The organism is Cedecea sp. Ae19-4, from assembly GCF_059801165.1.
In genome coordinates, this window is the sequence record NZ_JBCHWG010000002.1 from 343,604 (window position 1) to 399,398 (window position 55,795).

Annotated in this window: 58 protein-coding genes (2 of these 58 cut by a window edge); 30 read left to right on the forward strand and 28 right to left on the reverse strand. The window is 52.0% G+C overall.

What is annotated here, in order from left to right:
• Positions 1-391: the 3' portion of an orotate phosphoribosyltransferase gene (pyrE, locus tag AAIE02_RS14375; RefSeq protein ID WP_008457428.1), read on the forward strand. 251 nt of this gene lie to the left of the window's left edge; only the last 391 of its 642 coding nucleotides appear in the window; the start codon falls outside the window, past its left edge; its stop codon occupies positions 389-391.
• Between the two features lie 37 nt (positions 392-428).
• Here the strand turns inward: pyrE and slmA are convergent, their stop codons facing one another.
• The 3 genes from slmA to coaBC form a co-directional block, all read right to left on the reverse strand.
• Complete coding sequence (slmA, locus tag AAIE02_RS14380; protein ID WP_008457430.1) at positions 429-1,025, reverse strand: nucleoid occlusion factor SlmA; 597 nt, start codon at positions 1,023-1,025, stop codon at positions 429-431.
• A gap of 120 nt (positions 1,026-1,145) precedes the next feature.
• Positions 1,146-1,604, reverse strand: a complete 459-nt coding sequence (gene dut, locus AAIE02_RS14385) for a dUTP diphosphatase (RefSeq protein ID WP_034808728.1) — start codon at positions 1,602-1,604, stop codon at positions 1,146-1,148.
• On the reverse strand, positions 1,582-2,793 hold the full coding sequence (gene coaBC / locus AAIE02_RS14390) for a bifunctional phosphopantothenoylcysteine decarboxylase/phosphopantothenate--cysteine ligase CoaBC (RefSeq protein ID WP_205246591.1): 1,212 nt from the start codon (positions 2,791-2,793) through the stop codon (positions 1,582-1,584). The genes dut and coaBC overlap by 23 nt, the downstream gene beginning before the upstream one ends.
• Positions 2,794-2,958: 165 nt before the next feature.
• On the opposite strand from coaBC, the gene radC reads away from it, so the two are divergent.
• The 4 genes from radC to mutM all read left to right on the forward strand — a co-directional run bounded on the left by radC (position 2,959) and on the right by mutM (position 5,153).
• Positions 2,959-3,636 (forward strand): RadC family protein, encoded by a 678-nt coding sequence (radC, locus tag AAIE02_RS14395; RefSeq protein ID WP_498532810.1) that lies wholly within the window; start codon positions 2,959-2,961, stop codon positions 3,634-3,636.
• A gap of 214 nt (positions 3,637-3,850) precedes the next feature.
• Positions 3,851-4,087: a 50S ribosomal protein L28 gene (gene rpmB / locus AAIE02_RS14400; RefSeq protein ID WP_008457442.1), complete on the forward strand. Its 237-nt coding sequence runs from the start codon at positions 3,851-3,853 to the stop codon at positions 4,085-4,087.
• 20 nt (positions 4,088-4,107) lie between these two features.
• On the forward strand, positions 4,108-4,275 hold the full coding sequence (gene rpmG / locus AAIE02_RS14405) for a 50S ribosomal protein L33 (protein ID WP_002436700.1): 168 nt from the start codon (positions 4,108-4,110) through the stop codon (positions 4,273-4,275).
• Positions 4,276-4,343: 68 nt separating this feature from the next.
• The gene (gene mutM, locus AAIE02_RS14410) at positions 4,344-5,153 is read left to right on the forward strand and encodes a bifunctional DNA-formamidopyrimidine glycosylase/DNA-(apurinic or apyrimidinic site) lyase (protein WP_498532811.1); all 810 of its coding nucleotides are present in this window, start codon (positions 4,344-4,346) and stop codon (positions 5,151-5,153) included.
• Here the strand turns inward: mutM and coaD are convergent, their stop codons facing one another.
• Positions 5,154-5,633: a pantetheine-phosphate adenylyltransferase gene (coaD, locus tag AAIE02_RS14415; protein ID WP_008457448.1), complete on the reverse strand. Its 480-nt coding sequence runs from the start codon at positions 5,631-5,633 to the stop codon at positions 5,154-5,156.
• Positions 5,634-5,641: 8 nt separating this feature from the next.
• Positions 5,642-6,919, reverse strand: coding sequence for a lipid IV(A) 3-deoxy-D-manno-octulosonic acid transferase (waaA, locus tag AAIE02_RS14420; protein WP_498532812.1), 1,278 nt, complete (start codon positions 6,917-6,919; stop codon positions 5,642-5,644).
• 372 nt (positions 6,920-7,291) lie between these two features.
• On the opposite strand from waaA, the gene rfaQ reads away from it, so the two are divergent.
• The 7 genes from rfaQ to AAIE02_RS14455 all read left to right on the forward strand — a co-directional run bounded on the left by rfaQ (position 7,292) and on the right by AAIE02_RS14455 (position 14,548).
• Positions 7,292-8,359 carry a lipopolysaccharide core heptosyltransferase RfaQ gene (gene rfaQ / locus AAIE02_RS14425; RefSeq protein ID WP_498532813.1) on the forward strand — a complete coding sequence of 356 codons (1,068 nt, stop codon included), beginning with the start codon at positions 7,292-7,294 and terminating at the stop codon, positions 8,357-8,359.
• Positions 8,359-9,483 carry a glycosyltransferase family 4 protein gene (locus AAIE02_RS14430; protein ID WP_498532983.1) on the forward strand — a complete coding sequence of 375 codons (1,125 nt, stop codon included), beginning with the start codon at positions 8,359-8,361 and terminating at the stop codon, positions 9,481-9,483. The genes rfaQ and AAIE02_RS14430 overlap by 1 nt, the downstream gene beginning before the upstream one ends.
• A complete protein-coding gene (rfaP, locus tag AAIE02_RS14435) occupies positions 9,476-10,273 on the forward strand; it encodes a lipopolysaccharide core heptose(I) kinase RfaP (protein WP_498532814.1) in 798 nt (265 codons plus the stop codon). Before AAIE02_RS14430 ends, rfaP begins: the two co-directional genes overlap by 8 nt.
• Positions 10,274-10,293: 20 nt before the next feature.
• Positions 10,294-11,361, forward strand: a complete 1,068-nt coding sequence (gene waaB / locus AAIE02_RS14440) for a lipopolysaccharide 1,6-galactosyltransferase (protein WP_336983468.1) — start codon at positions 10,294-10,296, stop codon at positions 11,359-11,361.
• Between the two features lie 14 nt (positions 11,362-11,375).
• Positions 11,376-12,386, forward strand: coding sequence for a glycosyltransferase (locus AAIE02_RS14445; protein WP_498532815.1), 1,011 nt, complete (start codon positions 11,376-11,378; stop codon positions 12,384-12,386).
• Between the two features lie 98 nt (positions 12,387-12,484).
• Entirely contained in the window at positions 12,485-13,258 is a 774-nt protein-coding gene (locus AAIE02_RS14450) for a glycosyltransferase family 25 protein (protein ID WP_336983470.1), read from the forward strand.
• 39 nt (positions 13,259-13,297) lie between these two features.
• Entirely contained in the window at positions 13,298-14,548 is a 1,251-nt protein-coding gene (locus AAIE02_RS14455) for an O-antigen ligase family protein (protein ID WP_336989465.1), read from the forward strand.
• Between the two features lie 34 nt (positions 14,549-14,582).
• Here AAIE02_RS14455 and rfaC read toward each other — a convergent pair whose 3' ends face one another.
• From rfaC to rfaD, 3 genes are read right to left on the reverse strand one after another with little or no spacing between them, the layout of a single operon-like run.
• On the reverse strand, positions 14,583-15,548 hold the full coding sequence (gene rfaC / locus AAIE02_RS14460; RefSeq protein ID WP_336983472.1) for a lipopolysaccharide heptosyltransferase RfaC: 966 nt from the start codon (positions 15,546-15,548) through the stop codon (positions 14,583-14,585).
• Positions 15,548-16,597 (reverse strand): ADP-heptose--LPS heptosyltransferase RfaF, encoded by a 1,050-nt coding sequence (rfaF, locus tag AAIE02_RS14465; RefSeq protein WP_336983473.1) that lies wholly within the window; start codon positions 16,595-16,597, stop codon positions 15,548-15,550. Before rfaF ends, rfaC begins: the two co-directional genes overlap by 1 nt.
• Positions 16,598-16,613: 16 nt before the next feature.
• Positions 16,614-17,546: an ADP-glyceromanno-heptose 6-epimerase gene (gene rfaD / locus AAIE02_RS14470; RefSeq protein ID WP_336983474.1), complete on the reverse strand. Its 933-nt coding sequence runs from the start codon at positions 17,544-17,546 to the stop codon at positions 16,614-16,616.
• Between the two features lie 215 nt (positions 17,547-17,761).
• On the opposite strand from rfaD, the gene kbl reads away from it, so the two are divergent.
• Together kbl and tdh are read left to right on the forward strand one after the other, a co-directional pair.
• Positions 17,762-18,958: a glycine C-acetyltransferase gene (kbl, locus tag AAIE02_RS14475; protein WP_166995775.1), complete on the forward strand. Its 1,197-nt coding sequence runs from the start codon at positions 17,762-17,764 to the stop codon at positions 18,956-18,958.
• Positions 18,959-18,968: 10 nt separating this feature from the next.
• Positions 18,969-19,994 carry an L-threonine 3-dehydrogenase gene (tdh, locus tag AAIE02_RS14480; protein WP_008457475.1) on the forward strand — a complete coding sequence of 342 codons (1,026 nt, stop codon included), beginning with the start codon at positions 18,969-18,971 and terminating at the stop codon, positions 19,992-19,994.
• Positions 19,995-20,033: 39 nt separating this feature from the next.
• Here the strand turns inward: tdh and AAIE02_RS14485 are convergent, their stop codons facing one another.
• From AAIE02_RS14485 to gpmM, 3 genes are read right to left on the reverse strand one after another with little or no spacing between them, the layout of a single operon-like run.
• A complete protein-coding gene (locus AAIE02_RS14485; protein WP_336983490.1) occupies positions 20,034-20,924 on the reverse strand; it encodes a divergent polysaccharide deacetylase family protein in 891 nt (296 codons plus the stop codon).
• 48 nt (positions 20,925-20,972) lie between these two features.
• Positions 20,973-22,235 carry a murein hydrolase activator EnvC gene (envC, locus tag AAIE02_RS14490; protein ID WP_166995771.1) on the reverse strand — a complete coding sequence of 421 codons (1,263 nt, stop codon included), beginning with the start codon at positions 22,233-22,235 and terminating at the stop codon, positions 20,973-20,975.
• Positions 22,236-22,244: 9 nt separating this feature from the next.
• The gene (gene gpmM / locus AAIE02_RS14495) at positions 22,245-23,792 is read right to left on the reverse strand and encodes a 2,3-bisphosphoglycerate-independent phosphoglycerate mutase (protein ID WP_498532816.1); all 1,548 of its coding nucleotides are present in this window, start codon (positions 23,790-23,792) and stop codon (positions 22,245-22,247) included.
• A 247-nt stretch (positions 23,793-24,039) separates the two neighbouring features.
• Here gpmM and AAIE02_RS14500 point away from each other — a divergent pair, with 247 nt between their 5' ends.
• The 5 genes from AAIE02_RS14500 to cysE all read left to right on the forward strand — a co-directional run bounded on the left by AAIE02_RS14500 (position 24,040) and on the right by cysE (position 27,181).
• Positions 24,040-24,471: a rhodanese-like domain-containing protein gene (locus AAIE02_RS14500; RefSeq protein WP_166995768.1), complete on the forward strand. Its 432-nt coding sequence runs from the start codon at positions 24,040-24,042 to the stop codon at positions 24,469-24,471.
• A 21-nt stretch (positions 24,472-24,492) separates the two neighbouring features.
• The gene (gene grxC, locus AAIE02_RS14505) at positions 24,493-24,744 is read left to right on the forward strand and encodes a glutaredoxin 3 (RefSeq protein ID WP_008457480.1); all 252 of its coding nucleotides are present in this window, start codon (positions 24,493-24,495) and stop codon (positions 24,742-24,744) included.
• A 56-nt stretch (positions 24,745-24,800) separates the two neighbouring features.
• Entirely contained in the window at positions 24,801-25,268 is a 468-nt protein-coding gene (secB, locus tag AAIE02_RS14510) for a protein-export chaperone SecB (protein ID WP_008457481.1), read from the forward strand.
• Positions 25,268-26,287 (forward strand): NAD(P)H-dependent glycerol-3-phosphate dehydrogenase, encoded by a 1,020-nt coding sequence (gene gpsA / locus AAIE02_RS14515; protein WP_336983476.1) that lies wholly within the window; start codon positions 25,268-25,270, stop codon positions 26,285-26,287. Before secB ends, gpsA begins: the two co-directional genes overlap by 1 nt.
• Before the next feature lie 78 nt (positions 26,288-26,365).
• Positions 26,366-27,181 carry a serine O-acetyltransferase gene (gene cysE / locus AAIE02_RS14520; protein ID WP_008457483.1) on the forward strand — a complete coding sequence of 272 codons (816 nt, stop codon included), beginning with the start codon at positions 26,366-26,368 and terminating at the stop codon, positions 27,179-27,181.
• Here the strand turns inward: cysE and trmL are convergent.
• From trmL to cpxR, 3 genes are all read right to left on the reverse strand, one after another.
• Positions 27,178-27,651, reverse strand: a complete 474-nt coding sequence (trmL, locus tag AAIE02_RS14525) for a tRNA (uridine(34)/cytosine(34)/5-carboxymethylaminomethyluridine(34)-2'-O)-methyltransferase TrmL (RefSeq protein ID WP_008457484.1) — start codon at positions 27,649-27,651, stop codon at positions 27,178-27,180. The genes cysE and trmL overlap by 4 nt on opposite strands.
• A gap of 102 nt (positions 27,652-27,753) precedes the next feature.
• Positions 27,754-29,124, reverse strand: coding sequence for an envelope stress sensor histidine kinase CpxA (cpxA, locus tag AAIE02_RS14530; RefSeq protein ID WP_008457485.1), 1,371 nt, complete (start codon positions 29,122-29,124; stop codon positions 27,754-27,756).
• Entirely contained in the window at positions 29,121-29,819 is a 699-nt protein-coding gene (gene cpxR / locus AAIE02_RS14535; protein ID WP_008457487.1) for an envelope stress response regulator transcription factor CpxR, read from the reverse strand. The genes cpxA and cpxR overlap by 4 nt, the downstream gene beginning before the upstream one ends.
• Before the next feature lie 151 nt (positions 29,820-29,970).
• On the opposite strand from cpxR, the gene cpxP reads away from it, so the two are divergent.
• The 5 genes from cpxP to AAIE02_RS14560 all read left to right on the forward strand — a co-directional run bounded on the left by cpxP (position 29,971) and on the right by AAIE02_RS14560 (position 35,197).
• Positions 29,971-30,480 (forward strand): cell-envelope stress modulator CpxP, encoded by a 510-nt coding sequence (gene cpxP / locus AAIE02_RS14540; protein WP_336983477.1) that lies wholly within the window; start codon positions 29,971-29,973, stop codon positions 30,478-30,480.
• Positions 30,481-30,603: 123 nt separating this feature from the next.
• The gene (fieF, locus tag AAIE02_RS14545) at positions 30,604-31,506 is read left to right on the forward strand and encodes a CDF family cation-efflux transporter FieF (RefSeq protein ID WP_008457498.1); all 903 of its coding nucleotides are present in this window, start codon (positions 30,604-30,606) and stop codon (positions 31,504-31,506) included.
• Between the two features lie 182 nt (positions 31,507-31,688).
• Complete coding sequence (gene pfkA / locus AAIE02_RS14550) at positions 31,689-32,651, forward strand: 6-phosphofructokinase (protein WP_008457500.1); 963 nt, start codon at positions 31,689-31,691, stop codon at positions 32,649-32,651.
• Between the two features lie 151 nt (positions 32,652-32,802).
• On the forward strand, positions 32,803-33,792 hold the full coding sequence (locus AAIE02_RS14555) for a sulfate ABC transporter substrate-binding protein (RefSeq protein WP_008457502.1): 990 nt from the start codon (positions 32,803-32,805) through the stop codon (positions 33,790-33,792).
• A 100-nt stretch (positions 33,793-33,892) separates the two neighbouring features.
• Positions 33,893-35,197: an SLC13 family permease gene (locus AAIE02_RS14560; RefSeq protein WP_498532817.1), complete on the forward strand. Its 1,305-nt coding sequence runs from the start codon at positions 33,893-33,895 to the stop codon at positions 35,195-35,197.
• A 48-nt stretch (positions 35,198-35,245) separates the two neighbouring features.
• Here the strand turns inward: AAIE02_RS14560 and tpiA are convergent, their stop codons facing one another.
• Positions 35,246-36,013: a triose-phosphate isomerase gene (tpiA, locus tag AAIE02_RS14565; RefSeq protein ID WP_336983479.1), complete on the reverse strand. Its 768-nt coding sequence runs from the start codon at positions 36,011-36,013 to the stop codon at positions 35,246-35,248.
• A gap of 108 nt (positions 36,014-36,121) precedes the next feature.
• Complete coding sequence (locus tag AAIE02_RS14570; protein ID WP_166995832.1) at positions 36,122-36,721, reverse strand: DUF1454 family protein; 600 nt, start codon at positions 36,719-36,721, stop codon at positions 36,122-36,124.
• Between the two features lie 117 nt (positions 36,722-36,838).
• On the opposite strand from AAIE02_RS14570, the gene AAIE02_RS14575 reads away from it, so the two are divergent.
• Positions 36,839-37,258, forward strand: coding sequence for a DUF805 domain-containing protein (locus tag AAIE02_RS14575; protein ID WP_336983480.1), 420 nt, complete (start codon positions 36,839-36,841; stop codon positions 37,256-37,258).
• Position 37,259: 1 nt separating this feature from the next.
• Here the strand turns inward: AAIE02_RS14575 and fpr are convergent, their stop codons facing one another.
• The 4 genes from fpr to AAIE02_RS14595 form a co-directional block, all read right to left on the reverse strand.
• Positions 37,260-38,006, reverse strand: a complete 747-nt coding sequence (gene fpr, locus AAIE02_RS14580; RefSeq protein ID WP_008457514.1) for a ferredoxin--NADP(+) reductase — start codon at positions 38,004-38,006, stop codon at positions 37,260-37,262.
• A gap of 99 nt (positions 38,007-38,105) precedes the next feature.
• On the reverse strand, positions 38,106-39,116 hold the full coding sequence (glpX, locus tag AAIE02_RS14585) for a class II fructose-bisphosphatase (protein WP_498532818.1): 1,011 nt from the start codon (positions 39,114-39,116) through the stop codon (positions 38,106-38,108).
• 106 nt (positions 39,117-39,222) lie between these two features.
• Positions 39,223-40,737, reverse strand: coding sequence for a glycerol kinase GlpK (gene glpK / locus AAIE02_RS14590; protein ID WP_008457520.1), 1,515 nt, complete (start codon positions 40,735-40,737; stop codon positions 39,223-39,225).
• A gap of 21 nt (positions 40,738-40,758) precedes the next feature.
• Positions 40,759-41,613 (reverse strand): MIP/aquaporin family protein, encoded by an 855-nt coding sequence (locus tag AAIE02_RS14595; RefSeq protein WP_008457530.1) that lies wholly within the window; start codon positions 41,611-41,613, stop codon positions 40,759-40,761.
• A gap of 435 nt (positions 41,614-42,048) precedes the next feature.
• Here AAIE02_RS14595 and zapB point away from each other — a divergent pair, with 435 nt between their 5' ends.
• Positions 42,049-42,288 carry a septal ring assembly protein ZapB gene (gene zapB, locus AAIE02_RS14600; protein ID WP_008457532.1) on the forward strand — a complete coding sequence of 80 codons (240 nt, stop codon included), beginning with the start codon at positions 42,049-42,051 and terminating at the stop codon, positions 42,286-42,288.
• Between the two features lie 63 nt (positions 42,289-42,351).
• On the opposite strand, the gene rraA is transcribed toward zapB, so the two are convergent.
• The 7 genes from rraA to priA form a co-directional block, all read right to left on the reverse strand.
• Positions 42,352-42,837 carry a ribonuclease E activity regulator RraA gene (rraA, locus tag AAIE02_RS14605; RefSeq protein ID WP_008457535.1) on the reverse strand — a complete coding sequence of 162 codons (486 nt, stop codon included), beginning with the start codon at positions 42,835-42,837 and terminating at the stop codon, positions 42,352-42,354.
• Between the two features lie 95 nt (positions 42,838-42,932).
• Entirely contained in the window at positions 42,933-43,859 is a 927-nt protein-coding gene (menA, locus tag AAIE02_RS14610) for a 1,4-dihydroxy-2-naphthoate polyprenyltransferase (RefSeq protein ID WP_008457540.1), read from the reverse strand.
• A gap of 77 nt (positions 43,860-43,936) precedes the next feature.
• On the reverse strand, positions 43,937-45,271 hold the full coding sequence (gene hslU, locus AAIE02_RS14615; RefSeq protein WP_008457542.1) for an ATP-dependent protease ATPase subunit HslU: 1,335 nt from the start codon (positions 45,269-45,271) through the stop codon (positions 43,937-43,939).
• A gap of 9 nt (positions 45,272-45,280) precedes the next feature.
• Positions 45,281-45,811 (reverse strand): ATP-dependent protease subunit HslV, encoded by a 531-nt coding sequence (gene hslV / locus AAIE02_RS14620; protein ID WP_008457544.1) that lies wholly within the window; start codon positions 45,809-45,811, stop codon positions 45,281-45,283.
• 89 nt (positions 45,812-45,900) lie between these two features.
• On the reverse strand, positions 45,901-46,944 hold the full coding sequence (gene ftsN / locus AAIE02_RS14625; protein ID WP_498532819.1) for a cell division protein FtsN: 1,044 nt from the start codon (positions 46,942-46,944) through the stop codon (positions 45,901-45,903).
• Between the two features lie 89 nt (positions 46,945-47,033).
• Entirely contained in the window at positions 47,034-48,068 is a 1,035-nt protein-coding gene (gene cytR, locus AAIE02_RS14630; protein ID WP_008457548.1) for a DNA-binding transcriptional regulator CytR, read from the reverse strand.
• 161 nt (positions 48,069-48,229) lie between these two features.
• The gene (gene priA, locus AAIE02_RS14635) at positions 48,230-50,428 is read right to left on the reverse strand and encodes a primosomal protein N' (RefSeq protein WP_166995758.1); all 2,199 of its coding nucleotides are present in this window, start codon (positions 50,426-50,428) and stop codon (positions 48,230-48,232) included.
• A gap of 206 nt (positions 50,429-50,634) precedes the next feature.
• On the opposite strand from priA, the gene rpmE reads away from it, so the two are divergent.
• A complete protein-coding gene (gene rpmE, locus AAIE02_RS14640; protein ID WP_008457552.1) occupies positions 50,635-50,850 on the forward strand; it encodes a 50S ribosomal protein L31 in 216 nt (71 codons plus the stop codon).
• A gap of 105 nt (positions 50,851-50,955) precedes the next feature.
• Here rpmE and metJ read toward each other — a convergent pair whose 3' ends face one another.
• The gene (metJ, locus tag AAIE02_RS14645) at positions 50,956-51,273 is read right to left on the reverse strand and encodes a met regulon transcriptional regulator MetJ (RefSeq protein WP_008457553.1); all 318 of its coding nucleotides are present in this window, start codon (positions 51,271-51,273) and stop codon (positions 50,956-50,958) included.
• A 276-nt stretch (positions 51,274-51,549) separates the two neighbouring features.
• On the opposite strand from metJ, the gene metB reads away from it, so the two are divergent.
• The 3 genes from metB to metF all read left to right on the forward strand — a co-directional run.
• Positions 51,550-52,710: a cystathionine gamma-synthase gene (gene metB, locus AAIE02_RS14650; RefSeq protein WP_008457554.1), complete on the forward strand. Its 1,161-nt coding sequence runs from the start codon at positions 51,550-51,552 to the stop codon at positions 52,708-52,710.
• A gap of 2 nt (positions 52,711-52,712) precedes the next feature.
• Positions 52,713-55,145 (forward strand): bifunctional aspartate kinase/homoserine dehydrogenase II, encoded by a 2,433-nt coding sequence (locus tag AAIE02_RS14655; protein ID WP_008457555.1) that lies wholly within the window; start codon positions 52,713-52,715, stop codon positions 55,143-55,145.
• A gap of 230 nt (positions 55,146-55,375) precedes the next feature.
• On the forward strand, positions 55,376-55,795 hold the start of the coding sequence (gene metF / locus AAIE02_RS14660) for a methylenetetrahydrofolate reductase (protein WP_008457556.1). It continues 471 nt past the right edge of the window; 420 of the gene's 891 nt are visible here — the first part of the coding sequence; its start codon is at positions 55,376-55,378; its stop codon lies off the right edge, out of view.

Consider the following 55,795-nt stretch of genomic DNA (forward strand, 5'->3'; position numbering starts at 1 on the left):
ACTGGCTGAGCACCACGAGCGCGATGTGCCTTACTGCTTTAATCGCAAAGAAGCGAAAGATCATGGCGAAGGCGGTAATTTGGTGGGTAGTGCGCTTCAGGGCCGCGTTATGCTGGTGGACGACGTGATAACGGCTGGGACCGCTATTCGTGAGTCAATGGAGATCATTGCCGCGAACGGTGCGAGCCTTGCCGGGGTGCTTATTTCTCTTGACCGACAGGAGCGTGGCCGTGCGGATATCTCCGCCATTCAGGAAGTTGAGCGCGACTATCAGTGCAAAGTCATTTCGATCATCACGCTCAAAGACCTGATTTCTTACCTGGAAGAGAAGCCAGAAATGGCGGACAAGCTGGCTGCAGTGCGTAAATATCGCGAAGAGTTCGGCGTCTAAGTCGGAAAATCAATAAGGGCCTTCCGGCCCTTATTGACTAGTAAAGCTGAGCAGCAATGAGCGGCCAGCGGGTATCAAAATCATCCGTAGGCAGATAGCGGAAATCACTTCTCACAAATCGTGACAGCATTCCTTCACAGAAAGCCAGTAGCTGGCTCGCCAGCAAGGATTCATCGGTGCTAAACCCTTCGCCTTCGCGCATTTTTTTTTCACGCATGACCTGGCGCAGCTGAACCTCAATGCGTTCAAAAAGCTGGTTGATGCGATCCTGCAGGCGATCCTGCTCAAACATCAGCGCGTGCCCGGTGAGGATACGCGTCAGACCTGGGTTCCGTTCACCAAAACCCAACACCAAAAGTACGATCAACCGCAGGCGGGCCAGCGTGTCTTTTTCATCTTTTAGAATCAGGTTAATGCGGGTAATCAGGCTATCTTCGATAAACTCAATCAGGCTATCGAACATTTTCATTTTGCTGGGAAAATGCCGATAAAGTGCGGCTTCGGACACGCCAACGGTTGCCGCTAGTTTAGCGGTCGTAATGCGTTGGCTGCCGTCGCTGGATTCGAGCATTTGGGCCAGAGACTGAAGTATTTCCTCGCGACGATTCCTTTTCGCGGTCTGTTTTTCTGCCATGTTCTAAAATACCCCTGAAAAATACCTTGTCAGGTAAGCACCGAACCGCGCCCACAAACGCTTGGTTTGCGGTCTGTTTTAACGTTATCTACGCGGTAGGGTTACGTTGATAAAACGGTATTACTGGCGGCCTGAATGACCAAATCCGCCTTCGCCACGGTCGCTGGCGTCAAAATCTTCAACCAGGTTAAATTCTGCCTGCACAACAGGTACAAAGACCATCTGCGCAATGCGTTCGCCGGGCTGAATGGTGAAGCTGTCCTGGCCGCGGTTCCAGACAGAAACCATCAGCTGGCCTTGATAATCGGAGTCAATCAGCCCCACCAGGTTACCCAGCACAACACCGTGTTTGTGGCCCAGGCCGGAACGAGGCAGGATGACCGCTGCCAGAGAGGCGTCAGCAATGTGAATAGCCAGGCCGGTTGGCAGCAGCGTTGTTGCACCAGGTGCAAGTTCTACGGCGTCATCCAGGCAAGCGCGCAGGTCAAGACCGGCAGAGCCGGAGGTGGCGTAAGTTGGTAACGGGAATTGCTGACCAACTCGCGGGTCCAGAATTTTAACGTCGATTTTTTTCATCATAGCGGGTAACGATCTCGTCCAGTAAAAGGTGGCCAAGGAGTGCTTTACGCTCAAGCGGTAAGACTTTGTCTCCCTCCTGCCAGAAAAGGTGCAATGCGTTATTATCGCTATTAAACCCTTGATTATTCTGAGATACGTCATTAGCGCAGATCAGATCCAGGTTTTTAGCGGCACGCTTTTTCCGGGCGTATTCTTCCACATTATTTGTTTCGGCGGCAAACCCTACTACATAGGGACGTCCTTCAGAAAGCGCCGCAACACCCGCAACAACATCCGGGTTTTTGACCATTTTTAGCGTAATTTCATCGCCTTGCTTTTTAATTTTCTCGTCAGCAACCACGGCTGCTCGATAGTCGGCAACGGCGGCACAGCCAATGAATATATGCTGCCCGGTGACGCGTTTTTGGACCACTTCATTCATTTCCAGCGCCGTAGTGACGTCAATGCGGTTGACCCATGCCGGAGTAGGCAGATTTACCGGGCCTGAAATCAGGGTTACGTTTGCCCCGCGAGCTGCCGCTGCGGCGGCTATAGAAAACCCCATCTTTCCTGAGCTGTCGTTAGTAATGTATCTGACGGGATCCAGGCGTTCGCGCGTTGGGCCGGCGGTAATCATGACGTTCAGATGTTGCAGATCTTTGACTACGGAGAAATGTTCAACGGCCATATCAACCAGCGTTAGCGGATCTAACATTCGGCCTGGTCCAGTATCGCCGCAGGCCTGGCTTCCGCTATCCGGGCCCCAAATCAGGAGACCACGAGCGCTTAGCACGTCCAAATTATGTTGAGTGGCGGCCGCGCGGAACATTTGTTGGTTCATTGCCGGAACAACGGCAACCGGTGCGGCGGTTGCCAGGCAAATAGTGCTGACCAGGTCGTTTGCCATGCCTGCAGTCACGCGCGCAATCAGGTCTGCTGTCGCAGGTGCGAGTATCACTAAATCTGCCCATTTGCCGAGTTCGATGTGGCCCATGGCGGCTTCTGCTGCGGGGTCTAGCAAACTGTCGGACACAGGATAACCGGACACTGCTTGCAAACTTAGTGGCGTGATGAAGGCCTTCGCCGCCTCGGTCATTACCACTCGTACATCCGCTCCGCGATCGCGCAGACGACGAACCAGCTCAGGTGTTTTATAGGCAGCAATACCGCCGCTCACACCAAGAACAATTTTCTTGCCGGAAAGTCCCATCATGATTTTTATCCGTTGGAAGTCACAGTCGAATGGCCATTTTATCACAATCCCTGGCAGGCGACTTTTTGCAGTTTGCGAGGCACTACGCAAGACCAAAACCCGCTCATCGCCTGATAATAAAAAAGGCCGCATCATGAGAGTGTTAAGAGAGGGAGAGGTGCGATGGACAGGGATAATGAGATTGAAAACGCGTATTTACCCAGGGAAAAGCTGCTGCAATTCGGTGTGGGTGCTCTCACCGATACTGAGCTGCTTGCGCTCTTTTTACGTACGGGCCACCAGGGAATGCACGTTTTGGTTTTTGCCAATATGCTGCTGCGTGAGTTTGGTTCCCTGCACCGCTTGTTGTCGGCAGATTTTTCCCATTTCAAGGGCGTGAAGGGGATTGGTGAAGCGAAATACACTCAACTAAACGCGATTGCCGAGCTGGCGAGGCGTTATTACTCGTCTCAGGGTATCAAAGAACTCTCATTGCTTACGCCTGGAAAGGTGCGGGAGTATGTGCAGAGTCAGTTGACGACCGAGCAGCGTGAAATCTTTATGGTGCTGTTTTTGAATAATCAGCATCAGGTTATTAAATGTGAGCGGTTGTTTGCCGGAACGCTAAGTCACGTTGAAGTTCACCCGAGAGAAATTGTCCGTGAAGCGATGAAATGCAACGCCGGTGCCATTATACTGGCGCACAACCACCCGTCAGGTAAGGCCGAACCCAGTAAAGCAGACCGGGCTATTACGGAACGCATCGTGAAAGTTTGCCTGTTTATGGAAATTCGAGTGCTTGATCATCTGGTTATTGGTCACGGAGAATACGTTTCTTTCGCTGAACGAGGGTGGATTTAAGCCATCAGGCGCGATCCATTGGGATCTTTGTCTGTTCGGGACTTGAGCACATGCCTCACACAGCGTATACTACGCCACCTTTGAGAATCTCGGGTTTGGCATTATGCGCCTGGCACTGTGGTTCACATTGAACCGCCAGGGACCAGGCTTGCAGCCTGACGAGGCGCCTAACCCTATACGAAGCTCGAGCTAATTTGATTTTTGGAGAATAGACATGTCCCGAGTCTGCCAAGTTACTGGCAAGCGTCCGGCGACCGGTAATAACCGTTCCCACGCACTGAACGCGACTAAACGCCGTTTCCTGCCGAACCTGCACTCTCACCGTTTCTGGGTTGAGAGCGAGAAGCGTTTTGTCACCCTGCGTGTATCTGCTAAAGGTATGCGTGTAATCGATAAGAAAGGCATCGATACAGTTCTGTCCGAACTGCGTGCCCGTGGCGAAAAGTACTAAGTACTTAGAGGAAATAAATCATGGCTAAAGGTATTCGTGAGAAAATCAAGCTGGTTTCTTCTGCTGGTACTGGTCACTTCTATACCACCACGAAGAACAAACGTACTAAGCCGGAAAAACTGGAACTGAAAAAGTTCGATCCAGTTGTCCGTCAGCACGTTGTATATAAAGAAGCCAAAATTAAATAATTCTGGTAACTTTGTTGAAGAAACCCGGCTCAGGCCGGGTTTTTTTATGCCTGCTTCCCGGAGGAGAGATGCCTGAATTACCAGAGGTAGAAACCAGTCGTCGCGGTATTGAGCCGCACCTGGTGGGTGAAACCATCCTGTATGCCGTTGTGCGCAATGCTCGACTGCGCTGGCCGGTTTCTGATGAAATACATGCTCTGAGCGATAAGCCGGTGTTGAGCGTACAGCGGCGGGCGAAGTATTTGCTGCTGGAGCTACCGGATGGCTGGATCATCATTCATCTGGGAATGTCCGGCAGCCTGAGGATCCTCGCGGAAGAACTTCCTGCGGAAAAGCACGATCATGTCGATCTGATCATGAATAACGGCAAAGTTCTGCGCTATACCGATCCCCGCCGCTTTGGCGCCTGGCTGTGGGTCAAAGAGCTGGAAGGGAACAATGTATTGTCTCACCTTGGTCCGGAGCCTTTGAGCGACACATTCAGTGCAGAATACCTGCGCGAAAAATCGGCCAAAAAGAAAATGGCTATCAAGCCCTGGCTAATGGATAACAAACTGGTTGTTGGGGTGGGGAATATCTATGCCAGCGAATCCTTGTTCGCAGCGGGGATCCATCCCGACCGTAGCGCACAGTCGCTATCAAAAAAAGAGTCTGAAACTCTGGTCGCAGCTATCAAAGCTGTATTGCAACGCTCAATAGAACAAGGTGGAACCACTTTAAAAGACTTCCTTCAGTCCGATGGCAAACCCGGCTATTTTGCTCAGGAGCTGCAGGTATATGGCCGGGAAGGAGAGCCTTGCAGGGTATGCGGTACGCCGATTTCCGCCGCTAAGCACGCCCAGCGTAGCACTTACTATTGTCGCCGCTGTCAGCGATAGCTATTTAAGCCTTTCGATAAGCGCTTTACAGACATGCTCTGGCAGGAAGTGGGCGACATCTCCGTGATGGCGCGCCACTTCTTTGACAAGGGAAGAAGAGACAAACGACCACTCTTTAGATGGCATCAGGAACACGCTTTCCAGTTCAGGCATGAGATGGCGGTTCATGTGGGCCAGCTGCATTTCATATTCAAAATCAGCCGCGGTGCGCAACCCACGCACCAGCACGTTCGCCTGCTGGTTACGTGCAAAGCTTGCCATTAAATCGCTGAAACCGAGAACCTGAACGTTGGGTAAATGCGCAAGTGCCTGTTGCGCCAGCGCAACGCGTTCATCCAGGGTGAACAAGGCATTCTTGCTGGGGCTTGCTGCAATCGCAAGGATCACCTGGTCAAACATACTGGCTGCACGGGTAACGATATCAATATGGCCGTTGGTGATGGGATCGAAAGTCCCCGGATAGATTGCCCGCTTTTGCATATCTGACCTTAGTGTGTTTTAGGGGGGAGATAAGGTTCCAGTAGCTGTAACAGGCGCTGCAATGCACCCTGGTTCTGGTAAAGCACTTCCACAGCATGGCGCCCGTAGAAGTTACGATAATCCTCATCTGTGAGCAAAGACGCAATCTCTTTTACTAATGACTGCTCGTCCGTCACGGTGATTAGGCCATCTGCCTGCGACAGGCGCGAGCAGATATCTTTGAAGTTAAAGGTATGTGGACCCATTAACACTGGAATAGCGTGTGCGGCTGGTTCGAGGGGATTATGGCCACCACGCTCAACTAACGAGCCGCCAACAAAAGCCAGATCGGCAATCCCGTACAGTAACATTAACTCACCCATAGTATCGCCAATGACGACCTGCGTACTGGAAGACGGTACCTCTCCAGAAGAGCGAGTTATGTAGCTTAATCCAGCATTTCTGACCAGATTGATGGCATCCGGGAAGCGTTCCGGGTGGCGTGGTACAAGGATCAGCAGTAAGTTAGGAAACTGCTTTAAAAGCGACTGATGAGCTTGCACGACGATGCTTTCTTCGCCTTCGTGCGTGCTGGTAGCTATCCAGACCGGGCGGTGCGGTGCCCACTGCCGGCGCAGCGTCACGGCTCGAGCGGCCAGCTGCGGTGTCACCGAAATATCAAACTTAAGGCTACCGGTAACCGTCAATTGGCTCCGTTTTGCACCTAGTGAGATGAAGCGTTCACCATCTTCTTCGTTCTGTGCGGCGATAAGCGTAATGCGCTGCAGCAGCGTTCTGACAAAGTCACCAAGTTTTGCGTAGCCCTTTGCCGAGCGTGCGGAAAGCCTGGCATTGGCAATCACTAATGGGATATAGCGTTTGTGCAGCGCGGCTATCAGGTTTGGCCAAAGTTCGGTTTCCATAATCAGCACCAGCTTTGGATCGACTTTATCCAGGAAGCGGTTGAGCGCACACGGCAAATCGTAAGGCAGATAGACGTGCTGGACGTCTTCTCCGAAAGCGGACATGACCCTTTCTGAGCCGGTTGGTGTCATTGTCGTGACGGTAATCGGCAATTCTGGATAGCGGTGGCGAAGCGCGCGAACCAGAGGTATGGCGGCCAGCGTTTCCCCAACGGAAACCGAATGCAACATAATACCACCTGGCTTGAGCGGCTTTTTATAGAAGCCGTAGCGCTCGCCAATGCGTTTGCGGTATGCAGGAGCTTTACGACCGCGCACCCATAATCGCAGCCAGATGAGTGGCTGTATGAGGTAAAGCAGTACGGTGTAAAGCAATTGGAGCATAGGACACGGCTGGCATTATGAATGTGCTGGGGATTCTATGTATTTAACCTGAGCTTTGCCATTACTTTTGCGGAAATTGGGCGAAAACCAGGTTGATGGCGTGCATCAAAGGTATGTATTGCCAGGCAATGGTTGGATTGAGCAGTTGTGCAAAAGTCAAAAGTGAATGGTCTTTGAGTTTAAGGAAAATAAATTATTTTAATTCATAAGGTTACCAATGAATTGTCTTGGCTTGCGTATCCTTCGGAATGGGAGCGATAAGTGGTACACTACACGTAAAAATGAACACGTTGTCAGTGAACAGGTAGCTGTGGAGCCTGGGGCGGTAGCGTGTTTTTTATTTTTCGGTATTGCTGATATTAAGAGCTGACGGTGAATACGACATTTAAAAGAATTTTAGTGATTAAAATGCGCTTTCACGGCGACATGTTGCTGACAACGCCTGTGATCAGTACCCTTAAGCGCAACTATCCTGAAGCAAAAATAGATGTCCTGCAGTATCAGGATACCCTTCCCATTCTTTCTGGAAATCCAGAAATAAATGCGCGCTACGGTATAAGCAACAAAGGCGTTAAAACAGGAAAGAAAATCAGTAATTTTCTTTCCTTGATTCGCCGCTTGCGGAGCAATCATTATGACCTGATTGTTAATCTGACCGATCAGCGGAGCGTGGCATGGATGGTTCGCTGCCTTGGGCCGGCAGTAAAAATTTCCCAGGATTACGCTCACCGGCAGTCTTCATTCTGGAAAAAAAGCTTCACTCACCTTGCCCCTGTCGTTGGTAAGCATGTCGTTGAAGCTAGCCTCTCAGTGCTCTCTCCTTTAGGAATTACGGATTTTTTTACAGAAACAACGCTGTACTACACTGAGGCCGATTGGCAAAAGATCCGTGAAGTGCTTGATGCTGAAAGCGTTGTTGGCAAGTATGTTGTCATTCAGCCCACGGCCCGACAGCTCTTTAAGTGTTGGGACAACGATAAGTTTTCTCAGATCATTGATTACTTGCAGGATGAAGGATTCCCGGTTGTATTGACCTCTGGACCGGGTCGGGACGATCTCGCCTGCGTTAATGAGATAGCTCAAGGGTGCAAAATAATGCCCGTTGTGGCGCTTGCCGGCAAAACAACCTTCCCGGAGTTGGGCGCTTTAATCGATCATGCAGCATTGTTTATTGGGGTGGACTCAGCGCCTGGGCATATTGCTGCGGCGGTAAAAACGCCTGTCATTAGCCTGTTTGGTGCAACGGACCATGTTTACTGGCGTCCATGGACAGAGCAAATTACGCAATTCTGGGCAGGTAACTATCAATCTATGCCGTCCCGTGCTCAACTCGACCGCAATAAAAAATATATGTCGGTGATCCCTGCTGAGGATGTGATTGCCGCCATTTCTAAAATGCTTCCTGCCGCTGCGGCGCTATCACCAAGAGACGAAGCATGATGACAGTTGCTTTTTGTCTGTATAAATATTTTCCCTTTGGCGGCCTGCAGCGCGATTTTATGCGTATCGCCGGGGCTGTTGCATCGCGTGGGCATAACGTCCGGGTTTATGTGCAGTCCTGGCAGGGCGAGAAACCTGATGCCTTTGATATCGTCATCGTTCCTGTGCGGTCAAAAACGAACCACGGTCGTAATGCTGAATATTATCAATGGGTGAAGGCTCATCTGAGTCAGCATCCGGTAGACCGCGTAGTGGGTTTTAATAAAATGCCGGGTCTCGATGTTTATTATGCAGCAGACGTTTGTTACGCCGAAAAAGTAGCACAAGAGAAAGGTTTCTTTTATCGCCTGACCGCCCGATATCGGCATTATTCACAGTTTGAAAAAGCCACATTCGAGCAAGGAAAATCAACCAAGTTGCTGATGCTGACTGATAAGCAAATTGCTGATTTTGAAAAACACTATGGTACGGAATCTTCGCGTTTTCTGATCCTGCCTCCAGGTATTTACCCCGATCGTCGATTCGACAACCATCCGCAGGGTAGCCGGGAGCGTTACAGAGAAAAAAACGGCATTGGTGTGAATGACTACCTCGTTTTGCAGGTAGGCTCCGATTTCTCGCGTAAAGGCGTTGATCGCTCTATTGAAGCGTTGGCTGCTTTGCCTGAGGCCATCCGTAGTCGAACCACTTTGTTTGTTGTCGGGCAGGATAAACCCGGGCGGTTTAAGACATTAGCGCAGAAACGTGGCGTAGAGAGCCGGGTTAGTTTCTTCTCCGGAAGAGATGACGTCTCTGAACTGATGATGGCTGCGGATGTTTTGATTCATCCTGCCTACCAGGAAGCTGCCGGTATTGTCTTGCTTGAGGCGATAGCTGCCGGATTGCCAATCCTTGTGACGGAAGTTTGCGGCTATGCACATTATATTGCAGACGCTGAGTGTGGGGTTGTTATCAAAGAACCGTTTAGCCAGGCATCGCTTAATGCGGCTTTATCTGACGTTCTGGGTAATGCAGAGCAGCGCCTGAGCTGGGCGAGTCACGCTCGTCATTATGCCTCAACCCAGGATATTTATAGCCTGGCCGAAAAGGCAGCAGATATCATAGTGGGAGAGCCGCGTGGTTGAGTTAAAAGAACCTTTTACCTCTCTTTGGGAAGGAAAGGACGTTTTTGCTGAAGTCAGAAAACTTCAGGGGGAAATTTTCCGCGAACTGGAAACACGCCGCACGCTACGTTTCGAGGCCGCAGGAAAAAGCTATTTCTTAAAATGGCACCAGGGAACGTCTATCAACGAAGTGATAAAAAATCTTATTTCGCTGCGAATGCCGGTTTTAGGGGCCGATCGCGAGTGGAAGGCGATTCACCGGCTGAAAACTCTGGATGTCGACACGATGCAGGGCGTTGGTTTTGGTGAAAAGGGGTTAAACCCAATCAACAAAACGTCGTTCATCATTACTGAAGATTTAACGCCTACGATCAGTCTCGAAGATTACTGTGCTGATTGGGCGACGAATCCACCTGACGTAAAAATCAAGCGGATGCTGATTGAGCGTGTAGCCACAATGGTACGTAAAATGCACGGTGGTGGCGTAAATCATCGGGATTGTTATATTTGCCATTTCTTATTGCATCTCCCCTTTTCTGGTCGGGAAAGCGAACTGAAGGTTTCGGTGATTGACCTGCATCGTGCGCAGATTCGAACAAAAGTTCCTCGACGCTGGCGGGATAAAGATCTCATTGGACTCTATTTTTCATCGATGAACATTGGGCTGACACAGCGTGATATTTGGCGCTTTATGGTGACGTATTCTAATCAGCCACTTAGAGGTGTGCTAGAAACGGAACATGCATTGCTGGCTAAAGCAGAAGATAAAGCGGAAAAAATTCGTGAGCGTACAATTCGTAGATCTCTTTAATTTATTGATGTGTGAAAATCATGAAAATAGCTTTTGTCGGTGAGGCCGTTTCTGGATTTGGTGGAATGGAAACGGTAATTAAAGGCGTCATTAATGCTTTTCAGAATAAAGAACAACCTGATGACTGCAGCATGTTTTTCTTTTGCCGTAATGACAAAATGGACAAGCAATGGCTGGAGAATATTGATGTTAATTATTCTTTTAGCAATCAGAGGATATCCTTTTTCCGAAAGTTGAAACATGTTTCTGCTTTTAGCAAATGGATAAAAGGATATCGCCCTGATGTAGTTATATGCATTGATGTGATTTCCTGCTTACTGGTAAATCAAGCCAGGAAAAAAGCGGGTGTAAATTTTAAAATTTTCTCTTGGCCACATTTCTCACTTGACCATAAAAAGCATGCTGAATATATCGTCTACGCTGATCGGCATTTAGCAATAAGTTCAGGTATCAAGAAACAAATGCAGATGCGAGGGGTTTCGGCATCAGACATTACATTAGTGTACAACCCTGTGAGTCGAAAACCAGACATTATACACGCGCCGGAGAACGGTGAGGTAACCACTTTTCTCTATGTAGGAAGGATGAAATTTGAAGGCCAAAAGAGAATCAAAGATTTGCTTGATGGCCTGGCAAGGGCTGATGGTCAGTGGAAGTTGCATGTCATAGGGGATGGTTCTGATTTTTCAAAATGTAAGGAATATGGTAAGCAGCTCAATATTGACGCCAATATTATCTGGCATGGCTGGCAAGCAGATCCTTGGGGCTTGGTGAAAAATAAAATAAAGTCAGTGAATGCGCTATTGTTAACCTCATCATTCGAAGGTTTTCCTATGACTTTGCTTGAAGCGCAATCTTATGGTATTCCGTGCATCAGTTCTAATTGCGTGACCGGCCCTGAAGATATTATTCAGAATGGCATTAATGGATATTTATATGAGCCATCCGATCTCAATGAATTTATCGGTTTGTTAGATAAAACCATTTCTGGAGATATAATTATAAATCGCAAAAATATACCTTCAACAATATCTGATTTTTATGATGAAGCATACTTTGATAGAATTAATTCGGCTATACTTTATTAAATGTTGAGTGCAAAATGAATTTTTCTTATTTTGACGAGTCCAATGTAATTCGCGATAAAATTGAATTTGATTTTCAGGATGATAATAATCTTGATGCGTTGGCTATTTCGTTTGGTACAGATAAAAATTTCCTGCTAGGATGTGGGGTTGCTATTACTTCAATATTGATTAGTAATCCTCAGCATAAATTCTCATTTCATATTTTTACCGATGAGTTCTCTACGCAAGACAGCGATGAATTTTCAATATTAGCTAAGAGATATAAAATAAAGCTAACTATTTATATTATTGATAGCAGCGAATTGAATGGTTTACCAATAACAAAAAATTGGACTAAGGCGATTTACTATCGATTTATAATTTTTGATTATTTCAATAAAAAATGCGACCGGGTGTTGTATCTCGATTCCGATATTGTTTGTCAGCATTCGTTGGATGAGCTTATTCATCTGGATTTGGATGACAACATTGCCGCAGTAGTTGCAGATGAGTCGAAAGAATGGTGGGAGAAACGAGCGAACCAGTTACGTTCCCCTGCTATTAAGAACGGATATTTTAACTCAGGTGTTCTCTTGGTTGACCCTAATAGGTGGGTTAGCCAAGAAATAACTAAAAAGGCACTGGCTCTGCTTAACGATCGCGAGGTTCAGGAATACATATCGTATCCTGATCAAGATATTCTAAATATCTTGCTTGCAGGCCACTTGTATTTTTTAAATATAAAATACAATACACAGTTCAGCCTCAATTATGAATTAAAAGAAAAAGTTGATATCCCAATAAAAACAGAAACTGTTTTTATTCACTATATAGGGCCCACTAAACCTTGGCATGCTTGGGGGAATTACATATCAAGCCAGCCATTTATGCATGCAAAAAAACAGTCGCCATGGAATAATAAAAAACTCCTTGAACCTGTTACCGCAACACAAAGCCGTTACGCTGCGAAGCATTTCTCCAAGCAAAAAAAATACCTTCTTGCTATGGTCTGCTGGGCTAAATATTATTTTTATAAACTCCAGTGACTTTTTAATAAAGAAATGAACCGTTGCGTTAATGAGATTAAACGATTCTGTTTGGTTTGATTTTTATTTTAAATATGACCATGTTAGGGTGATTCATAATGACTGTCCCAGTTTATGTTGTTTCTTTATTAAGAGATGATGAAAGAAGAAACAGAATTAAAAATATATTTTCTGATTTAAATATTGATTTCGTTTTTTTTGATGCTGTTGACGCTAAAGATCCACGTAATAAATCAATAATAGAAAGTATGAGAGTTGCTGGGGAAAGTGCTGATATGACCGATGGTGAAATTGCATGCACACTTAGCCACCAGTTTATATATAAGGATATTGTAGATAAATCATATGAATGGGCAGTCATTCTTGAAGATGATGTGATTGTGGATTCTCGTTTTGCAAAATTCCTATCTTCTTTCAACGAAAATGAATATGATAAATTAAATAATAATAACCTTTACTTACTTGGCGGACAAAAAGGATTGCACGATTATCCAGTGCTTGGGTTGAGCCATTTTAGTAAAATCAATGTAAGTACCTGTACTTTTAAAAGAGTGACCTTCAACAGAGGAAAAATCCGTAGAACATGTAGTTATTTAATGAATAAAGATATGGCACGTAATCTTCTTAAGCTGACGCAATCCTATGGCACTTATCGAGCTGATAGCTGGTTTTTGATGGATGAAAAAAATATAATAAATGATTTCTATCTTGATGAAATCATAGAACATCCAATACTCAATGGGACTAATAGTCATCTTGAAAGCGAACGAGCACTAGTGGCCGAAAAAAAACGTCCGCGTAGTTATATTCAAAAGAAAATGAAAGTAACTCGTTCATGGATAAAAGTTTTCTTTTTCTCATTTTTTAAATAAAAAATTATTCATTTTAATTTAAAAGCTAACATGGGTTTAATGATGAGCTTTATAAAATTCATTGGGTGTGGGTTTATATTCGCCTTGTATTTGATTGGTGTAATATTCATCCCTATTGATCTAAATACAACAACCAAAATAATAAATGCAACAGGCGTTTTATCATTCTTTGTTGTGATATTTAGCCCATGGCATAATTACAGGAAAAGCATTGTTATATTAACATTGGGCCTTTTACTTTTGGGGGCTATAGATCTGATCTGGTATGGAATTTATAAAACCGGTGATGTGATTTACAAAAATGGTTATAGAGGTTATTTAGAAGCAGGAAAGCTTCTGGTTTTTAGTTCATTTACTTTTCTTGCATTAAGCAACATTCGTTTTAGAGTAATATCCAGATTTCATGTGCCGGTTATCTTCCTCACCCAAATAATAATGTTTAGCCGTGCATTTTATCAGTCTTTATATTTGCATTCAGAAAGAATAGCTCTATCAGCGATGGATGGTAACAGTGGCGAAATGGGCGCGGCGACGATTGCAGCTTATGTCGTAACGTTCTTTGGACTATATTCTGCTATTGTTTTTATTAAGTTAGAATCAAAATATAAATGGTTTATCTTTTATGCAAGCTTTGCATTGAGCTTTACAGCAATTATGATGACGGAGACTCGGGCGGCTATTGTTGTCTATCCTGCCATGGTAATAGCTATATTATTCATAGAATATGGCCGACAGAGACAATTTGTAATAAAAAGCTTAAGTGGTTTTCTTGTTTTATTTTTATGCTGCGGATTGTTGTTCAATAAAGAAATTGACAGGCGTTTTAATGAATTGAAAAGTGATGTCTCATTATTTACAAAATCAAACGATAGCATGTCTTCCGTGGGAGCTCGTTTTTCTATGATCCTTGCAGGGTTTAAAAGCGCTCCTCATGGAATAGAATGGCAGTCTCTTGAGCAGCGAGCTGCTAATATTCTTGATTTAAGTAAAAAAGACAGCCGATATGAGGGAGCTGCTCAGTTTCTGAATGTTCATATGCACAATGAAATTGCTGAAGCATTATCTACCAAAGGCATATTTGGTGTCGTATTCTTGGTGATTTTTTATTCTTCGCTAATATATTATTGTATCCGCGAGAAGAAGTATTTATTGTTGGTTTTCCCTGCAACCATTATGCTGTTTGGGATAAGTGATGTTATCACGCACGATAAGCCTATCCCCGCTTCCTGGATAGTATGCCTGCTGCTGTCTGTTTTGTTCTTAAGCAATCAGGACAGAAAAAATATTTAAATGCATTGGGAGTGGATAATATATCCACTCTATTTCATTCTGAAATTGCTTTGAGCTTGCTATTAACATATTCAGGATTAAGTAGTTCTAAATTATTCTTAGGAGAACGGCAAATTTTTTGATTTTTCCCATACCCGCCAATGAGCCCCGGATCTGTCGGTCCGTAAAGCGTTACATTCGGGCGGTCTAATGCTGCGGTAAGATGGCTTAAGCCTGTATCAACGGAAACGACATATTTTGCCCCCGCTAATACTTTAGCCACTTCTTCAAGCGTCATTTTCGGTAAGACGTCTACGAAATCAAACCCTTCAGCCAATCGTTTTGCCCTTGCTTCTTCATGTGGCGCTCCCCATGGAAGCTTAATGCGAATCCCTGAACCCTCCTGCAGGCTAATGAGCTCACGCCAGTGCCTCTCGGGCCAGTGTTTATCATCTCGTGTCGTCGCATGTAAGAATACGGCATATTGGCCATTACCCGCGTTCAGCAAGTTCAGGAAATGCTGCGCAATTGCATAATCGCCCTGCCGATCGGATTGGGTATACCCCAAACTCTTAGCAAAAAGCTCACGTACGCGCTCAACTGCGTGTTGCTGCTTGGCCACGCTGTGTCTTACGTTGTAGAACAGACTGGCTAATGGCTCACGTGCGCTGTTCCAGTCCATGCCGTGCTTGATACCCTGCGCCTTGCGTGTGACCAACGCCGCACTCTTTACGAGCCCCTGGGCGTCGATAATGCAGTCATATTTTCTGGCCTTCAGTGCCTGATAGAATGCTTCACGTTCGGCGCGTGTTTTAGAAGCAAACCAGCTTTTACGCCAGCGACGGATCGCAACCGGAAAGACTTTATCCACGGCGGGGTGCCAGCTCGGAATCTGGGCAAAGCCTTCTTCAACTACCCAGTCGAATTTAATACCTGGAATGGCATGCATCGCATCCGTCAGCGCAGGAAGTGAATGAAGAACATCGCCCATCGAAGACGTTTTAACGAGAAGGACGCGCATTAGTCTTCCTTGCTGCTGGTTAGCAGTTCAGTCAATGTAACCAGCACGCTTTCTGGTGTGATATCGATCAGGCTTTGATGATAGCCCTCAGCGGCATCGCCTTTACGCACTTTATGGTAGCCGCTGATCAAGCGAATAACTCTCGCTTTGTGGGAAAGTGGTGGGGTGAAATCCGGGCTGCTGGGGCCATAAAGTGCGACCAGAGGACGGTTGAGCGCAGCTGCGACATGCATCAGGCCGGAATCATTGGTGACCACACCCTCGCAAGCGGCAAGCAATATCACGGCCTGTTCAAGCTGGGTATCCCCGGCAAGGTTACTGCACCATGCCTGCTGTTCAGTGGTGAGAGCAGCAAGAATCTCTTTACCTGCGTCCTTATCCTTGGCTGAGCCGAAGAGCACAACCTGATAGCCCGCATCGATGAGTTTTGCTGCGAGCGCGGCGTAATGATAGTGCGGCCAACGTTTTGCCGGGCCGAACTCTGCTCCAGGGCAGAAACCAATCATCGGACGCTGTGGATCAAGATTAAAAGCAGCGCAAGTCAGTGTTTTTTCACCTTCACTAACATGTAGTTGAGGCCACAGGAGCGGCTGCGGGAGGTCTTTAGCCGACTGCATTATGCCTTTTTCATAACCCAGGGCGACGTAGCGCTCTACCATCAATGGCCAGGCTTGTTTGTCCAGCTTACGGCTGTCATTCAGCAGGCCGTAACGCATCTCGCCCAACCAACCCGTACGGTGAGGTATGTTGGCAAAAAAAGGCACCAGCGCGGACTTAAACGAGTTTGGCAGAACGTACGCATGGTCATAGCGTTTGTCCCGCAGGCTGCGTCCAAGGCGACGACGCTCTGCGATTTGCAACGCACCGTGACCCAAAGGCATGGCGATGGCTTCGTTCACTTCCTGCATACGCGATAATAGCGGACGGCACCACGCGGGTGCCATCACGTCAATGATCGCCTGGGGATAACGCGCCTTGAGCGTGCGATAAAGACTTTGCGACATCATCATGTCGCCCACCCATGACGGGCCAATCACCAGAATTTTCATGCTTTTCCTGTGCAGCTTATGCGTCGCGATTTAACCATTTCATGTATTCCGCAACCCCTTGGGCAACGGTTTTGAACGGCTTGTCGTAACCCGCAGCGCGCAGATTGGTTAAGTCAGCTTCAGTATAAGCCTGATAGCGACCTTTTAGCTTTTCCGGGAAAGGAATGTACTCGATGCTGCCTTTGTTGTGATACGCCAGCGCTGCGTCTGCCACGGCCTGGAAGGATTCCGCACGACCGGTACCGCAGTTGAAAATACCGGAAACGCCATTTTGCCAGAACCAGAGGTTAACGGCGGCAACATCACCCACATAGATGAAGTCACGCTTGAAGCCGTCGCTGCCTTCAAACAGTTTTGGGTTCTCACCGTTATTCAACTGAGTATTGAGATGGAATGCCACGCTCGCCATGCTGCCTTTGTGGCCTTCGCGCGGCCCGTAGACGTTAAAGTAGCGGAAGCCGGTCACCTGAGAGTTTGCTTCTGGCAGGATCTGGCGAACATATTCATCAAACAGGAATTTTGAGTAACCGTACACGTTTAGCGGCTGTTCATATTCGCGGGATTCGATGAAATCTGCATTGCGCCCGCCGTAGGTGGCGGCAGAAGAGGCATACAGGAACGGAATTTCGCGCTCCAGGCAGTAGTGCAGGATTTCTTTAGAGTACTGATAGTTGTTGTCCATCATGTACTTGCCGTCCCACTCGGTCGTGGACGAGCAAGCCCCTTCATGGAAGATGGCGTCGATATCACCGAACTCTTCCCCGGCCATAATTTGGATCAGGAAGTCTTCCTTATCCATGTAGTCGGTGATGTCCAGATCAACCAGGTTAACAAATTTGGTCCCATCCTTCAGGTTATCTACCACCAGGATATCGCGATAGCCTTTTTCGTTCAGTGACTTAACAATGTTGCTGCCGATCATGCCGGCGCCGCCAGTAACGATAATCATAAATTTAACCTTCAAAAAGTGGGGCTTTCAGGCCATATACCCGATGCGCTAATGGCTCTTATCATACCATTACATTGAAAGACCCGCCTAATGAGCGGAAGTTTTTCACCCTCGTGATTTATCCTGCAAAAATCAGATTCACTGAAGCGTAATCTCGTCTCCTGGTATAGGTTTGGGTAATATATGCCAAAACTTGCCATGCCTGGAGAATCGCGATGCGCGAAGATTTTTACCAACAGCTGACTTCCCAACTCGAAACCGCTCGAGCAGAAGGGCTTTTTAAAGAAGAACGTATTATCACCTCCGCCCAGCAGGCGGACATCACCGTCGCGGACGGTAGCCACGTTATTAACTTCTGCGCCAACAACTATCTGGGTCTTGCTAACCATCCGCAGCTGATTGAAGCGGCTAAACAGGGGATGGATAAACACGGTTTTGGGATGGCTTCGGTCCGCTTTATTTGCGGTACTCAGGACAGCCATAAACAGTTGGAAAGCAAGCTGGCCGATTTCCTGGGAACGGACGATGCGATTCTTTACTCTTCCTGCTTCGACGCCAATGGTGGCCTGTTTGAGACGCTGCTCGGGCCGGAAGATGCCATCATTTCTGACGCACTGAACCATGCCTCAATTATCGACGGTGTGCGCCTGTGTAAAGCACAGCGTTATCGCTATGCCAACAACGATATGCAGGAACTGGAAGCTCGCCTGAAAGAGGCTCGTGCGGCCGGTGCTCGCAATGTGATGATTGCCACCGATGGCGTGTTCTCAATGGACGGTGTGATTGCCAACCTGCAGGGCGTTTGCGATCTGGCGGATAAGTACAATGCGCTGGTTATGGTCGATGACTCCCACGCCGTGGGCTTTGTTGGTGCCAATGGGCGCGGTACGCACGAATACTGCGATGTCATGGACCGGGTTGATATTATTACCGGCACGCTGGGTAAAGCGCTGGGCGGTGCTTCTGGTGGCTATACCGCAGGTCGCAAAGAAGTTATCGAATGGCTTCGCCAGCGTTCCCGTCCTTACCTTTTCTCAAATTCACTCGCGCCAGCCATTGTTTCCGCCTCTATCAAGGTACTGGAAATGCTGGAGTCAGGCGAAGAGCTGCGTGAGCGTCTGTGGTCAAATGCTCGTCTGTTCCGTGAAAAAATGAGCGCTGCCGGATTTACGCTTGCAGGTGCAGATCACGCCATTATTCCAGTGATGCTTGGTGAAGCAGTTGTGGCGCAAAACTTTGCGCGCGAGCTGCAAAAAGAAGGTATTTATGTCACCGGTTTCTTCTACCCGGTGGTGCCAAAAGGTCAGGCGCGTATTCGCACCCAAATGTCGGCGGCGCATACTCCTGAGCAAATTGAACGTGCGGTAGATGCGTTTACGCGCATCGGTAAGCAATTAGGCGTTATCGCTTAAGGGAGCGGTCATGAAAGCATTAGCAAAACTGAAGGCGGAAGAAGGCATCTGGATGACGGATGCTCCCAAGCCGGAAATGGGTCATAACGATCTGCTGATCAAAATTCGTAAAACGGCGATTTGCGGGACCGACGTCCATATTTACAACTGGGACGAATGGTCGCAAAAAACCATTCCTGTTCCTATGGTTGTGGGCCACGAATACGTGGGTGAAGTGGTCGGCATAGGCCAGGAAGTGAAAGGCTTCAAGATTGGCGATCGCGTTTCCGGCGAAGGGCACATCACCTGTGGACACTGTCGTAACTGCCGTGGTGGGCGTACCCACCTGTGCCGTAACACTACCGGCGTGGGTGTGAACCGCCCTGGCTGTTTTGCTGAGTATTTGGTTATCCCGGCGTTTAATGCGTTCAAGATCCCGGACAATATCTCAGACGACCTGGCTTCCATCTTCGACCCGTTCGGCAACGCAGTGCACACGGCACTTTCGTTCGACCTGGTGGGCGAAGATGTGCTGGTCTCCGGCGCGGGCCCTATCGGGATCATGGCGGCGGCAGTAGCAAAGCATGTCGGTGCGCGTAACGTAGTGATTACCGACGTGAACGAATACCGCCTCGAGCTGGCGCGTGAAATGGGAATCACTCGTGCGGTCAACGTCAGCAAAGAAAGCCTGCAGGACGTGATGAGCGAGCTGGGGATGACCGAAGGGTTTGACGTGGGTCTGGAGATGTCCGGCGCACCACCGGCGTTCCGCACCATGCTTGACACCATGAATCACGGTGGCCGTATTGCGATGCTGGGGATCCCGCCGTCAGATATGTCTATCGACTGGACCAAAGTTATCTTTAAGGGGTTGTTTATTAAAGGCATCTATGGCCGCGAGATGTTTGAAACCTGGTACAAGATGGCCGCCCTGATTCAGTCTGGCCTGGATCTGTCCCCGATTATCACCCACCGCTTCTCTATTGATGAGTTCCAGAAAGGCTTTGACGCGATGCGCTCCGGGCAGTCCGGCAAAGTTATCCTGAGCTGGGATTAATCATTGAACCAGAGGGCATCGCGCCCTCTGGTTTTTCAATCAGGCCTGTTTGGCCCAACCCTGCCACTGATGCTGGAGATATTTCACCAGCGCGCTTTGGGCAATACTTTCACTGATGACTTTAAAGTAGGTGGTGGCGTACACCGGCTCAAGAGGCTGTTTCGGTTTACACACCTTCACGCCACGGAACGGGTTACGCGGCGGTGGCAGTTTCCCCGGCTGAGTATTATTCGGCGTTGAGGTATCTACCTGTGGCTCATTAAGCAGGCTGCTCGGCCGCACCAGCGTGATGTCCGGTGGCAGGTTGTACACCATCTGCTGGAGGACACGAACCGTTGAGGGGTGGGGGTGACCGATGGCGATTGCTGACCCGGTTTTGCGAGCAAGCTGGATAGCGCGATTGAACTGAAAGCGGATATCCGCTTCGTTCTGAGTATCGTCGAGGAACACTTTCCGCTTAATCACTTTGACGCGAGTGCCGGCCGCGGCGCGCGTGGCCTGGCTGTTACCGATGGTCATGCTGTCCAGGAAATAGAGATTGTACTGCTCCAGCGACAGCATCACTTTTTGCATACCGAACAGGCTGGAGGTCATCGCGCTGCCCATATGGTTATTCATCCCAACTGCATAAGGGACTTTGTTCACCGCGTCGCGGATAATTCTCTCGATTTCGCTGCTGCTCATGTCCGGGCGGAGCGTATCTTTCTCTAGCGGTTGTTTGCTAAGTGGCGCCATCGGCAGATGGATCAGAACTTCGTGCCCGGCATTATGGGCTTTAGTGGCCATTTCGCGAGCGTGTGGTGCGTTGGGTAGCACGGCGACAGAGACGTTAGTCGGCAGGGCCAGAACCTGGTTTTCCTGTTGAGGACGATAGCCGAAGTCGTCGATGACGATTGAGAGCTTACCGGCCCACGCGGAGGTTGCCAGCATTAGCCCGCTGGCGGCGGCGAAAAAAACGGTGCGGAACTGAGGCAAAACTTATCTTCCCAACCACGGTTGTGGATTCACTGCCTGGCCCTGGCGACGAATTTCGAAATAGAGTGACGGACGGCCCTGGCCGCCACTGCTACCGACCAGTGCAATAGGTTGTCCGGCACGTACCTGGGTGCCGACGCTGACCAACGCGCTCTGGTTGTAGCCGTAGAGACTCATATCGCCTTTACCGTGTTCAATGACGACAACAAGACCATAGCCCTGAAGCCAGTCGGCAAGGATCACGCGTCCGTCGGCAATGGCTTTAACTTCTGTGCCTTCTGACGCCGCAATAACGATACCTTTCCAACGTAGTTCACCTTGCAGCTGTTCGCCATAGCGATGCAGTAACGAACCGCGAACCGGCCAGTATGCCTGCCCACGTGGCGCACCCAGGCCACCTGTTCTCGACATTAATGAACGTTCGCTTTCGGTTGGCTTGTATGTTGTGCCTTTGTTGGAGGCTTCCTGCTGTTTATTACGAACCTGCTCTGCTTCGCGTGCCTCACGCTCGGCTCGAGCTTTTGCCGCTGCTTCTGCACGGGCTATCTGATTTTGTAAGCGCGTCTGGTTCTGGCGCATCTCACTCAGCTTCTGCTGATCCTGCTGAATGGAGGATTCCAGGCCTGCCAGCGTCTTTTTGCGTTCGTTGCGGGCGCTCTCCAGCTTGGCCTGTTGCGCCTGCTGGTCATACAGCAAGGTTTGCTGCTCGCTTTGCTTACTTTCCAGCTCGGTTTTCTGCTGTGCGGCTTCTGCTTTGGTCTGTTTTAACGCTTCGATAGTCTGCTGACGCGCAGCATTAAGGTAACCGAAATAGGCCTGCAGGCGCTGGCCACGCTGGCTTTCTTCGCCGCTAAGAATCAACTGAATACCAGTATGCTGACCCTGACGAAACGCCGCATCTAGCTGAGCAGCCAGGTTACGTTCCTGGGTTGCCTGCTGTTTTTGCAGTTTGGCGAGGGAGTTGTTCAGCGTCGCGATTTGATTGTTTAAATCGGCGAGGGTGTTCTGGGTTTCGCGCAGCTTACGGCTGGCCGCGGAAATCGCTTCTTCCTGAGCTTTGAGCTGAGCGAGTAAAACGGAGCGTTGCTGCTGCTGCTGACGCACCGCACGCTCTTTGGCAGCGATATCCTGTTGAATGGATTGCAGCTGCTGCTTGTCGTCAGCGTGGCTGGAAAAAGGCCATAACAAGACGCCAGCGCTAAACACGCTGGCGTAGATAACGGGCTTCACAGCCCATGTCTTTGAAAAAATCGCCTTTCCCCTCATGGGGAGGGATTATTCCACGATGAACAGCGGCTTGCCAGTCATCTCGTGCGGGATTTCCATTTCCATCAGGCTCAACATGGTTGGCGCGATGTCCGAAAGCTTGCCGCCAGCGACAGCTTTCAGGTTTTTTTCACCCACATAGATCAGCGGGACCGGCAGGCTGGTGTGCGCGGTATGGGCCTGGCCGGTAGCCGGGTCGCGCATTTGCTCAGCGTTACCGTGATCTGCAGTGATCAACAGCTGACCGCCAACGGCCTCAACGGCTTTAACCACCTGAGCGACACAGTTGTCGAGGGCTTCAACGGCGGAAATCGCAGCATCATAGACGCCGGTGTGGCCAACCATGTCACCGTTCGGGTAGTTGCAGATGATGGTGTCGTACTTGCCGCTGTTGATGGCACTCAGCAGCTTATCGGTCAGTTCAGCAGAGCTCATTTCAGGCTGCAAATCGTAGGTCGCCACTTTCGGAGAATTCACCAGGACGCGATCTTCACCCGCGAACGGCTCTTCAACGCCGCCGTTGTAGAAGAAGGTCACGTGAGCGTATTTCTCGGTTTCGGAGATGCGTAACTGAGTTTTATTGTGTTTCGCCATCCACTCACCGAAAGTATTGGTCAGTGACGCTGGTGGGTAAGCGCAGGCCGTTTTAATGTCTGCGGCATATTCAGTCAGCATCACGAAGTCGCCAAACTGCACCACTTTTTTGCGGCTGAAGCCGTCGAAATCGCCGTTAACAAAGGCGCGAGTGATCTGGCGGGCACGGTCAGCACGGAAGTTCATGAAGATTAATGCATCGCCGTCGTCCATAGCAGATTCGGTTTCACCTGCGGCGCAAATCACGGTTGGCTTAACGAATTCATCGTTTTCGTCACGAGCGTAAGCGGCTTCCAGACCAGCAACCGCATTGTCTGCCTGGAATTCCCCTTTGGCCTGAGTCATCAGGTCGTAAGCCAGCTCAACGCGATCCCAGCGGTTGTCGCGGTCCATAGCGTAGTAACGGCCAATCAGGGTGGCAACGCGGCCTTTGCCCAGCTCAGCGAACTTGTCGGCAAATTTCTTCAGGGAAGACTCTGCGCTGCGTGGCGGCGTGTCACGGCCATCAAGGAAAGCATGCAGATAAATAGCTTCAGCGCCTCGCTCGGCCGCCAGCTCGATCATCGCCAGAATATGGTCTTCATGGCTGTGAACGCCACCGGGAGAAACCAGACCCATGATATGTACCGCTTTACCGGCGGCAACGGCTTTGTCTACCGCACAGGTCAGGACCGGGTTAGCAAAGAAAGCACGTTCTTTAATTTCAACGTCCAGGCGAGTCAGATCCTGATAGACGATGCGGCCGGCACCGAGGTTGACGTGGCCCACTTCGGAGTTACCCATTTGCCCGTCTGGCAGGCCGACTTCCAGGCCTGATGCGTTGATCAGGGTATGCGGGCGCTGGGCCCACAGGCTATCCATCACCGGCGTTTTAGCATTAAGAATCGCGTTATCCTGCTGCTCTTCGCGGTGGCCATAGCCATCGAGAATGACCAGGACCATAGGTTTTTTAGTAACCGACATTGCAACAACCTCTGAGTCTAAGACAAAATTTGCGTAATTTTACTACAGCCGATCCGGGCGAATAGCCGCAGAAGATCAAAGAAAGAGGTTGGATGGCGATCGGATTTCATCAGTCTGGTTCTTTTTTTCCGTAACAGCCCGCAGAATCCACATAACATTATTCAGACTGGCTGTAATTGCCACAACGCGAAGGTATACTCCCCACCTGGTTTTCTCATCATTACTTAGTCGGGAGTTATTACCCCCCATGCAAGAAATTATGCAATTCGTTGGTCGCCACCCCATACTTAGTCTGGCGTGGGTTGGCCTGCTGGCCGCGGTACTTTTCATGACCTTTAAAGGCCTGGCCTCTAAAGTTAAAGTGATCACTCGTGGTGAAGCTACTCGCTTAATTAACAAAGAAGATGCGGTGGTGGTTGATGTGCGCCAGCGTGACGACTTCCGTAAAGGCCACATTGCAAATTCACTGAACGTGCTGCCAACTGAAATCAAAAACGGCAACTTGGGTGAACTTGAAAAGCATAAAGCGAAGCCCATTATTGTGGTATGCGCTAACGGTGTTTCTTCACAAGAATCAGCGGCTTTGTTGCACAAGGCTGGTTTTGAGCAGGTTGCGCTGCTAAAAGAAGGTATTGCCGGCTGGAGCGGGGAAAACCTGCCGCTGGTTCGCGGTAAATAATCTGGAAAACTGAGGTAAACCATGGCGAATATTGAGATCTATACCAAAGCGACTTGTCCTTTTTGCCACCGTGCAAAAGCCCTGCTGAACGAAAAAGGCGTGGCGTTTCAGGAATTACCTATTGATGGTGATGCCGCTAAGCGGGAAGAGATGATCAAACGCAGTGGTCGCACCACGGTACCGCAGATTTTTATTGACGCACAGCACATTGGCGGTTGCGATGACTTGTACGCACTGGATGCGCGTGGTGGACTCGATCCCCTGCTGAGCTAGTGCGGTTTGTCTGCCGTGTATCGCAGAGTAAGGACGTTTAAATTTAAGGGTTAACAATGTCAGAACAAAACAATACAGAAATGGGTTTCCAGATTCAGCGTGTTTACACCAAGGATGTCTCTTTCGAAGCACCTAACGCACCGCACGTTTTCCAGAAAGACTGGCAGCCGGAAGTAAAACTGGATCTGGATACTGCATCCAGCCAACTGGCTGAAAATGTTTATGAAGTTGTGCTGCGCGTAACCGTGACCGCTACGCTGGGTGAAGACACCGCTTTCCTGTGTGAAGTTCAGCAGGCGGGTATCTTCTCCGTTGACGGTATCGAAGGCACGCAGCTGGCGCATTGCCTGGGCGCATACTGCCCGAACATTCTGTTCCCATATGCGCGTGAATGTATCACTAGCCTGGTTTCTCGCGGCACTTTCCCGCAGCTGAACCTTGCACCGGTTAACTTCGATGCGTTGTTCATGAATTATCTGCAGCAGCAAGCTGGCGAAGGTGCTGAAAACCATCAGGATGCCTGATGAACAGCCTTAATGCTTCAATGACTGTTATCGGTGCCGGCTCTTACGGCACCGCTCTTGCAATCACCCTTGCGAGAAATGGCCACCACGTTGTGTTGTGGGGTCATGATGCCAAACATATTGCCACGCTGCAGGCCGATCGCTGCAATGCGGCTTTCCTGCCCGATGTCCCTTTTCCCGACACTTTACATCTTGAGAGTGATTTAGCCCTAGCGCTGGCCGCCAGCCGTAATATTCTGGTGGTTGTACCGAGCCATGTGTTTGGGCAAGTGTTGCGCCAAATCAAGCCGCTGATGCGCCCGGATGCACGTATTGTGTGGGCGACAAAAGGTCTGGAAGCTGAAACGGGTCGTCTACTGCAGGATGTTGCCCGTGAGGCGCTGGGGGATGATGTTCCCCTGGCCGTCATTTCTGGCCCAACATTCGCGAAAGAGCTGGCAGCAGGTTTACCGACGGCGATTGCGCTTGCGGCAACCGATGACCCGTTTGCGGATGACCTCCAACATCTTCTGCACTGCGGTAAAAGCTTCCGTGTCTACAGCAATCCTGATTTCATCGGCGTTCAGCTTGGCGGTGCGGTTAAAAACGTTATCGCTATTGGCGCAGGGATGTCGGACGGCATCGGGTTTGGCGCCAATGCGCGTACCGCGCTTATCACCCGTGGTCTCGCGGAGATGACTCGCCTTGGCAGCGCGCTCGGTGCTTCGCCGGAAACCTTTATGGGCATGGCCGGCTTGGGCGATCTGGTGCTGACCTGTACCGACAACCAGTCCCGCAACCGTCGCTTTGGCATGATGCTCGGTCAGGGAATGGATGTAGATGGAGCACAGCAAAAGATTGGCCAGGTGGTTGAAGGCTATCGCAATACCAAAGAAGTGCGCGAGCTGGCGGCTCGGGTAGGCGTCGAAATGCCAATAACCGAGGAAATTTATCAGGTATTGTATTGCGGAAAAAATGCGCGCGAGGCAGCATTAACGTTGCTTGGTCGTACTCGTAAGGATGAACGAAGCGGCAAATGAAGGATCGCTTAATACACCGCAATAACTGAAACGTCCCGACCCTGGTGTCGGGCGTTGTTTTTCTGTCTGGAGAGAGCAATGTCGTCTGAAGAACTGGATTTGGTGTGGAGCAATATTAAAGCCGAAGCGCGAGCGCTTGCGGATTGTGAACCCATGTTGGCCAGTTTTTATCATGCGACGCTCCTCAAGCACGATAATCTTGGAAATGCGCTCAGCTACATGTTGGCCAATAAGCTGGCTTCGCCGATTATGCCGGCCATTGCCATTCGCGAAGTGGTTGAAGAGGCCTACGCTGCCGATCCGCAGATGATTGCCTCTGCCGCTTGCGACATCCAGGCGGTGCGTACGCGTGACCCCGCGGTAGACAAGTATTCAACGCCGCTGCTTTATCTTAAAGGCTTCCATGCGCTGCAGGCGTATCGCATTGGCCATTGGCTTTGGCTGCAGGGGCGACAGGCGCTGGCTATCTTCTTGCAGAACCAGGTCTCCGTCTCTTTCCAGGTTGATATTCACCCTGCGGCAAAAATTGGGTGCGGGATTATGCTTGACCATGCCACCGGGATTGTCATTGGTGAGACTGCGGTCGTCGAAAACGATGTGTCTATTCTGCAATCGGTCACGCTGGGCGGTACCGGTAAAACCAGTGGCGATCGCCATCCGAAAATCCGCGAAGGCGTAATGATTGGTGCGGGTGCCAAGATCCTCGGCAATATTGAGGTTGGAACCGGCGCAAAAATTGGCGCAGGCTCCGTCGTGCTCCAGCCTGTTCCGCCGCATACAACGGCAGCTGGCGTGCCGGCGCGAATCGTGGGTACGCCGGGAAGTGACAAGCCAGCGATAGATATGGATCAGCACTTCAACGGCGCAGGCTTTGAATACGGCGACGGCATTTAGCTTCTGAGAACAGCGCCCTGATACCCTAGCTGGCGCCAGGCTTCATAGACCACTACGGACACCGAGTTAGAGAGGTTCATGCTGCGGCTGTCCGGCATCATGGGAATGCGAATCTTTTGTTCTGGCGGCATGGCGTTCAGTATCTCAGCGGGTAGCCCGCGAGTTTCCGGGCCAAACATCAAATAATCTCCAGCCTGATAGCTCACAGCACTGTGGGCGGGTGTTCCTTTGGTTGTTAAAGCAAACAGGCGCTGAGGGTTTTCGGCTTCCAGAAAGGCGTTATAGTCGCGATGGCGCAGCACTGTCGTAAATTCGTGATAATCCAGCCCGGCGCGACGCAGGCGTTTATCATCCCAGGGAAAGCCCATTGGCTCGATGATGTGCAGGCGGAAACCAGTGTTGGCGCACAGGCGGATAATGTTCCCGGTATTGGGCGGAATTTCTGGCTCAAACAAAACGATATTTAACATACAACCCCCATCAACTAGGGGCGCAGAATAGCAAAATAGCGCCTGAGCAGAAATGAAAACAGGCTCCGTAGAGCCTGGTATTGCGAATGTTTATCCTGTTTGTCAGCGGTGATAAAGCGGCAGCCAGAGCGTCAGGCGCAGGCCGCCCAGCGGGCTGTCGTCAGCTTTTACCCAGCCACGATGCTGCTGCACGGCGGTTTCCACGATAGCCAGACCGAGACCTGTCCCCCCCGACTCGCGATCGCGCGCTTCATCCGTACGATAAAACGGACGGAAAATCTGCTCTCTGTCTTCCGGACTGACGCCCGGGCCGTCATCGTCAACGGTGACGGTAATGCCCTGATTATCGACGGAGAAATTCACTGCTATCTTGGTGTGCGAGTAACGCAGAGCATTGCGAACAATATTCTCCAGCGCACTTTCCAGGGCATTTGGGTTACCGTACATCAGCCACGGACCCGGCGGGTAGGTGACTTCCAACGACTTACCCATTTGCTCTGCTTCAAACGCAGCGTTATCCAGCATTTCTGCCCAGATTTGGTTCGCTTTCATTGTTTCGCTGACCAGCGCATTTTTTTGCTGATTGCGCGACATCACCAGCAGGTCATTAATCATGCCGTCCAGACGCTGGGCTTCTGTTTCTATGCGCCCCAACTCTTTGCTTTCACCGCTGCGGCGACGCAGTAGCGCGGTTCCAAGCTGCAGGCGGGTCAGCGGCGTGCGGAGTTCATGGGAGATATCCGACAACAACCTCTGCTGCGCCGTCATCATTCGCTCCAACGCAGTCACCATTTGGTTGAAGCTCGCGCCCGCGGCCTGGAATTCCTGTGGCCCAGCCTCGAGTTCTGGATGCTGGCGTAGGTTGCCCTGGGCGACTTCATCTGCTGCATTCTTGAGCTTGCGGGCAGGTTTCGCGAGGCTCCAGGCCAGCCAAAGTAATAGCGGAGAACTTACCAGCATGGTGACAATTAGCAGTAGTAAAGGCCGGTCGAACAGCAGGTTGATAAAGTCAGATTGAGAGCTGCTGGCCGGGCGAATCAGGTAAAGTTGGTAGTTATCTTCACCATCTCGCACCGAAAATGGGCCAACCAGCTCAACTCGCCCATATTTCTTTTTCTGGGGATGATCGGCGTTATCGGACTGGCCGATAAAGTTACGGATGATCTGCATTTCGTTGCGTTGGGCGCCAATGACGCGCCCTTCGCTGGTGACCAGCAGCAAACGCTGGCCTGGAGGTGCCCATTTGTCGATGGCACGGAACAGACGCCGCCACCACATCAAATCATTCGGTGGATCGGTTGCCAGTTCAGCTTCGACGTGTTGCTCAATCATGTAGCCCTGACGTTGCTCATTTTCCATCAGCTCGGTCATCTGGCGTGAATCCAGCTTCGGCAGCATCAAAACTAACATCAGTACCAGAGCCAGTGTCAGCCAGAAGATGGCAAAAATGCGCGCGGTAAGGCTACTTATCATGAAGCGGAAACCATCAGATAGCCGCGACCACGTAAGGTTTTAAACCACGGATGACCGTCTTTGCGATCCGGCAATTTACGACGCAAGTTGGAAATATGCATGTCTATGGCGCGGTCGAACGGTGTTAAGCGTTTACCCAATACTTCCTGGCTCAGATGTTCACGAGAAACCACCTGGCCCAGATGCTGAGCGAGGAGATACAGCAGCGTAAACTCTGTGCCGGTTAAGTCCAGCGCTTGTCCGTCGAAACTCGCTTCCTGGCGGCCTGGATTGAGGCTTAGCCCATCGACTTCTACCGTCGGTGAGCTGCTGTCGCTGTTTTGTTGCTGCTCGCTCCAGTGTGAACGACGCAGGATGGCGCGAATACGGGCGACCAGCTCACGATCGTTAAAGGGTTTTGGTAAGTAGTCATCGGCACCCAGCTCAAGGCCGAGTACACGGTCAAGTTCGCTACCGCGAGCGGTAAGCATAATGACGGGTGTCTGGTGTGTCTGGCGAAGTTCTTTCAACGTATCAATACCGTTTTTCTTGGGCATCATTACGTCAAGCAATAACAGGTCGATGCTGTCGTCCAGAAGCGTCAACGCTTGCTCGCCATCGTGAGCAACAATCACGTCAAAACCTTCCATGTCGAGCAATTCCTTTAGCAGGGAAGTCAGCTCTCGGTCATCATCAACTAACAGGATTTTATTCATTGTGAAATTACCTCCGAGGCAGAAATTACGTCATCAAGGCGCGCTAATCCATGACTTTACGTTGTTTTACACCCCCTGACGCTAGTTTGCAGCGGGAATCGTAGACTGGCTCTCGTTGAATCGCAGCACACACAGATTTCGGGAGCAAGTGATGCGCAATGTTACCGCTGTCGTCATGGCCTCAACACTGGCATTGATCTCTTTAGCCAGCTCGGCCGATGATTTGCCGACCGGCGTTAACTGGCCACAAAGCGATAATCTGGCAAAACGAAACAACGCTCAGAACCACATGTTTGACGGCATAAGTTTGACTGAGCAACAGCGCCAACAGATGCGAGATCTTATGCACCGGGCAAGGCATGATAGCCCACCCGTTAATGTTAGCGAAATGGAGATCATGCATCGTCTGATCACCGCCGATAAATTTGATGAAGTGGCAGTGAAAGCTCAGGCTGAAAAAATGGCACAAGAACAGGTTGCCCGCCAGGTCGAGATGGCAAAAGTACGCAACCAAATGTACCACTTACTCAGTCCGGAACAGCAAGCCGCTTTAAATGAGAAACACCAGCAGCGCATGGACCATCTCCGTGAACTGTCGGAACTGCAGCAGGGGGTTTCGCTGCAGGCCATGAGTAGTAGCAGTACCCGTAGTAACCAGTAACAAACCCTGTTTTCCTTGCCATAGACACCATCCCTGTCTTCCCCGCCTCACCAGGCGGGTTTTTTTTGCCTGACGCTCAGGTCTGATCCGCTATACTACCGGCATTCACCTGCGGGAGCCCCCATGAATCAACAATATGGGCAGCTGGTTAGCCGGGCTGCAATCGCGGCGACCGTCATGGCGTCGTTGCTACTTTTAATAAAAATTTTCGCCTGGTGGTATACCGGCTCGGTCAGTATTCTGGCGGCGCTGGTGGACTCACTGGTCGATATCGCAGCTTCATTGACGAACTTGCTTGTGGTGCGTTATTCACTCCAGCCAGCAGACGAAGAACATACATTCGGTCACGGCAAAGCGGAATCGCTGGCCGCTCTCGCACAAAGCATGTTCATCTCAGGCTCGGCCCTGTTCCTGTTTTTAACCGGTATTCAGCATCTGGCTGACCCTTCACCGATGAAAGATCCTGGCATTGGCGTGGCGGTGACGATTGTGGCACTGATAAGCACCTTAGTTTTGGTGACCTTCCAGCGCTGGGTGGTACGAAAAACACAAAGCCAGGCCGTCCGGGCCGATATGCTTCATTATCAGTCTGATGTTATGATGAATGGCGCAATTCTTATTGCGCTGGCCCTTTCCTGGTACGGTTGGCATCGTGCTGATTCGCTGTTTGCTTTGGGTATTGGCGTGTACATTTTGTATAGCGCGCTGCGAATGGGTTATGAAGCCGTGCAATCGCTGCTTGATCGGGCGTTACCAGACGAGGAACGTCAGGCTATTATTGATATCGTGAACGCGTGGCCCGGTGTCAGAGGGGCTCACGATCTCCGAACGCGGCAGTCAGGGCCGACCCGCTTTATACAGCTTCATATTGAGATGGAAGATAATTTACCGCTGGTTCAGGCGCATGTTGTGGCTGAACAGGTGGAGCAGGCGATTCTGCAGCGTTTCCCAGGATCGGATGTGATTATCCACCAGGATCCTTGCTCTGTTGTTCCGACGGGACGGCAGGGGCATTTCGAGCTTTAGTTTTACGTTGGAAAGTTGGCGCTGACTGGCAGTTTTTGCATAATGTACCGCCATTTGGCCTGACCTGAATCAATTCAGCTGGGAGCCGTTGTTATACTATTTGGACAGCGTCGAAGTTTCGGATTGCCCGCAGCGTTTTCCGGCAACAGGATTAATTTTGCTTTCAAAGTTCAGAGGTAGTCATGATCAAAAAAATTGGTGTGTTGACGAGTGGCGGTGATGCGCCGGGCATGAACGCGGCTATCCGCGGTGTGGTGCGTGCAGCGCTGTCAGAAGGTTTGGAAGTCATGGGTGTCTATGATGGCTACCTGGGTCTGTACGAAGATCGCATGGTGCAGCTGGACCGCTACAGCGTGTCCGACATGATCAACCGTGGCGGTACATTCCTCGGCTCCGCTCGCTTCCCTGAGTTCCGCGATGAAAACATTCGCGCCGTGGCTATCGAAAACCTGAAAAAACGCGGCATTGATGCGCTGGTGGTTATTGGCGGTGACGGTTCTTACATGGGGGCGATGCGCCTGACCGAAATGGGCTTCCCTTGCATCGGCCTGCCGGGCACCATCGATAACGATATTAAAGGTACCGATTACACCATCGGTTACTTCACTGCGCTGGAAACCGTGGTTGAAGCGATTGACCGCCTGCGCGATACCTCCTCTTCACACCAGCGTATCTCCATCGTTGAAGTGATGGGGCGTTACTGCGGCGACCTGACCCTGGCTGCGGCTATCGCCGGCGGCTGTGAGTTTGTGGTGCTGCCGGAAGTTGAATTCAGCCGTGAAGATCTGGTGGCAGAAATCAAAGCCGGGATTGCGAAAGGTAAGAAACACGCCATTGTGGCTATTACCGAGCACATTTGCGATGTTGATGAACTGGCTAAATACATCGAAACCGAAACCAAACGCGAAACCCGTGCTACCGTTCTGGGCCACATCCAGCGCGGTGGTTCCCCGGTAGCGTATGACCGTATTCTGGCATCCCGTATGGGGGCTTACTCCATCGAGCTGCTGCTACAGGGCTTCGGCGGCCGCTGCGTCGGTATTCAGAACGAAAAACTGGTTCACCATGACATCATCGACGCGATTGAAAACATGAAGCGTCCGTTCAAAGGTGACTGGCTGGATTGCGCTAAAAAGCTGTATTAATCCAGATAGCTGTCAGTAAAAACCGGGCATGGCCCGGTTTTTTATTGCCTGTTATATCGCCAAAAGTTATAGCCAATCTTTTTTTATTCTTTAATCCTTGAAATAGTTTCTGGCAGGCTGGTCGCATCAAACTTCATAAAGAGAGCGTGCGATGAACAAGTGGGGCGTGGGTTTAACATTACTTTTGGCTTCTGGTGGCGTACTGGCGAAGGATATTCAGTTACTCAACGTGTCTTACGATCCGACTCGTGAACTGTATGAAGAATACAACAAAGCGTTCAGTGCTCACTGGAAGCAGCAAACCGGTGATACGGTCACCGTGCGCCAGTCACACGGCGGATCCGGGAAGCAGGCAACGTCGGTCATTAATGGCATTGAAGCCGACGTCGTAACCCTGGCGCTGGCCTATGACGTTGATGCCATCGCCGAGCGCGGGCGCATTGATAAAAACTGGATCAAGCGCCTGCCAGACAACTCTGCGCCATATACATCCACCATCGTATTCCTGGTGCGCAAAGGCAACCCTAAACAAATTCATGACTGGAACGACCTGATCAAACCGGGTGTGTCTGTCATCACGCCAAACCCGAAAAGCTCCGGCGGCGCGCGATGGAACTATTTAGCGGCGTGGGGTTATGCGCTGCACCATAACAATAACGATCAAGCGAAAGCACAGGACTTCGTTAAAGCCTTATTCAAAAACGTAGAGGTGTTGGACTCCGGTGCCCGTGGTTCGACCAACACCTTTGTTGAGCGCGGCATTGGTGATGTGCTGATTGCGTGGGAAAACGAGGCGTTACTGGCTACCAATGAGTTGGGCAAAGACAAATTTGAGATTGTGACCCCGAGCGAATCTATTCTTGCGGAACCGACTGTGTCCGTTGTGGACAAGGTTGTTGAGAAGAAAGGGACTCAGGCCGTGGCAGAAGCATACCTGAAGTATCTCTACTCACCTGAAGGTCAGGAGATTGCGGCGAAGAATTACTATCGTCCGCGCGATCCTGAAGTCGCGAAGAAATACGAAAAAGAATTCCCGAAACTGAAGCTCTACACGATAGATGAAGAGTTTGGCGGCTGGGCAAAAGCACAGCAGGATCACTTCTCCAACGGCGGCAGTTTCGACCAAATCAGCAAGCGTTAACGTTAAATGGCCCTGCGGGGCCATTTTTGTTTCCACGGTCTGACATTTACTCGCAGAATATCTTCCCGTAGAGTGCTGAAAAACTCTACAGGAGACAGGTATGTCGCTCTGGTTATCGGACCCTCTGATCCTGCCCGGCATTATTATCCTTATCACCATTGTCCTTTGGGCCACTTCTGCCCTCCCGGAATACCTGACTGCACTGTTATTTTTTGCCGCGGCGATGGTGGCAAAGATAGCCCCGGCCGAGGTGATTTTTAGTGGTTTTGCCTCATCGGCCTTCTGGCTGGTGTTCAGCGGTTTTGTGCTGGGGATTGCGATTCGCAAAACGGGTTTGGCCGATCGAGTTGCGCGGGCGCTGTCCGCCCGGATGACCGACTCCTGGCTACATATGGTCGGCAGCGTCGTGCTTCTAAGCTATGCGCTGGCATTTGTTATGCCTTCAAATATGGGGCGCATTGCCCTGTTGATGCCGATTGTTGCGGCGATGGCGAAAAGAGCGTCCATTTGCGACGGCACCCGCGCCTGGTACGGTCTGGCGCTGGCCGTGGGGTTTGGCACTTTCCAGCTCTCGGCGACGATCTTACCGGCGAATGTGCCGAATCTGGTGATGAGCGGAGCGGCGGAAGGGGCTTATGGCCTGCATCTTAACTATCTGCCTTATTTGCTGCTGCACACTCCGGTGCTTGGCATTCTGAAAGGATTAGTGCTGATAGGCCTGATTGTCTGGCTATTTCCTGGCAAACCGCAGCCGCCAAAGCAAATTGAGAGTCCAGGACCGATGAGCCCTGAAGAAAAACGGCTGGCGTGGCTGCTGGTCGTTGTGCTCGGGCTGTGGGTGACGGAAAGCTGGCACGGCATTGGTCCTGCATGGATAGGGCTGATTGCCGCCTGTATGACGCTGTTACCGCGAGTGGGGTTTATCTCCGGCGAGGAGTTTGCCAGCGGTGTGAATGTGCGTACCTGCTTCTATGTGGCGGGCATTTTAGCGCTGGCCACGACTGTGACGCATATCGGTCTTGGGGCACTTGTGGGTGAGAAGCTAATGGCGATTATGCCCCTGGAGGCCAGCAGGCCGTTCACCAGCTTTGCCGCGCTAACCGGTATCACCAGCCTGCTCAACTTCATCGTCACTGCGAACGGCGTTCCGGCGCTCTATACCACTTTTGCCGAAAGCTTCTCACAGGCGACCGGTTTTCCACTTTTGTCGGTGATTATGATTCAGGTGCTGGGTTACTCAACGCCGCTTCTGCCGTATATGGCGTCGCCGATTGTGGTGGCGATGGGGTTGGGAAAAGTCCCGGCAAGGGAAGGGATGAAGCTTTGCCTGGCGCTGGCCGTGGTGACGTTTTCGATTTTGCTACCGCTGGACTATGGCTGGTTCCAACTGCTGCACAAACTCTAAAAAAAACGGCTCCGCAAGCGGAGCCGTTCATCAATATTATTGGCGTGATTACGCTTTTTTCGCTTCAGCTGCTGCTTTAACGATAACCGCGAAAGCGTCAGCTTTCAGGGATGCACCGCCAACCAGCGCGCCGTCAATGTCTGGCTGAGCAAACAGCTCTGCTGCGTTTTTATCGTTAACGGAGCCGCCGTACTGGATGATCACTTGCTCAGCCACTTTCGCGTCAGCTTTAGCAATGTGGTCACGGATAAATTTGTGTACCGCCTGAGCCTGAGCTGGGGTTGCAGATTTACCGGTACCGATAGCCCAGATTGGTTCGTAAGCGATTACCGCACCTTCGAATGCTGTTGCGCCCTGAGTTTTCAGCACGGCGTCGATCTGGCGTGCACAAACTTCTTCGGTTTTGCCCGCTTCGTTTTCAGCTTCGCTTTCACCGATGCACAGAACTGGCACCAGGCCTGCTGCTTTCAGCACGGCGAATTTCTTAGCGATGAACTCATCAGACTCAGCGTGATAGGTACGACGCTCAGAGTGACCGATGATGATGTATTTAGCACCGATATCTTTCAGCATCTCTGCAGAAACTTCACCGGTAAACGCGCCGGACAGGTTAACGTCTACGTTCTGCGCGCCAAGAATGATGTGGCTACCGGAAGCAGCGTGTTTCGCCAGGTCCAGGTACATGGTGGGTGGGGCGATAGCCACGCCGCAGCCTTCCACGCCAGACAGCTCTTTACGCAGGTTAGCAACAAGCTCGTTAACCATGTGTTTGCTGCCGTTCAGTTTCCAGTTACCCATCACTAAAGGATGTCGCATTTTAATTCTCCACGCGGTAAGCAATAAAAAGAATCACTGCCCGTCGGGCAGCTTGGTCTGTGAAACAGTATAGAGAGTCGGCGGGCGAAAGGCTTTGCTTTTTGTCATTTATTCGCCGCTGTTTAGCGTCTCAGATAGCGTTAGCTTAATCGGTTCAACGGCGAAAGTTAGCCCCTTTTCGCCGTTATCTGCCACGACATAGCGAATAGCACCGTCGTTCTGCGCGAAATAGCGTTTATTTTTGCCGTCGTTGAGTAGTTTGGTCAGCTTCTGCTGGCTTTGCGCTTTGGAAAGCGTTGGCGTGAAGCTGCGGATGATCGCAGCCATGTATTCCAGCGCTTTGCCACGGGCGGCTTTTTGCTCCGGCCCCTGAATGGGGAGCCAGGTTATCTGCATCGACTTAATTTTTAGGGTGCCGAGTTCCAGTGCCACAGAAGCATAAAGGTTTTCGTTGATCTTGGTAGCGGCGCGGGTCAGATTGGCTTTGTCACGGCTCTTCTCCACGGCGCGAAATTCGTTCAGCGGTAGCGACGGATTATCAATATCAAATTTGCCACGAAACTGGGTAATGGTCAGATCGAAAGTGGGTGCGCCGGGGAGCAGATAAGGCGCCGCCGGAAGCTGAGAAACTGCGTCTGACGCAGGATCTGCCCGGCTCACCGCCAAAGGCAGCGCCAGCAGCACGAGGGCAGGCAGCAGGTATTTCATCGACACACTTCTCCTGATGGGTTCATCATCCCGATTAAATCGGCAATCCGTTGGCTTGTCAAAACGGGCGGTGACCAGGGTACACTACGCCGCGATAAAATAATAAGGACCTTACCCATGACCATACAGCAATGGTTGTTCTCTTTTAAAGGGCGTATTGGACGCCGCGATTTTTGGATTTGGATCGGCGCGTGGATAGTCGGGCTGGTTATTCTGTTTACCCTGGCCGGGGCCGAAATCATGCCGTATTCCACGGCGGGCTTCTTCCTCACCGGCTCGCTGATTCCAACTGCGGCGGTGATTGTGAAGCGCCTGCATGACAGGGATAAAAAAGGCTGGTGGGCGTTGCTCTTTATTCCTGCCTGGCTGCTGGTGGCAGGCAACTGGGAAACCTTTGGCACCCTGTGGCAGTGGGGATTGGGGCGTTTTATCCCGACGCTGATTTTCGTCATGGTGCTGATGGACCTGGGCGCTTTTATTGGCACCCAGGGTGAAAACCGTTTCGGGAAAGAGACCAGCGAAGTTAAATTCCGCTGATTTACCAGTAATGCTCGGCGGTCATGTGGCCAGGCCTGCGGCGCAGATGTTTGGCCATCTGCCGGGTATCTTTCAAGAGCTGTTGCGTGTCACGCACCATTTGCGGGTTACCGCATAGCATCACATGGCTGGTTTCAATATCCATCGGTAAACCAACGGCGGCCTCCAGCTCACCGCTTTCTATCAGCGCCGGAACACGCCCGGTGAGCGAACCTGCGACCGTTTCGCGGCTGACCACGGTTTGAATACGCAGTTTGCCCTGGTAGCGTTCTTGTAGTTCAAGCATCAGCGGCAGATAGCTTAAATCGTTGGCATAGCGGACCGCATGGAGCAGCACGATATTCTCAAAACGTTCAAGGTCTTTGCCTTCCTGCAGGATTGAAAGATAAGGCCCCAGCGCGGTGCCGGTCGCCAGCATCCAGAGTGTTTTGCACTCAGGAATTTCTTCCAGAACAAAGAACCCGGCGGCTTCGCTTACCAGCTGCACTTCATCGCCAGGCTTGAGCGCATGCAGACGTGGGCTGAGTTTCCCTTCGGGAACGGTGACCAGATAGAACTCGAGATCGGGATTACTGGGGGCATTCACGTAGGAGTAGGCGCGCTGTACGCGTTCGCCGTCAATTTCCAGCCCAAGCTTGGTAAATTGCCCGGCGGTAAACGCATGCACCGGCGCATGAACCGTCAGGCTGAAGAGAGAATCCGTCCAGTTTTGAACTCTGGTAACTTTACCTGTAACCCACTCCGCCATGTTGTACTCCCGTCGTTGCTTTTTACCTATCTTCACCAGAATGTGGCAGCATTTCCAGCCCAAACGAGCCGGAAAGCTCGAACCAACAAACGAGAAACGTTACAGAATATGCTTCTGTACCTCGGTATCTTTACGATCGAGATAATGAATAGACTGAATGCGGCGGATCGTACGGGATTTACCGCGAATCAGCAGCGTCTCCGTGGTGGCCATATTGCCTTTACGGGTGATCCCTTCCAGCAGATCGCCTTTGGTGATGCCGGTAGCGGAGAAAATAACGTTGTCGTTACGCGCCATTTCATCGAGCTTCAGCACGCGTTCAGCCTCAATGCCCATTGCTTTGCAGCGCGCCAGTTCCTGTTCGCCGATGCGGCGGTTTTCTTCACTGTCGCCTTTTACGTGGTGGCGAGCCAGCAGGCGGCCCTGCATGTCGCCGTCCAGCGAGCGGATTACTGCCGCTGAAACCACACCTTCCGGCGCACCGCCGATGCCGTAGAGGACATCCACTTCGCTGTCCGGCATGCAGGTCAAAATAGAAGCCGCTACGTCGCCATCCGGAATAGCGAACACGCGCACGCCAAGCTTTTGCATCTCTTTGATCGTTTCGTCGTGACGTGGCTTGGCCAGAATGGTTACGGTCAATTCGCTAAGCGGTTTTTCCAGCGCAGCGGCGATGCGGTGAAGATTGTCCTCGAGGCTGAGATTAAGGTCGATGACGCCTTTGGCTCCAGGCCCAACAATCAGTTTTTCCATATACATATCGGGCGCATTGAGGAACGTGCCTTTATCTCCCACCGCGAGCACAGCCAGAGCGTTGGCCTGGCCCATCGCCGTCATGCGCGTACCTTCGATGGGGTCAACGGCAATATCTACCGCGTCGCCTTTCCCTGTCCCGACTTTTTCACCAATGTAGAGCATCGGCGCTTCGTCAATTTCGCCTTCGCCAATGACGATCTCACCGTCGATATTGATTTGGTTAAGGACGATACGCATGGCGTTTACCGCTGCGCCGTCGGCGACATTTTTATCGCCGCGGCCAAGCCATTTGTAGCCAGCAAGGGCGGCGGCTTCGGTCACGCGGGAAAATTCGATGGCAAGTTCTCGTTTCATAGCAGACTCATTTAGCAAACAGAATTGCCGGGGAGTTTAGCACAGGCGAGAAAAGGGGCGGGAAAGGCAGAGACTGAAAGGCCCCTTTTCAGGGGCCTTGTAGGGATTATTTCTCTTCGTGATCTTCCCAGGCAAGGGCGCGTTTAACCGCCTTCTGCCAGCCGGCGTAGCGGTAATTACGCTCGGTGGTTTCGATACCAGGGCGGAACTCTTTCTCGATGACGGATTTCTCCTGCAGCTCATCGAGGTTCTGCCAGAAGCCCACGGCCAGACCGGCCAGGTAAGCCGCACCCAACGCAGTGACTTCGCGAACTTCAGGACGCTCAACACGGGTACCCAGAATGTCGGACTGGAACTGCATCAGGAAGTTGTTGGCTACCGCACCGCCGTCCACGCGCAGCGCGTGCAGACGAATACCGGAGTCTGCCTGCATTGCTTCCAGCACGTCACGGGTCTGGTAGGCGATTGATTCCAGAGTGGCGCGAATGATGTGGTTAGAGTTCACGCCGCGGGTCAGGCCGAAAATAGCCCCACGTGCATACGGGTCCCAGTAAGGTGCGCCGAGGCCGGTGAACGCAGGCACAACGTAGACGCCGTTGGTATCCTTCACCTTGTTGGCGAAATACTCGGAGTCGAACGCATCGCCAATCAGCTTCATTTCGTCACGCAGCCACTGAATGGATGCCCCCGCCATGAATACGGCGCCTTCCAGCGCGTAGTTCACTTCACCTTTCGGGCCGCAGGCGATAGTCGTCAGCAGGCCATTGGTGGAGGCCACGGCTTTCTCACCGGTGTTCATCAGCATAAAGCAGCCGGTTCCGTAGGTGTTCTTCGCCATCCCTTCTTTCACGCACAGCTGGCCAAACAGCGCGGCCTGCTGGTCACCCGCGATCCCGGCAATAGGAATACGCGTGCCGCCCTTACCGCCGATGTTGGTCTGGCCATAGACTTCGGAAGACTTGCGCACTTCCGGCAGCATAGCGCGAGGAATGTCCAGCGCTTCCAGCATGCGGTCATCCCAGTCCAGCTCGTGGATGTTAAACAGCATGGTACGAGAAGCGTTGGTGTAGTCGGTGACGTGTACACGCCCCTGAGTCATCTTCCAGATGAGCCAGGTATCCACGGTACCGAACAGCAGTTCACCACGGCGAGCACGCTCGCGGGAACCTTCGACGTGGTCGAGGATCCATTTAACTTTAGTGCCGGAGAAGTACGGGTCCACCACGAGGCCGGTGTTGTGACGCACGTATTCTTCCATGCCGTTGCGCTTCAACTCTTCACAGATATCAGCGGTACGGCGGCACTGCCAGACGATAGCGTTGTAAATTGGCTTACCGGTTTCGCGCTCCCAAACTACTGTGGTTTCACGCTGGTTGGTGATGCCGATGGCCGCGATTTCGTCTGAGTTGATGTCGGCTTTCGCCAGCACTTCTACCAGCGTGGAGCTTTGGGTGGCCCAGATTTCCATGGGGTCATGCTCTACCCAGCCTGGCTTAGGATAGATTTGCTCAAATTCACGCTGTGCAACGCTAATGATGTTGGCGTCATGATCCAGGACGACGGCACGCGAGCTGGTTGTTCCCTGGTCGAGAGCGACGATGTACTTTTTTTCTGTAGTCATAATCAAGTCCTGAAGTCAGTATTACAGTGCTTTTTGCTGAGAGGTCACCTTGCTGTCCGGCTTGTCTTCTTCGACAACGCAGACGTCGCATGGCAGGTGGCGACCAATCAATTTACGGTAGCCGAATGCGCCGAGGGAAGCGCCGAGAATAGGCGCAAACAGCGGCACCAGGAAGTAAGGAATATCTTTCCCACCGGTGAAGGCGACGTCGCCCCAGCCAGCCAGCCACGCAAAGGTCTTCGGCCCAAGGTCACGCGCTGGGTTCATCGCAAACCCGGTCAGTGGTCCCATGGACGCGCCGATCACCGCAATCAGCAGGCCAATCAGCAGCGGAGCCAGTGGGCCACGCGGCACGCCGTTGCCATCGTCGGTCAGCGCCAGAATGACGCCCATCAGAATGGCAGTGATCACCATTTCTACGGCGAATGCCTGGACGAAGTTAATGTGTGGGTTCGGATAGGTGGAGAATATGCCCGCCAAATCCAGGCTTTCTACGCTGCCGCGCACCATATGGTGCGTTTGTTCGTAGTCGAGGAACAGATTGTAATATAAGCCATAAACCAACGCGGCGGCGCAGAATGCGCCAAGGAACTGTGAAATAATAAACGGCACGACTTTGCGTCCGTCAAAACAAGCGAACAGCCAGAGTGCGATCGTTACTGCCGGGTTAAGATGTGCGCCGGAAACACCTGCGGTCATATAGATGGCCATTGCCACCCCTAAGCCCCAGATGATGCTGATTTCCCACTGCCCGAACGTGGCACCGGCCACTTTCAATGCAGCAACACATCCCACACCGAAGAAGATCAACAACGCGGTACCCATGAATTCGGCGATGCACTGGCCTTTTAAGGTTGTTGTAGCGGTCTGACTCATAGTGGGGTCCTGAAGGCAAATTGATGATTATTGTTGTCGAGCATCCTTGTCACCTTTATGCCATGTAGGCATGGTGTTAATTTATCGTTAACGAGCACAAACGAGAAATATCGAACTTAAAATGTGCGTGCTGCGTCAAGAAAATGAGCGTTTTCGCGCTAAAAAATGAGCGGTGCCTCATGGGAAAGAGGGGGGAATTACGCGTTTTGTTAACGTGTTTTTTAACAATTCGAATCGACCGTGAACCCTGGCTTTCAGCATAGGCTGAAAAACGTCATGTTACGCAAAGAGCGCGGTAAGCCGCTGGACACGGGCATCCGGGCTACTTACAATCGAGTTACGCTACGTGTTGTGCATACGTTCATAAAGGCGTCGCCGTAGAATCGGGACGAGGATAGCCATCCATCAACGCCTTGCCATTCAGGAGAGTTCGAAATGTCATTTGAAGTGTTTGAGAAACTGGAAGCAAAAGTTCAGCAGGCGGTTGACACGATTACGTTGTTACAGATGGAAATCGAAGAGCTGAAAGAGAAAAATAACGGTCTGGCTCAGGAAGTTCAGCAGGCACAAAGCAACCATGAAGAGCTGGTGCGTGAAAACAGCAGCCTGAAAGAACAACAGCATGTCTGGCAGGAGCGTTTACACGCGCTGCTGGGCAAAATGGAAGAAGTGTAATTCCTGCTTCCGACAAAAAAGAACGGGCGCCTGAGGCGCCCGTTTTGCTATTCATCGACCGGATTACTCAATATCCAGCGGATCTTCGGAGAGAATGATGCCGGTGTTATCGGCATACAGATGGTCGCCTGAGAAGAAGGTCACGCCACCAAAATTGACGCGCACATCGCTTTCGCCGATGCCTTCTCCCGCGGAGCCAGCCGGGATGGCGGCAATCGCCTGGATGCCAATGTCCAGCTCTTCCAGGTCATCCACCTGGCGCACCGCGCCGTAAACCACAATGCCTTCCCACTCGTTTTGCAGCGCAAGACGAGCCAGTTCCGCATCAATCAGCGCGCGGCGTACTGAACCACCGCCGTCTACCAGCAGGACTCTCCCACGGCCATTCTCTTCGAGCAGATCGTACAGCAACCCGTTGTCCTCGAAACATTTCACCGTGATGATTTGCCCACCAAATGACGAGCGGCCACCAAAGTTGGAGAACAACGGCTCAACGACGTTGACCTCTTCCTGGTAGATGTCACAAAGCTCAGAAGTATCGTATTTCATAGGATTAAGGTTCATTTGCTGCAGGAGTTGTCAGTATATCGCGTTCTGTTAACTGTTGGCAAAATCATCAATTGTTAATTGATATTTGTCAGTCATCACACAACGGTACTGAGGACGACGCCCAGAGCAAACAGTAGATTCGTCAGCAACGCGGCTTTGACGGTGCGTTCCAGCATCGGGCGCATCGCCACGGGATCTTGCTCCCGCATTACGTAGGTAACCTGCTTGAGCAGCAGCGGCGCGGCCAGAACAAATAACCATCCCCACAGGCTCTTGAGCCAGATAAGGTTAAACAGGGCGAGACAGGCCAAAGCCCCGATGAGCAGAGCGGCATGATAGCGGCGTGCAACAATGGGCCCAAGACGTACAGCAAGGGTATTTTTACCGTTCTCACGATCGCTATCGATATCACGCAGGTTATTGATATTCAGCACTGCGGTGGCGAGTAACCCACAGGCCGTGGCCGGCAGAATCACCAGCGCCGCCAGCGAATTAGCCTGCAGATACCAGGTGCCCGCCACGCTAATCCAGCCAAAGAACACCAGCACTGAGATATCTCCCAGCCCCATGTAGCCATAAGGACGGGTGCCGACGGTGTAGGTAATGGCGGCGACGATAGACAGCAGCCCAAGTAGCAAGAAGCCCATGAAATCGGAGAAGGTATGGCAGGCAAGGGCGACCAGCGACAGACCCGACAAACAAATGAGGATGACGGTGATGACCAGCGCACGTTTCATCTGCGCCTGAGTAATCATTCCTTTTTGCATCCCGCGTAGTGGCCCGAGACGGTCTTCTTTGTCGCTGCCTTTGACCGCGTCGCCATAGTCATTGGCGAGGTTAGACAGGATCTGCAAAAGTCCGGCGGTCAGCAGCGCCAGCAGCGCCACAGCCGGGTCAAAGACACCTTGCCAGTAAGTCAGGGCCGAACCGCAGACGATTGAAGCAAACGCCAGAGGTAGCGTGCGTGGGCGAAGGCTTTCCAGCCAGGCCTGGGTGACACTTGTAGGTTGCGAATCGCTCATTATTTGGTTGCCAGTTTAGATAAAAAAATGGAGGGCATAAGCCCTCCATTTCAAATGAAGAAAATGCGTTAGCCGGATTATAGGATAAAACGGCTCAGGTCTTCATCTGCAACCAGCTCATCCAGATGTTTACCGACGTATTCGGCATCGATCAGGATGGACTGACCATCTAACTCGCTGGCGTCATAGGAGATATCTTCCATCAGACGTTCAAGCACGGTGTGAAGGCGACGTGCCCCGATGTTTTCGGTAGATTCGTTTACCTGCCAGGCAGCCTGAGCAATACGACGAATACCGTCCTCGGTAAAGTCGATGTTCACGCCTTCAGTTGCCATCAGCGCTTTGTACTGTACGGTCACGGAGGCGTTAGGTTCGGTCAGGATGCGCTCGAAATCGTCTACGGTCAGCGCCTGCAGCTCAACGCGGATAGGCAAACGCCCCTGCAGCTCAGGAATCAGGTCTGACGGGCTCGCAACCTGGAACGCGCCGGAAGCGATAAACAGGATGTGGTCAGTTTTTACCATGCCGTGCTTGGTGGATACGGTGCAGCCTTCTACCAGCGGCAGCAGGTCACGCTGTACGCCTTCGCGGGACACATCCGGGCCGGAGCTGTTGCCGCCGCGCTTACAAATTTTGTCGATTTCGTCGATAAACACGATCCCGTGCTGCTCAACTGCGTCGATGGCGTCCTGCTTCAGCTCTTCCGGATTCACCAGCTTCGCCGCTTCTTCTTCCACCAGCAGCTTCATCGCATCTTTGATTTTCAGCTTGCGTGGCTTTTGCTTCTGGCCGCCCAGGTTCTGGAACATGGATTGCAGCTGGCTGGTCATCTCTTCCATGCCAGGAGGTGCCATGATTTCTACACCCATCGGTGCAGCGGCGAGATCGATTTCGATCTCTTTATCATCCAGTTGGCCTTCGCGCAGTTTCTTGCGGAACGACTGGCGAGCAGCCGATGGCTCCTGCTGGGCTTCCGCCTGACCCCAGTTGTTCTTCGCCGGTGGGATCAGCACGTCGAGAATACGCTCTTCGGCCATTTCTTCAGCGCGGTAGCGGTTCTTCTCGATAGACTGCATGCGCACCATTTTGACTGCGGCATCGGTCAGATCGCGGATAATGGAGTCCACTTCTTTGCCCACATAGCCGACTTCGGTGAATTTGGTCGCTTCAACTTTGATGAACGGCGCGTTGGCCAGTTTTGCCAGGCGGCGGGCAATTTCGGTTTTACCCACGCCGGTTGGGCCGATCATCAGAATGTTTTTAGGGGTAACTTCATGGCGCAGCTCTTCATCAAGCTGCATACGGCGCCAGCGGTTACGTAAGGCGATAGCGACGGAGCGCTTAGCGTTGTCCTGGCCGATAATGTGTTTATTCAGCTCGCTAACAATTTCGCGTGGGGTCATTTCAGACATGGGAGATCCTTACGCTTTAGACGGTAATTCTTCGATGGTATGGAAGTGGTTGGTATAAACGCAGATATCACCTGCAATATCCAACGCTTTCACAGCGATATCGCGCGCGCCCATTTCGGTATTTTCCAGAAGGGCACGGGCTGCGGCCTGGGCGTACGGGCCGCCGGAGCCAATGGCAATCAGATCGTTTTCAGGCTGGATGACGTCCCCGTTACCGGTGATGATCAGCGACGCGCTTTCGTCGGCCACGGCCAGCAGCGCTTCAAGCTTGCGCAGCATGCGGTCGGTACGCCAGTCTTTCGCCAGCTCAACGGCGGCTTTCACCAGGTGACCCTGATGCATTTCCAGCTTGCGCTCAAACAGTTCGAACAGCGTGAAGGCATCCGCAGTACCGCCGGCAAAACCCGCGATCACTTTATCGTTGTACAGGCGACGTACTTTTTTGACGTTACCTTTCATGACGGTATTACCCAGCGTGGCCTGGCCATCGCCGGCAATAACCACATGGCCGTTACGACGTACACTTACTATTGTTGTCACGATCGGACCCCTTTTGCATCAGCTAAACAGGAGCCCTGCGCGGTGCGCAGGGCCTAATGCCATTATAAATGGGGGGCAATTTTGGGGTTTCAACCCCCGGCGGCAAGACGAATACAGCTGGTATGTCCAGCCATCTTCAGCCGATTGATGGTGCCATCGGCATTGTCTTTACCTTTGATTGGCCCAATAACGACGCGGTTCCAGCCGTTATTGGTGGTAATGCGGGAGTCAAAGCCTTCAAACGCCAGCTGAGCACGAACGGTTTCCGCCTGCTCGCTGCCTTTAAATGAACCACACTGCACCATCCAGCGTTTTTCATCCTTTTTCTCCTGAGCAGCAGGAGCCTGCTTAGCCACTTCTGGCTCACGCGTAATTGGTGCAGGCTGAGCTTCACGCTGAGCCGGTTTGGTTTGCTGTGGCGCTTTTTGCTGGCTGTGCGGTGGCGTTTGCAGCAGATCCTGATACGGCTGCTGATTATTTGCCGTAGAGGTTTTCGGCTGTTGCTGCGGCACAGTTTTTGGCTGTTGATAAGGCTGCGTGGTTTGTTGCGTGTTACGCGGCTGCTGGTATGGCTGTTCCGCTACACGCTGCTGAACGCGAGGCTGCTGCGTCTGCGTGTTCCACTGCTGCTGTTGCACAGGCTGAGTTTGCTGCACAATCTGTTTCTGGCGCTGCAGCGTTTGCTGGCGCTGGGCAGGGGTTTGCTCATTCCACGGGACTTCATTCAGCTGCGTAGGCTGCTGGCGCATATCCGCCTGCATTTGCTCCAGCAACTGGCGCTGTTCGTTGGTTAGCTGGCTTTGATTCATGACTTCGCCGCCGGCTGTCGGTTCGGTAGGCGCACGTACGCCAGGCTGGCGGTTTTCCAGCTCTTTAATGTAACGCCAGCGCTCTTCCGGTTTTGGCGGCAGGCCATTGCCGGTCACTTTGTGGCCAGGGAGCGCGTCAATCTCTTCTTTCTTATGGTGAGTAATAAAGTAAAGAGCGCCGACAAAGGCCACCACGACTGCGGCCGCAATGGCAACCATCGTTGGAGAGACGGAGGGCAGACTACGTTGCTTTTTGCGGGGTGTACTTTTTTTGCGCCGCGTCCCTGCCGATTGCCCGCGGCTTACATAATCTCGTTGTGCCACTATCGTTTCGCTGTCTTTATTCGTTTATCAGTCCGCCATGTTACTTAAGGGGCGGGGCTTTGACCAGTTTATGCAGTCTTAAAAACGGCTCAATTTCTGCTGCCGGGCGCGGCAGTGCTGCCTCGCTCAATAAGATCGCAGTCCAGCAGGCGTGAGCCGCTGTTAACGTTTTGGCCGTTCATGTTGTCCAGCAATAGCAGCATAGCTTCCTTACCAATATCGAAACGGGGTTGTGCGACGGTGGTGAGGGGCGGGTCACAGAACTGCGACAGGGCAATATCGTCGAAGCCCATAATCGATAAATCTTCCGGGACTTTAAGCCCGCTGCGCTTTGCCTGAGACAGCGCCCCTAGCGCCATCACGTCGCTATGGCAGAAAATGGCGGTTGGGGGTTCGGGCAGGGCAATAAGCTGTGCCAGCGCTGCGGCGCCTGCTTCATAGGTAAAATCACCGCGCGCAATATAGTGAGGATCGACGACGATGCCGTTGCGGCGAAGCGCCTGAACGTATCCCTGTAAGCGATAATGGCAAAGCGGCATTTCTTCAGGCCCGGCAATACAGGCAATGCGCTGATGCCCGAGCTCTTGCAGATAGTAAACGGCGTTAAAGGCGGCGGTCAGATTGTCGATATGCACCGTGGGCAGTTCCAGCTCAGGGGCAAACTCATTGGCCATGACCATCGGCGGCAGATTGCGTTGCTCTTCTTTGCTGGCGTCAAACGGCAGGCGTGAGCCCAGCAGCAGCATGCCATCAATTTGTTTGGTGATGATCAGGTCGATGAAAGTTTTTTCCTGCTGATTTTGGTGGGCGCAATCGCCAATCAGCACGAGATAGCCGTGTGAAGCTGCGGTAACTTCAATACCGCGAATGATTTCGCTGAAAAACGGATCGCAGATATCCGGCACGATGACCAGAATAGTGCGTGATTCGCTGCGTTTGATGTTACGCCCCAGAGAATGAGGCAAATACCCCACTTCAATCGCCGCCTGTTCCACGCGATTACGGGTACTTTGTGAAACTTTGTCCGGGTTCATTAAGGCGCGGGATACCGTTGCAGTAGACACTTTTGCCTGCACGGCGACATCTTTCATGGTGGCATTCACCACCGGTTTCTTCGGCTTCACTTCTTCTCCTCACATGCACGCCGCTATCGTCAACACTCCTGTGTGTCTGACAGTCATCACATTCTTAGCAGAAGTTGGCTGTAAGCGGTTACAAATTTTTCACAAGAAATGTGATGAGTATTAGATTTTTCGATCGGCTTCGCATAACCAGCCCGATTGTGCTACCCGTCGATAGGGTCAACATCCAGCATCCATTTCACTTTCCGGGCTTCGGGGAGCGTGTTGATCAGCGTGAGTGAATGGCTGACCAGTTTTTGCAGGCGCCCGCGCGATGGATGCTGCAACAAGATTTGCCAGCGAAAACGCCCGCCGCGTTTGGGCTGCAGCGAGGGAACTGGCCCCATGATCCAGAGCTGCTCATCGCGCAGCGGGCTGGCCTCCAGCAGATTACGCAATTGCTGCAAAAATAGCGGGGCCTGGTGGTTGTTCTGATCTTCGGCCCGAATCAATACATGGCTGGTGTACGGCGGCAAAAATACCGTTTGGCGCTCGCTCAATGCCTGGCTGGAAAACGCATCGTAGCCTTTGGTCAGCAGAGTTTGCAGCAAAGGGTGTTCAGGATGGTGCGTTTGCAGCAGGACTTCACCTTGCTTACCGGCTCGCCCCGCTCGACCAGAAACCTGGACGTAGAGCTGGGCAAAGCGTTCGGCGGCACGGAAATCTGCGGAGAAAAGCGCGCCGTCTACGTCGAGTAAGGCGACCAGCGTGACATCAGGGAAGTGGTGCCCTTTAGCCAGCATTTGTGTGCCGATAAGAATTCTCGCGCCACCCCGGTGCACTTCGGCCAGCTGCTGTTCCAGTGCGCCTTTGCGGCTGGTGGTATCGCGGTCGATGCGGGAAATCGGTACGTTCGGGAACAGCGGCTCAAGGCTGTGTTCAAGCTGTTCGGTCCCCATTCCCACCGGAACCAGATGCGTGGAGCCGCACTGCGGGCACTGCTGCGGGATCGCGCGCTGGCTGTCGCAATGGTGGCAACGCAGATGGCGCTGGCCCTGGTGCAGCGTGTAGTAATGATCGCACCGTGCGCATTCCGCAATCCAGCCGCATTCGTGGCAGAGCAGGGCAGGTGCGAAGCCGCGGCGGTTAAGGAAAAGGATCACCTGGTTATCTGCGGCAAGATGCTCGCCTATCTTTTTGAGCAGTGCAGGGGCTAAGCCGGCTTTGAGCTGCTGCCCTTTCAGGTCGATAACCTGCTGGTGAGCCGGGCGTGCGTTTCCGGCACGTTTAGTCAGGCGTAGCTGGCGATATTTTCCCACCTGAACATTGTGCAGAGTTTCTAATGCTGGCGTTGCCGAGCCGAGAATGATCGGAATGTTTTCGGCATGCGCCCGGTAAACGGCTAAATCGCGAGCGTGATAGCGCCAGCCTTCTTGCTGTTTATAGGAGCTGTCATGTTCCTCATCGATGACGATGACGCCGAGACGGCAGAACGGCGTGAACAGAGAAGAACGAGTACCAATGACGATGGCCGCCTCACCGCTGCGTGCTTTTAGCCACACGCTGAGCCTTTCACTGTCATTCAGCCCGGAGTGCAGGACTTCAACCGGCGCGTTAAAACGCTCCCGGAAGCGGGCGATAGTTTGCGGAGTCAGGCCAATTTCGGGCACCAGCACTAAAGCCTGCTTGCCCTGCGCCAGCACATTTTCAAGCACACTGAGGTAAACCTCAGTTTTGCCGGAGCCGGTGATGCCGGCGAGCAGCCAGGCGGAGAAATGGTCAGATTCGCTGTGGATAGCCCCCACGGCGGTGGCCTGTTCCGTATTCAGTCTCAGCCGCTCACCGGCAACGGCATAGCTTGCCCGCCAGTCTTCTTCCGCAGGCGCCGCGCTTTTTAAATCACACAGGCCTTTTGTTCTCAGCGCCTGTAACCCCGGCTCACTGATTTCCAGCTCGCCGATTTGATGCCGCCAGACGATATTGTGCCGCAGCGCCGCCAGTGCCTGCTGCTGTTTAGGCGCGCGTTTGAGACTGTTCAGATCAACGGCTTTTCCTTCTTCCGTAGCAAACCAGTACCAGAGCGGAGCATGGTGCGCAGGTTTCCCCTGGCGAAGAAGAATTGGCAGAGCGTGAAAGAGCACTTCGCCAATCGGGTGATGATAATACTCCGCAGCCCACAGCAGCACGCGCCAGAGTGACGGCGTGAACAGCGAGCGCCCATCGAGAACTTCACCAACGGGCTTGAGTTTTTCCAGCGGCAGATCGCTCGACTGGCTGACCGACATGACGATACCGACAGCTTCGCGTTGCTTGCCAAACGGCACCTGTACGCGGCAGCCTGCGCTAACCTGCACGCCTTCTGGCAGCAGATAGTCGAAGGTACGGGCCAGCGGAACCGGCAGTGCAACGTGGGCTACGGGCATGAAAGCATCCAGGCTGAAAAAAATGACGTATTAGTGTACACTGAGCGCTTGCAAAATTGCGGATCAGTTTGCACCGGGTGAGCAATTTCTGTATGATTCGCCGCCTTTGATGCGCAGTTTTGGTATCAAAAAACCTAATTTATTAACATCGCGTGGTGTCTGGCGTTAGGGCTGGAAGAGCGACGCGGCCTTTACCGAGGTTTACCATGAAAAAAGATATCCATCCTAAATACGAAGAAATTACTGCAAACTGCTCTTGCGGTAATGTTATCAAGATCCGCTCCACCGTAGGTCACGATCTGAACCTGGACGTATGTGGTCAGTGCCACCCGTTCTACACTGGTAAACAGCGTGATGTTGCTACCGGCGGCCGTGTTGATCGCTTCAACAAGCGCTTCAGCGTACCAGGCGCGAAGAAATAAGTTTCGCACTCTGGAAAGAGAAAGGCGCCTGAAGGCGCCTTTTTTGTGTCTGTTATCCGGTAACGCAATAAGAAAAGGCGCCCGCAGACGCCTTAACATCAGATCTTAATATTCCCACGTATCCGGATCGATCCCCAGTTCACGCATAATGACCTTCGCATCTTCCGGGATTTCATCGCTGCGCTCTTTACGCAGGTCAGCATCGTTCGGCAGCGGCTGGCCGGTGAAGGCGTGCAAAAAAGCTTCACACAGCAATTCACTGTTGGTCGCATGACGCAGGTTATTCACCTGGCGACGCGTGCGCTCGTCGGTGAGGATCTTCAACACTTTCAGAGGAATGGAAACCGTAATTTTCTTTACTTGTTCACTCTTCTTACCGTGCTCAGCGTAGGGGCTGATATATTCGCCGCTCCATTCAGCCATGAGATACCTTAATCCTCTTAATCTATGAAAACGTGCCAAAGCCGGGTAAATCCGCGGCGTTGACGATTATCTCTTTTAGTGTACAGCACAGGATAACCCTTTCCTGAGCGCGAAACTCAGACATATACACTCTAAAACGCATAATTTTAACGGCTATTTGCCTTTTGCTCAATCTATACGCAAAGAGGTTTAGATGTCCAGATGTATTGACGTCTATATTGCGGTTGTTTACTCTGAGGCCTGACTTTTATTCGACCAGCAAGGATCGGGCACACCATGACGCGTAAACAGGCAACCATCGCAGTTCGTAGCGGTTTGAATGATGACGAGCAATACGGCTGCGTCGTTCCACCTATTCACCTGTCCAGTACCTATAACTTTACCGGCTTTAATGAACCGCGTGCCCATGATTATTCACGCCGGGGTAACCCAACGCGCGACGTAGTACAGCGGGCGTTAGCGGAGCTGGAAGGCGGGGCTGGGGCAGTAATGACCAATACCGGCATGTCGGCCATTCATCTGGTCACCACCGTATTCCTGAAACCTGGCGACCTGCTGGTGGCGCCTCACGACTGCTATGGTGGCAGCTACCGCCTGTTCGATAGTCTGGCAAAACGTGGGGCTTACCGCGTTTTATTCGTCGATCAGAATGATGAAGAGGCTTTAAACTCTGCGCTGGCGGAAAAACCAAAGCTGGTACTGGTAGAAAGTCCAAGTAACCCATTGTTGCGCGTCGTGGATATTGCGAAAATCTGTGCCGCATCGCGTGAAGCGGGTGCGATTAGCGTGGTGGATAACACCTTCCTGAGCCCGGCACTGCAAAACCCGCTGGCGCTGGGGGCCGATCTGGTTCTGCACTCTTGCACCAAGTACCTCAACGGCCATTCGGATGTGGTTGCAGGCGTTGTTATTGCAAAAGATCCTGCCACGGTCACCGAACTGGCATGGTGGGCGAATAACATTGGCGTCACCGGCAGCGCATTTGACAGCTACCTGCTGTTGCGTGGCCTGCGCACTCTGTCGCCACGTATGGAAGTGGCTCAACGTAATGCTCAGGCCATTGTTGAGTTTCTCAAGCAGCAACCGTTGGTGAAAAAGCTGTATCATCCTTCACTGCCGGAAAACCAGGGCCACGAGATTGCGGCCCGTCAGCAAAAAGGGTTTGGCGCGATGCTGAGCTTTGAGCTCGACGGTGACGAGCAAACGCTGCGTCGTTTCTTGGGGGCGCTGTCGCTGTTTACCCTGGCGGAATCGCTGGGGGGCGTGGAAAGCTTGATTTCTCACGCCGCAACCATGACACATGCGGGCATGGCGCCGGAGGCACGAGCTGCCGCCGGCATTTCTGAAACGCTGCTGCGCGTTTCAACAGGTATAGAAGATAGTGAAGATTTAATTGCCGATCTGGAAAATGCCTTCCGGGTCGCTGCCGAGGGGTAAGCATGAGTGTTTCAGCACCAGCAGGGACGCCGGTTCGTCAACTGCACAAGTTTGGGGGCAGCAGTCTTGCCGATGTGAAATGTTACCTGCGCGTGGCGGGTATCATGACCGAATATTCCAGACCGGGTGACATGATGGTGGTTTCGGCCGCCGGCAGTACCACTAACCAGTTGATTAACTGGCTTAAGCTGAGCCAGAGCGACAGGCTTTCCGCGCATCAGGTTCAGCAAACGCTGCGCCGCTATCAGAGCGACCTTATTAGCGGTTTATTGCCGCCGGAAGTGGCGGATGGCCTGATTGCCGGGTTTATCCACGACCTTGAGCGCCTTGCTGTTCTGCTGGACGGTAAAATGACCGATGCCGTTTATGCAGAGGTTGTTGGTCACGGGGAAGTGTGGTCGGCGCGTTTGATGGCGGCGGTGCTGAATCAGCAGGGCGTTGAAGCCGCCTGGCTGGACGCCCGCGATTTTATGCGTGCTGAACGTGCGGCCCAGCCACAGGTTGACGAAGGCCGTTCCTGGCCGCTGCTGCAAAACTTGCTTGCCCAGCACCCGAATAAACGCCTGGTTGTGACCGGTTTTATCTGCAGCAATGAAGCGGGTGAAACTGTGCTGCTGGGGCGTAACGGTTCTGACTATTCAGCGACGCAGATTGGCGCGCTGGCTGGCGTTTCTCGCGTAACTATCTGGAGCGACGTGGCCGGGGTTTACAGCGCGGATCCGCGTAAAGTGAAAGATGCCTGCCTGTTGCCTCTGCTACGCCTGGATGAAGCCAGCGAGCTGGCTCGTCTTGCCGCGCCGGTGCTACACGCTCGTACATTACAGCCCGTATCCGGCAGCGATATCGACCTGCAACTGCGCTGCAGCTATTCACCAGAGCAAGGTTCGACCCGTATTGAGCGCGTTCTGGCGTCCGGCACGGGTGCCCGGATTGTCACCAGTCACGACGATGTTTGCCTGATCGAATATCAGGTGCCGTCGCATCAGGATTTCAAGCTGGCGCAAAAAGAGCTGGATATGATCCTCAAGCGCGGTCAGGTGCGTCCACTGTCGATTGGCGTGCATCCCGATCGTAATTTACTGCAGCTTTGCTACACCTCGGAAGTCGCCAACAGCGTGCTGCAACTTCTCCAGAATGCCAGCCTGCAGGGCGAGCTTCGTCTGCGTGAAGGCCTGGCGCTGGTGGCAATGGTCGGGGCCGGCGTTTGCCGTAACCCGCTGCATAGCCACCGTTTCTGGCAGCAGTTGAAAGATCATCCCGTGGAGTTTATCTGGCAGTCGGAAGACGGCATTAGCCTGGTGGCCGTGCTGCGCGTAGGCCCAACGGAAAGCCTGATTCAGGGGCTACACAAGTCGCTGTTTCGTGCTGAGAAGCGTATTGGTCTGATGCTGTTCGGCAAAGGCAACATCGGTTCCCGCTGGCTTGAGCTGTTTGCCCGCGAACAGGAAATTCTCTCCGCCCGTACCGGGTTTGAATTTGTGCTGGCTGGCGTGGTGGACAGCAGCCGTAGCTTGCTGAATTACGACGGTCTGGATGCCAGTCGCGCGTTGGCCTTCTTCAATGATGAGGCAGTTCAGCAGGACGAAGAGTCGCTGTTCCTGTGGATGCGGGCTCATCCGTATGATGATTTAGTGGTACTGGACGTGACCGCCAGCGAGCAACTCGCCGATCAATACCTGGACTTCGCCAGCCATGGCTTCCATGTGATCAGCGCCAATAAGCTTGCCGGCGCAGGGAACGGCCAGAAGTATCGCCAGATTCGTGATGCGTTTGAGAAAACGGGCCGGCACTGGCTGTATAACGCCACGGTGGGCGCAGGGCTGCCGGTTAACCATACGGTTCGCGACCTGCGTGACAGCGGCGATGCTATTCTGGCTATCAGCGGTATTTTCTCGGGGACGCTTTCATGGCTGTTCCTGCAGTTTGACGGCACAGTGCCGTTTACAGAACTGGTTGATCAGGCCTGGCAGCAGGGGCTAACCGAGCCAGATCCGCGCGTGGACCTGTCCGGTAAAGACGTCATGCGTAAGCTGGTGATCCTGGCCCGTGAGGCGGGTTATGACATCGAGCCGGATCAGGTTCGTGTGGAATCTCTGGTGCCCGCAGGTTGTGAAGGCGGCTCCATTGACCATTTCTTTGAAAACGGTGATGAGCTGAACGAGCAAATGCTGCAGCGGCTCGAGGCTGCCCAGGAGATGGGGCTGGTGCTGCGTTATGTGGCCCGGTTTGATGCGAACGGCAAGGCTCGCGTAGGGGTTGAAGCCGTGCGGGCAGAGCATCCGCTTGCCGCTCTGCTGCCGTGTGACAACGTCTTCGCGATTGAAAGCCGCTGGTACCGTGACAACCCGCTGGTGATCCGCGGGCCTGGCGCCGGGCGCGATGTTACCGCCGGGGCCATTCAGTCCGATCTGAACCGCCTGGCACAACTGCTGTAGTTTCTTTCCCGCACTCTCTTTCTTTGGAAGAGAGTGCGTTTTCCTGTATGTCCCTTTCTCCGTTTCTCCTGAAAAAAATTCATCTTATGTGAGAATTCCTCCACATTTTGTGGTGACATTTTCATTGACGCCTTTCGCCTTTTCGGTCATCTTTCTATCTGGACGTCTAAACGTCTGGATAGCAATAAGACGCCACCACACGATAACGATGCGATTGACGAGGTAAGGGTATGAGCTTTTTTCACGCGAATCAGCGGGAAGCGCTGAACCAGAGTCTGGCCGAAGTGGCCGGGCATATTCATGTTTCCTTTGAGTTTTTCCCGCCGCGCAGCAGTGAAATGGAACAAACCCTGTGGAAGTCTATCGACAGGCTAAGCATCCTGAAGCCAACGTTTGTTTCTGTGACCTACGGGGCGAACTCCGGCGAGCGTGACCGTACCCACAGCATCATCAAAGGCATCAAAGAGCGTACCGGCCTTGAAGCAGCTCCGCATCTGACCTGTGTCGATGCAACGCGAGATGAACTGCAGGCGATTGCGCAGGACTACTGGAACAACGGCATCCGCCATATCGTTGCATTGCGTGGTGATCTACCGCCTGGCAGCGGTAAGCCGGATATGTATGCTTCTGACCTGGTGGGGCTGCTCAAG

Excerpts from the sequence above, each read along its gene's own strand:
- slmA (WP_008457430.1), bottom strand. The coding sequence starts at position 1,025 with ATGGCAGAAAAACAGACCGCGAAAAGGAATCGTCGCGAGGAAATACTT.
- dut (WP_034808728.1), bottom strand. The coding sequence starts at position 1,604 with ATGATGAAAAAAATCGACGTTAAAATTCTGGACCCGCGAGTTGGTCAG.
- coaBC (WP_205246591.1), bottom strand. The coding sequence starts at position 2,793 with ATGGGACTTTCCGGCAAGAAAATTGTTCTTGGTGTGAGCGGCGGTATT.
- radC (WP_498532810.1), top strand. The coding sequence starts at position 2,959 with ATGGACAGGGATAATGAGATTGAAAACGCGTATTTACCCAGGGAAAAG.
- rpmB (WP_008457442.1), top strand. The coding sequence starts at position 3,851 with ATGTCCCGAGTCTGCCAAGTTACTGGCAAGCGTCCGGCGACCGGTAAT.
- rpmG (WP_002436700.1), top strand. The coding sequence starts at position 4,108 with ATGGCTAAAGGTATTCGTGAGAAAATCAAGCTGGTTTCTTCTGCTGGT.
- mutM (WP_498532811.1), top strand. The coding sequence starts at position 4,344 with ATGCCTGAATTACCAGAGGTAGAAACCAGTCGTCGCGGTATTGAGCCG.
- coaD (WP_008457448.1), bottom strand. The coding sequence starts at position 5,633 with ATGCAAAAGCGGGCAATCTATCCGGGGACTTTCGATCCCATCACCAAC.
- waaA (WP_498532812.1), bottom strand. The coding sequence starts at position 6,919 with ATGCTCCAATTGCTTTACACCGTACTGCTTTACCTCATACAGCCACTC.
- AAIE02_RS14430 (WP_498532983.1), top strand. The coding sequence starts at position 8,359 with ATGACAGTTGCTTTTTGTCTGTATAAATATTTTCCCTTTGGCGGCCTG.
- waaB (WP_336983468.1), top strand. The coding sequence starts at position 10,294 with ATGAAAATAGCTTTTGTCGGTGAGGCCGTTTCTGGATTTGGTGGAATG.
- AAIE02_RS14445 (WP_498532815.1), top strand. The coding sequence starts at position 11,376 with ATGAATTTTTCTTATTTTGACGAGTCCAATGTAATTCGCGATAAAATT.
- AAIE02_RS14450 (WP_336983470.1), top strand. The coding sequence starts at position 12,485 with ATGACTGTCCCAGTTTATGTTGTTTCTTTATTAAGAGATGATGAAAGA.
- AAIE02_RS14455 (WP_336989465.1), top strand. The coding sequence starts at position 13,298 with ATGATGAGCTTTATAAAATTCATTGGGTGTGGGTTTATATTCGCCTTG.
- rfaC (WP_336983472.1), bottom strand. The coding sequence starts at position 15,548 with ATGCGCGTCCTTCTCGTTAAAACGTCTTCGATGGGCGATGTTCTTCAT.
- rfaF (WP_336983473.1), bottom strand. The coding sequence starts at position 16,597 with ATGAAAATTCTGGTGATTGGCCCGTCATGGGTGGGCGACATGATGATG.
- rfaD (WP_336983474.1), bottom strand. The coding sequence starts at position 17,546 with ATGATTATCGTTACTGGCGGCGCCGGCATGATCGGCAGCAACATTGTT.
- kbl (WP_166995775.1), top strand. The coding sequence starts at position 17,762 with ATGCGCGAAGATTTTTACCAACAGCTGACTTCCCAACTCGAAACCGCT.
- tdh (WP_008457475.1), top strand. The coding sequence starts at position 18,969 with ATGAAAGCATTAGCAAAACTGAAGGCGGAAGAAGGCATCTGGATGACG.
- AAIE02_RS14485 (WP_336983490.1), bottom strand. The coding sequence starts at position 20,924 with ATGCTGGCAACCTCCGCGTGGGCCGGTAAGCTCTCAATCGTCATCGAC.
- envC (WP_166995771.1), bottom strand. The coding sequence starts at position 22,235 with ATGAGGGGAAAGGCGATTTTTTCAAAGACATGGGCTGTGAAGCCCGTT.
- gpmM (WP_498532816.1), bottom strand. The coding sequence starts at position 23,792 with ATGTCGGTTACTAAAAAACCTATGGTCCTGGTCATTCTCGATGGCTAT.
- AAIE02_RS14500 (WP_166995768.1), top strand. The coding sequence starts at position 24,040 with ATGCAAGAAATTATGCAATTCGTTGGTCGCCACCCCATACTTAGTCTG.
- grxC (WP_008457480.1), top strand. The coding sequence starts at position 24,493 with ATGGCGAATATTGAGATCTATACCAAAGCGACTTGTCCTTTTTGCCAC.
- secB (WP_008457481.1), top strand. The coding sequence starts at position 24,801 with ATGTCAGAACAAAACAATACAGAAATGGGTTTCCAGATTCAGCGTGTT.
- gpsA (WP_336983476.1), top strand. The coding sequence starts at position 25,268 with ATGAACAGCCTTAATGCTTCAATGACTGTTATCGGTGCCGGCTCTTAC.
- cysE (WP_008457483.1), top strand. The coding sequence starts at position 26,366 with ATGTCGTCTGAAGAACTGGATTTGGTGTGGAGCAATATTAAAGCCGAA.
- trmL (WP_008457484.1), bottom strand. The coding sequence starts at position 27,651 with ATGTTAAATATCGTTTTGTTTGAGCCAGAAATTCCGCCCAATACCGGG.
- cpxA (WP_008457485.1), bottom strand. The coding sequence starts at position 29,124 with ATGATAAGTAGCCTTACCGCGCGCATTTTTGCCATCTTCTGGCTGACA.
- cpxR (WP_008457487.1), bottom strand. The coding sequence starts at position 29,819 with ATGAATAAAATCCTGTTAGTTGATGATGACCGAGAGCTGACTTCCCTG.
- cpxP (WP_336983477.1), top strand. The coding sequence starts at position 29,971 with ATGCGCAATGTTACCGCTGTCGTCATGGCCTCAACACTGGCATTGATC.
- fieF (WP_008457498.1), top strand. The coding sequence starts at position 30,604 with ATGAATCAACAATATGGGCAGCTGGTTAGCCGGGCTGCAATCGCGGCG.
- pfkA (WP_008457500.1), top strand. The coding sequence starts at position 31,689 with ATGATCAAAAAAATTGGTGTGTTGACGAGTGGCGGTGATGCGCCGGGC.
- AAIE02_RS14555 (WP_008457502.1), top strand. The coding sequence starts at position 32,803 with ATGAACAAGTGGGGCGTGGGTTTAACATTACTTTTGGCTTCTGGTGGC.
- AAIE02_RS14560 (WP_498532817.1), top strand. The coding sequence starts at position 33,893 with ATGTCGCTCTGGTTATCGGACCCTCTGATCCTGCCCGGCATTATTATC.
- tpiA (WP_336983479.1), bottom strand. The coding sequence starts at position 36,013 with ATGCGACATCCTTTAGTGATGGGTAACTGGAAACTGAACGGCAGCAAA.
- AAIE02_RS14570 (WP_166995832.1), bottom strand. The coding sequence starts at position 36,721 with ATGAAATACCTGCTGCCTGCCCTCGTGCTGCTGGCGCTGCCTTTGGCG.
- AAIE02_RS14575 (WP_336983480.1), top strand. The coding sequence starts at position 36,839 with ATGACCATACAGCAATGGTTGTTCTCTTTTAAAGGGCGTATTGGACGC.
- fpr (WP_008457514.1), bottom strand. The coding sequence starts at position 38,006 with ATGGCGGAGTGGGTTACAGGTAAAGTTACCAGAGTTCAAAACTGGACG.
- glpX (WP_498532818.1), bottom strand. The coding sequence starts at position 39,116 with ATGAAACGAGAACTTGCCATCGAATTTTCCCGCGTGACCGAAGCCGCC.
- glpK (WP_008457520.1), bottom strand. The coding sequence starts at position 40,737 with ATGACTACAGAAAAAAAGTACATCGTCGCTCTCGACCAGGGAACAACC.
- AAIE02_RS14595 (WP_008457530.1), bottom strand. The coding sequence starts at position 41,613 with ATGAGTCAGACCGCTACAACAACCTTAAAAGGCCAGTGCATCGCCGAA.
- zapB (WP_008457532.1), top strand. The coding sequence starts at position 42,049 with ATGTCATTTGAAGTGTTTGAGAAACTGGAAGCAAAAGTTCAGCAGGCG.
- rraA (WP_008457535.1), bottom strand. The coding sequence starts at position 42,837 with ATGAAATACGATACTTCTGAGCTTTGTGACATCTACCAGGAAGAGGTC.
- menA (WP_008457540.1), bottom strand. The coding sequence starts at position 43,859 with ATGAGCGATTCGCAACCTACAAGTGTCACCCAGGCCTGGCTGGAAAGC.
- hslU (WP_008457542.1), bottom strand. The coding sequence starts at position 45,271 with ATGTCTGAAATGACCCCACGCGAAATTGTTAGCGAGCTGAATAAACAC.
- priA (WP_166995758.1), bottom strand. The coding sequence starts at position 50,428 with ATGCCCGTAGCCCACGTTGCACTGCCGGTTCCGCTGGCCCGTACCTTC.
- rpmE (WP_008457552.1), top strand. The coding sequence starts at position 50,635 with ATGAAAAAAGATATCCATCCTAAATACGAAGAAATTACTGCAAACTGC.
- metJ (WP_008457553.1), bottom strand. The coding sequence starts at position 51,273 with ATGGCTGAATGGAGCGGCGAATATATCAGCCCCTACGCTGAGCACGGT.
- metB (WP_008457554.1), top strand. The coding sequence starts at position 51,550 with ATGACGCGTAAACAGGCAACCATCGCAGTTCGTAGCGGTTTGAATGAT.
- AAIE02_RS14655 (WP_008457555.1), top strand. The coding sequence starts at position 52,713 with ATGAGTGTTTCAGCACCAGCAGGGACGCCGGTTCGTCAACTGCACAAG.